The following is a 56,323-nucleotide window of genomic DNA, read 5'->3' on the forward strand; positions in this document are numbered from 1 at the left end:
CAGGTGTACTTCACCGCGGGCGAAAAGGAAGTGCGCGCCTGGGAGATCCCGGTCGGCGCGCGGGCCCCGCAGGCCGCGGGGGTCATCCACAGCGACTTCGAGCGCGGCTTCATCCGCGCCGAAACGGTGGCCTGGGGCGACTTCGAGAAGATGGGCTCGGTGAAGGCCGCCCGCGACAAGGGGCTGATGCGGTCCGAAGGCAAGGAGTACGTGGTGCAGGACGGCGACATCCTGCTCTTTCGCTTCAACGTCTGAATGCTCGTGTAAGTGCGGGACCGAAGCAGGGTTGCAGGCCGGGTGCACCCCGCTGGTGGCCCTGCGGAGAACGAACGAGGAGGGGCATCGCACGATCCGGCGATGCCCCTCTCTCCGTTCGATGACCGGCTCTCCCCCGGCCGCGATCAGCCGGGTGCCCGGCGCCTACTTCCTGTAGACGAAGGCGAGCCCCTCCTCGTCCACCACCATTTTGCCATCGCCGATCGACGCGGGGTACGAATCCGAGGGGGACCGGACAAAAGTGATCCGGTCGTAGTCGAGGTTCAGAATATACGTGCCCTGCTCCGTATAGGTCTCCGTTTTCACCACGGTCCCCTCGGTCGTGCGGAACGTGAGCTGCAGGGTGTACGTCTCGTTCGGCTGCAGGGTCGTCGCACCGCTCGTGATCGTAACGTCAGCTCCCGTTCCGGACGGCACGGTGACCGGGAGCTTCTTGCCTTGCACGGTCCGGAGGGTGTAGGTGCCGGGGATGGATGCTTCGCCCGACCCAGTCGAGTCGTCATTGCATGCGGCGAGGAGCGGCAAGGCCAGCGCCACGAGGGCCAGGATGCGGCGGAGCTTCATGGGCAGTCATCACGAATGAGTGTGGTGCGAAACGCGGCGGCGGCGCCCGTGCAAAACAAGGTAACCCCGCCTGCCACCGCATGCGCAAGAGTTGCTGAGGGCGGATGCCCGGTCCTCGGATGGCCTACCGCGGGGCAGGTTCGGCCGGCTCCGCGGCCTCTGCCGGCGGCGCGCGGCGCTCGCGCCTGACGGTGAAGCCGATGATCAGCGCGTCGTTCACGTCCGAAGCGCCCAGGTAGCTGCGGTAGCGCGCGTGGAGCGCTCCACGCGGCGTCTCGACCGTAACCGAGGGCTCCCAGAAGCTCCCCGCCCTGATGTCCACCTCTTCGCGGTGACAGTCGCTGCAGTCGGTGATGGTGCGCGAGACGTGAAGAAAGCTCTGCCCCAGGTTCACTCCCGCCGAAAGCGTGGTGGGCGTGGTTTCGCCCACGTCCACCGGAGGCGTGCGCAGACCGGCGGAGAGCGTGCCGATCAGCGCGGCGACGCCGGAGGTCTTTTCGCCCCGGTTGGTGTTCTGCGTGAACGCCGCCTCGTCGCTCATGAGCACCATGCCGCCCTCCGCGTTCAGGCTCAGGATGCGGTAGGTGATGGCGCTCGCGGTGATCTGCAGGCCGTACGCGCGGTGCCCGACGCCGGCGCTGTCCGCGGCGACGGGGTTGATGGCGCTGGTGAGCAGGTCCATGCCGCCTCGGGTCTCGAGCGGCCCGGCCTGCGCCGCTGCGCCGTTCGCCGCCGCGAGCAGCGCGGCGGAAAAGCACGTGGCAACGATTTTCATGGGAGGGTGCGTGTGTCGGGTGGGTGATGGGCGCGAGGGCTGCCGGACGCGTGGGGGCGGGTCGGCCAGCCGTGCTCGCGCGCGGGGAAATGGGGGCGACCGGCGCCGGAGACATTATGCATCTGTTTCCGCGCTTGTTCAAGAGCCGTGGCCTGAACCGCCGCCCATGAGCCAGCCGGGGAGCTGGCGGATGCTTTCCAGCCGCGCGAACTCCTTGCCCTGCAGCGCCTCGTCGGGCACCTGCTCGTGGATCCAGGTGATGGCGTAGGGGATGTGCACCGCCGCGCCGCCCGCCTGCAGCACGGGGAGCACGTCGGACTTGAGCGAGTTGCCCACCATCACGAACCGCGGCGGGTCGATGCGGTGCCGCGCGATCACCCCGGCGTAGGTGCGCGCGTCCTTTTCCGAGACGATCTCGATGGCGGAAAAGTGGTCGCCCAGGCCCGAGCGGGCCAGCTTGGCCTCCTGGTCGAACAGGTCGCCCTTGGTCAGCAGCATCAGGCGATGGTTCTCCGCCAGCGCCTCCACCGTCTCGGCCACCCCGTCCAGCAGCTCCACCGGCGCCGTCAGCATCTCACGCCCCATGTCGACGATGCGCTGCACCTCGCTCCCCGCGATGCGCCCCTCCGTCAGCTCGATCGCGGTTTCGATCATCGACAGTGCGAAGCCCTTCACCCCGTACCCGAAGTGCTGCAGGTTGCGCTTTTCGGCCGCGTACAGGCGCTCGTCGATCCACGCCGCGTCGTGGTAGGGCGTGAGCAGCGCGCGGAACCGCTCCTGGGTGGCGGTGAAGATGGGCTCGTTGTGCCACAGCGTGTCGTCCGCGTCCAGCGCGACGACGTCGAAGGCGGGGGTGCGCGTGCCTGGCATGGATGGGTGCGGTGCGGGTGCGGATCGCTGGACGGGCGACAATATGCGCTGCGTCCCGCCGGGGCGCGACGGCGGGGGCCGGGTTGCCCGGGGGGGACCCGGCCTCTACATTCCGCCGTTTCCATCCGGGCCCGACGCACCGACCCGATCCCCCAACCCAGCCGTGACCGATGGCCAGGTTTGAAGGCGTAGATTTCTACAGCATCGACGAGCTGCTCACCGAAGAGCAGCGGATGATCCGCGACACCGTGCGGCAGTGGGTGGACGAGCACCTGATGCCGGTGATCAACGAGGCGTACGTGGGCCGCTACCTTCCCAAGGAGCTGATCCCGGGAATGGCCGAGCTGGGCGTGTTCGGCGCCAACCTGCCCGAGGAGTACGGCTGCGCGGGGCTCGACAACGTTTCGTACGGGCTGATCATGCAGGAGCTGGAGCGCGGCGACAGCGGCATCCGCTCGTTCGCCTCGGTGCAGGGCGCGCTGTGCATGTACCCCATCTACGCGTTCGGCAGCGAGGAGCAGAAGCTCGAGTACCTTCCGCGGATGGCCACGGGCGAGGTGATCGGCTGCTTCGGCCTGACGGAGCCCGACTTCGGCAGCAACCCCGGGGGAATGATCACCCGGGCCCGGAAGACGGACGACGGCTGGGTGATCAACGGCGCCAAGATGTGGATCACCAACGGGTCCACCGCCAACATCGCCATCATCTGGGCCAAGACGGGCGACGACGCCAAGAGCATCCGCGGCTTCGTGGTGCCCACCGACACGCCCGGGTTCAGCGCCAAGGACCAGAAGGGCAAGCTTTCGCTGCTGGCCTCGGACACGTCGGAGCTGGTGCTGCAGGACGTGCGCGTCCCCGACACGGCCCTGCTGCCCACGTCGGGCGGCCTGAAGAGCCCGCTGATGTGCCTGACGCAGGCCCGCTACGGCATCGCGTGGGGCGCGGTGGGCGCGGCCATGGCGTGCTTCGACGAGGCGGTGAGCTACGCGAAGAACCGCGCGGTGTTCGGCCGGCCGCTGGGCGCCACGCAGATCCAGCAGGTGCGCCTGGCCAACATGCTCACCGAGATCACCAAGGCGCAGCTGCTCTGCTGGCGCCTGGGCGCCATGAAGGACGCGGGGACCATGCGTCCCGAGCAGGTGTCGCTGGCCAAGCGCAACAACGTGGACATGGCCACCGAGATCGCGCGCGAGGCGCGGCGGCTGCTGGGCGCCAACGGCATCCTGGTGGAGTACCAGTCCATGCGCCACATGGCCAACCTGGAGTCGGTGTACACGTACGAGGGCACCGACGACGTGCACGCGCTGATCCTGGGCCAGGACATCACCGGCCTGGCGGCGTACTGACTTGACGAATCCGCGCCGGAGGGGTACATTATCCCTCCTGTCGCGAACGCACCGATAGCTCAACTGGCAGAGCAGGGGACTCTTAATCCCAAGGTTGTAGGTTCGATTCCTACTCGGTGCACTGCTGCGCCGGCTGCGAAGTGACAAGCAGTACATGCGCCCATAGCTCAGCTGGATAGAGCGTCTGACTACGGATCAGAAGGTCGGGAGTTCGAATCTCTCTGGGCGCACCTTCGCGGCGTGAGCCATCACGGTCACGCCGCCACGATTTGAGAAGGCCGGAAAACCGTCTGCGGACTGGTACGCTCCTGTGGCGGAACTGGTAGACGCGCTAGATTCAGGATCTAGTGGGCGCAAGCTCGTGGAGGTTCGAGTCCTCTCGGGAGCACTGTCCGCGGTACGGAACGTACGGCCCTCTCTGCCCAGGTGCTGAAACTGGTAGACAGGCCAGACTAAGGATCTGGTGCCTTAACCGGCGTGGAGGTTCGAGTCCTCTCCTGGGCACTTCTTTGAAAACATGGGTGTTGGGAGGCGAGTGAGGATCGCGGCACGGCTCGTTCGTGTCGAGGAAAGTCCGAGCTCCACAGGGCAGGGTGCCGGCTAACGGCCGGGCGTCGTGAGGCGACGGAAAGTGCAACAGAAAGCAAACCACCGATGGCCCGCGAGGGCACAGGCAAGGGTGAAACGGTGCGGTAAGAGCGCACCGCGCGGCTGGTGACAGGCGCGGCATGGTAAACCCCACCCGGAGCAAGGCCGAGCAGGGACAAGGAGCGGCCCGCTCCGCTACGAGTCCCGGGTAGGCTGCTGGAGGCCGGCGGCAACGTCGGCCCAAGAGAAATGATCCTCCCCCGGAAACGGGTGACAGAACTCGGCTTATTTGCCTCCCATCCCGTACGTGCGCGCCCGTAGCTCAGCTGGATAGAGCGTTGGCCTCCGGAGCCAAAGGTCACAGGTTCGAATCCTGTCGGGCGCACTACTCAAAGCAAGGCCCCATCTGCACTTGGCAGGTGGGGCCTTGTTGCATTCCGGAGCACGGGATACATACTCGGCTACAAACCTGGGCTCGGGAAGGGTCAGGCGGCGCGGAGATGCCAGCGAGGACACATAGCGGCCGTTGTGGGCCGAGCCAGGTACAAGGCCGGCGAAGGGAGCGTGTGTTCATCTGGAGCGGGGTCGCTTCGCCCGCAGGGCCGCGCCACCCGCGTCGACACCCCTGCCAGACCTTTAGCCCGGTTGGCAACCTTGCATCCAGGTCACGTTCTCCGGACGAGTCCGGCGGCCAATCCGTGCCAGGAAGCGACTTGATCGATCCGCAGCAGCGACGCTCCCAAGGGATACCGTCGAACGGGCCGCATCAACCCACGCCTGGGATCGGCCCTGCCGCGCCTCACGCTGCCCGTGACCATAGAGCCCCTTCCAGCCCCCCCGGGTTCCTTGTGCTCGCCGGGCCCGGCGAGCAATCATGCAAGGTGATCGTCGCCCGCACCCCGACCCTCGAACTTCGACTGCCCATGATCCGCCTGAGTGGTTTCGCCTTGCTCGCCCTCTTCTCGTCACCGTCCGCCGCCGCTCAGGCGCAGGCGCAGCCTCCCGGTCCGCAGGTGGTTAGCGCTCCAGCGCTGCCGGCAACACTTGGGAACTTCCAACTCGTGGATACCCGGATCTACGCGGACTCGCTGCTCGGCACCTGGTACACGTACGCCGATACGCGCGACCGCCGGGTGACGGTCATGGTGCAGCCCTCGCATCTAACGAACGAGGACGCTGGGCCTGGCGAGATCGTGGACCGGGCGGTGAGGTCGTTCAAAGGGAGCCGCGGCGCCCTCGCACCCGGCGCGACCCGCGAGTTCATCCACGACCGCCCCGACACGCTCGATGCGGGCGGCGGGGCTCTTCCCGGGTACGTCGTTGCCGTGCTCGAGCGGGGCCCCGGGGCCGAGCGCCTGACGGCGCTGCACGTCTACGTTCTCGGCTCCCGGTACGTCCGCGTGATGTCCACGTTATACGGCGGCGCCGCGGAACTGGATCGGGCCGCCCGATTCGTGCGCGAGGTCGTTCCCGCCGTGATCGCCGCCCGGCACCCGTAGCGTTCTGGACGTACCGTGCGCCTAAGTGTCGTCAAAGGTAGCAAACGCCCCATCAGGCCACCGCCTGGACGGTGAAGCTGGTACGACGGGCCGGAAGACCGGGGCCGTCGCGGCGTTGACTCCGTCGTCCAGCGGGGGCTATTGTTCGGGGAGCCCCCGCTGCCACGCCAATTTTCCCGCTGTGCGCCGTGGAGCCCGACCACTGGGGCGTCCCCACCGCTGGTCCGTGACGCCCGTTCCCCGCCTGGAGGTGCACCGTGCCACTCTGTCCCCGCCCTCGTCTGCTGACCCGCGCCGTGGTGCCGTCCCTCGTTGCGATGGCAGCCCTGCTCGCCTGTGACAGCGACGCTCCGACCGCGACTTCCGCCCAAGCAACGCCGGCACCGCAGGCTGAAATGGATCCCGATCTCTCGTATTCCCTGAATGCGGAGATGTCGGCCAGCAGCTTCACGCTTCCGTTCGCGGGCGTCGCGAACTCCGACCAGGCGGCCTTTCAGGTCACCCAGGAGGGGCTCGGCCGGAGCGGGTACTTTCGCGTGTACAACACATCGAGCACCAGCCAGGCGGTCATGGGGTACCAGCGGGGGCGTGGCCAGGCCGGCCTCTTCCAGATCGACAACCCCGCCGGGCCCAGCGCCGCGGTGTACGGATTGACGAACGGAACCGGCCCGGCGGTGCAGGGCTACAGCACGGGCACGAGCTGGGCAGGGCACTTCCGGGTGAACAATCCCAACAGCAACAGTCCTGCCCTGTACGTAACCAGCAACGCCAACGGCACGCAGACGTACGACACCGAAGCCACGCTGTACGCGTTGAGCTCCGGAGCCAACTCGGCGGGGGCGTTCCACAGCCGCGGTTCCAGCAACCACCCCGGCGTGATGTCCTTCATGCACGGGAGCACGGCCGGCGCGGCGTTCCTGGGATACGTGACCGGCGTTGGGCAGGGGATGAGCCTGGACCTCCGTAGCTGGCAGAATGTTCAACCCGCGCTCTCCGTCAACACCGAGGGTTCGGGTGCGGCGTTGGTCGCCAGGTCCGCCTCGGGCCCGTGGGCGATCACGGCCACCGGTGGAGCCGCGTTCCTGGGGGTCGCCGAGCGCAACGGTGCCGATGCGCTGGTCATCGCACATCAGGGCACCAGCGGCAACCTCGCCGTGTTCCGGCGCTCCACCACCAACATGGTGCGTTTCGACATGACGGGCCGGGGCTACTTCAACGGGGGAACGCAAACCGGGGGAGCGGACCTGGCCGAGGCGTTCGCGGTGGACGGCGATCGTGCGGCGTACCAGCCCGGCGACGTCCTGGTGATCTCCATCGAACACGACCGTTCGGTCGCGAAGAGCGCGGAGCCGTACTCCACCCTCGTGGCCGGTGTGTATGCCACGCGCCCGGGCGTGCTCCTGAGCGAACGGGGGATCGACGAAAGCCACGACGACCTGGTGCCCCTCGGAATGGTCGGCGTCATCCCGACCAAGGTCAGCGCCGAGAACGGCCCGATCTCCAGGGGCGATCTACTGGTCACCAGCTCCATCCCTGGCCACGCAATGCGCGGAACGGACCGCGAACGCTTGCTGGGAGCCGTGATCGGCAAGGCACTGGAGCCTTTCTCCGGTCCCGGAACGGGGATGATCCGGGTACTGGTGAACGTGCGCTAGTCGCCGTCGCCGGCATTCAGCTCCACCCGGGGCGGTGCCGGCCGGAATGATGAAGCCGAAACGCCCGCCGGGAGATCATCCCGGCGGGCGTTTCGTTCTCGCCGTCACGTCCCAGGGCCCCGCCTTGTGAGCCCCGGCGCTAGGGTTCCTTGCGGCTCCACAGCAGGATCACGCCGCAGGCCGCTTCGCTGCCGTTGTACTCGGTGGGAATCTGCGACGCGCCCAGGAACACCTCCACGGCCTCCAGGTGCCCGGGTTCGATGAAGCCGTTCAGGCCGGCCCGGTCGTACACCATCAGCATGCCGTCGAGGTACACCTGGGGCGGGCAGTGGGTACCCTGACCCTTCTGCGCCCGCTGCATGGCGCCGGCAGTGGACGAGCGGTCGAACACGATCACCTGGCCGATGCGGGTGGTTCCCGGAATGCGGTCGATCACCTGTACGAGGTTCATGTTCGCGTGGCGCTCGATCTCCTCGCGCCGCAGGAATCGTCCGATCCCCCGCGCCTCGCGGTTGTAGAAGCCCGAGTTCTCCAGCGAACGGCGCCGGGGCGGCTGCGTGCGTCCCACCACGGTCAGCGGTTCGATCCGCAGCGCCTCCACCGCCACCTGCACGTCCACGTCCAGCGTTTCGTGAAGCCCCACCTGCACCGGCTGCGTCACGGTGGGCGCGTAGCCGGTGCGCTCCGCCCGCAGGCGCACCGGCTCCGTCACGCGGAGGGCGATGGAGAACGTTCCGGCGGCGCTGGTCGCCGCGCGGGCCACCACGCGCCCTTCGGCGGTCACCACGCTGATGCGCGCGTGGGGGACCGGCCTTCCGTCGGCGGCGTCCAGGACGCGCCCGCGGAGCACCTGTGCCGCGGCCGGGGTGGCGAAGAGCAGGAGCAGCGCCTGCAACAGGAGAAGCCGGGGGAGTCTCATGGCCACGGAAGGGTGCGGGAAGGTGGCAGGGGGGATCAGCCATGCTACGCACGTTCCCCCCCGGTGGCAAGCCTGTCATTGTGCGAACGATCGGCCACCGTGGTTCGATCGGCCCGGGCCCGTCCCCAATCGGGGCCGCGAGCGCGTCCTGCGGAGTGGACGTCGCGGCTCCGGCGGCGAATCGGCGCGGGCAGGCATGTGGATGCGCTGCAACGACATCGGCCAGCGCCGCCACGCGGAGCCTTTCTTGCTCGCCATCGTCGGGTACGTCCGCCCGTCCACGCCCCAGGAAGGATCACATGACCCGCTCCCACCTTGCGGCCGCGCTCACCGCGCTGTTCATGGCCGCCGTCCCCGCGACTGCGCAGTCCGCGAACGATGCCACCCTTCCCCTGCTGACGGGACGTGTGGTGGACCGCGTCAGCGGTGCCGCCGTCGCGGATGCGATCGTGTACGTTGGCCAGGAGGACCGCGCGATCGCGGCGGGCGAGGACGGGCTCTTCCAGGTTCGACTGAAGCCGGGGTACTACCAGGTGGAGGTGAGCCGTCTCGGGTACGCGCATCTCACCACGTCGGTCTCCATCGGCGCCGACGACAGGGGCCTTACGATCGAGATGGAGCCCGAGCCGATGCTGCTGGAGCGCGTGCAGGTGTTCGGCGACCGGCTGAAGAGCCGCCGCAACGCCAGGCCCAGTTCGGTGATGGCGTTCGATCGCCGGGAAATGGTGGCTTCGGCCGCGCCTCACGTGCTGGATTTCGTGCAGAGCCGGGTGGGATTCATGCGTACGGCCTGCCGCACCTCTGCCAGCCTCACGCCGTGCGCGTACGTGCGTGGCCAGTCCGTTCCCGTCTCCGTCACCGTCGACGGCATGCCGACGGTCGCCGGGCTCAACGCGCTGGCGACGTATCGCGGCGACGAACTGCACATGGTGGAGGTCTACGGCGGTGGCCGCCTCGTGAAGGTGTACACCGTGGCGTATGTCGAGCGCATGGCTCGCAATGAGTGGTATCCCTGACGGCTGCCGCACGACGCGATTCTTTCCGAAAGCAAAGTCCGGGGGTGCATCCTGTGAGCGCACCTCCTGAACAAGCCCTCGTCTGCGCTGCAGGCGGGGGCTTGTGGCGTTCTGGACGTCCGCGCCGTGGACCCGCGGGATGGCGCCGTCTCGGCCCGGCGCCTCGAGCCGGCGGACGATCCGCCGGCGTCGCCCGGGCGGTCGTCTTGACGTGCGGCGTCGAGTGATCCAGAATCTGGAGCACTCCTGGCGCGAGAGGGCTGAAATGACGACGAAGGGGACCCGGCAATCGCACGCGGGAGGGCTGGGCGAACTCCTGGCTTCGCCGGCGTTCGCGCGGCTGCTCCTTTACTTCGCCATGCGCGACGACGACGAGCCCGAGCACGTGCGCGGCCTGCTGCGGCACTGCGGGTTGTCGATGAGCTCGCTGAACCGCGAGCTCAGGCGGCTGGAGTCGCGCGGCCTGGTGCGGCGCATCGAGAACGACGGGCGTGTGCTCTACCGGGTGGACGACGACCATCGCGGCTGGAAGACGCTTCGGCGGCTGATCCGCGACTTCGCCGATCCCTCCGAAGTGGTGGAAGCGGCGATCGCCGGGGTGGAGGGCATCCGCCTGGCGTTCGTGTTCGGCTCCACCGCGCGGGGCGACGCCCGGGGAGACAGCGACGTCGACGTGCTGGTGGTCGGCGACCTCGGGCCCGATTCGCGGTTGGGCCACCATGCGGCGGAGGCATCGATGCTGTTGGACAGGGACGTGGAAATCCGCACCTATACGCCCGAAAAGCTCGCCCGGCAGGTCGCCGCGGGGAACGCCGTTCTCCGCCGCATCCTGGACGGCCCGAAGCGGTGGATCGTGGGCGACGACGCGCTGCTGGCGGAGGTGGCGGGGTGAGCGCGCACCGCATCCAGCGGCTGCTGGAGGCCCGGAACCTGGAAGAGGTGCCGGCGGACGACGCGGAGGTGGCGTCGATCTGGGCCGCGGCCCTTCGCGAATGGTCCGACGCCTCCGTCGCCGGCCTGAGCGTGGCCGGTGCCTACACGCACGTGTACCAGGCGGCGTTCCGCGCGGCGACGGCCGTCGTCCGTTCCGCGGGGTATCGCCCGCGCGGCGCGGTGGGCGGGCATCACTACGTGACGTTCTACGCCGCGTCCGCGTTGGGCGACGCGGAGCTGCAGCGAAGCGCCGACGCCATGCAGAACATCCGGGGAGGGCGCCACACGGCGCTGTACGGCGACGAGGAGGAGCTCGACGAGGACGACCTGACCGGCGCGCGCCGCAACGCCACGGCGCTGCTGGACGCCGTACATCGCCGCATCGTATCCACCCGCCCCTCGCTCGCGAAACGGATGGCGGCGCCTCCCCGGCCCTGAGGCGACGCACCCCCTCTGCCGCACGAGCCCCCGTCGGTACCGCAGGCGGGGGCTCGTCGCGATCCGGTCCGCCTCCTCGCATGTAAGATCCGGCTGCCGCGCGGCATTCCATCTTCAGACGCCCGCATCCTTCACCCCGCCGGCCCCCTTGATCACTCCAGTCGTGAGCATCCCCGCTCCCTCCGAGGACGAGCTCGTCCGCGCGGTCCGCGCCGGCTCGCTGGACGCGCTCGGCACGCTTTACCAGCGGCACTCCCCCGCCGTGTTCGGCGCCGCGTACCGCATCCTGGGCGCGCGCGCCGACGCCGAGGACGTGGTGCAGGACGTGTTCGTGGGGCTGCCCCGCGCGCTGGCGGGATACCACGCTCGTGGCCGCCTGCAGGCGTGGCTGCGCCGCGTGGCGGTGCGCACGGCCCTCATGCGTCTTCGCGGCAGCGGCCGGCGCCGCGAAGACGCCTTCGACGACCTTCCGGAGCTGGCGGCGCCCGAGGGCGAGGCCGCCCTGGACCGCATCGCCCTGCAGCGCAGGCTGCAGGGCCTTCCCGAGCCGCTGCGGATCGTGCTGGTGCTCAAGGAGATCGAGGGCTACTCGCACGACGAAATCGCCGGCCTGCTGGGCATCTCGGCCGGCGCCTCGGCCGTTCGCCTGTTCCGCGCATGGAAGCACCTTCGCTCCGGAGACCCCCGATGAACCTCCTGCACCCGTCCTTCGCGCGCCTGCACGCCTTTGCCGCGGGGACGCTGGATGAACCCCGCCGTGCCGGCGTGGCGCGCCACCTGGAAAGCTGCGCGCGCTGCCGCGCCGCCGTGGGCGACGCGCGGACGCTCCCCGGCGCCCTGGCCTGCGCCACGGACGCCGCCCCCTCCACCGGAACCTGGGACGCCATCGCCGCGCGCGTGGCGTCGGGAGAAACGGTGATCCTTCCCGCGGCGGGCGACGCCCCCGCGCGAACCGTGCGCCGCGGGCCATGGATGCGGATCGCGGCGGCCGTTCTCCTGCTGCTGGTGGGCGGGGCCGCCCTGGGCCTGTCCACGCGCGAAGCCGTCGCGGTGAGCAGCGAACTCGTCCTTTCCCCCGCGGCGCCGGTGGCGGGGAGCACGGTCCAGGTAACCTACCGCTCGGGAGGCCTGCTCTCCGGCGCGGACCGCCTGGTGCTGCGCGGCAGGATGATGGCGGCCGATGACGAGCGCTCGTTCGCCGTACCCGTCGCCATCCTCGACACCCTGCGCCGGGAGGGCGATGCATACGTGGGCTCGTTCACCCTTCCCGATTCCATCGTCTACGCCGTTTTCGCGGTGGAGGACGAGGGCGCCACGCGGGTGGACGACAACGGCGAGCAGTGGGAGCTGATGGTGCACGACCGCGCGGGCCAGCCGCTCGCCGACGCGCTGCTGCGCCGCGCCGAGGACGTGAACGCCCGCGACAGCCGCGTGGCGGTGGAGACCGCCCGGCGGATGACGGAATTGTATCCGGACCGGACGGAGGCGTGGATGCAGCTGTACTTCCTGCAACTGGGCACCGCCTCGAAGGCCGAGGCCGACAGCCTTGCACGCGTGCACCGCGCCCGCGTGCAGGCGATCTCGGCCGCGCTTCGCGGTGCGGGAGCCACGCCGGAGCAGGTGGCGCCGCTGCTGTACTACGCTGGTGGCCTGGGCGACACGGCGACGGTGCGCGAGTGGAGGGTCTGGATGTACGCCCACGCGCCGCGCCACCCCGTGTCGGCGCAGCACCGCGCGTTCGATGCGGCCGAGGGCGGCCTGGCGGCGCTGGATCGGCTCTGGGCGCAGGACAGCGCGGGCTCGGCGCAGATTCGCCTGACCGGCTTTCAGCTCGCCATGCGGGATGGGAACGACCAGGCGATGCTTGCCTGGGGCAACCGGATGGCCGCGGCGCATCCCATGTTCATCACCGTCCTGGCCCGCAGCGCCATGCAGCGCCCCGGCATTCGCCCGCAGGCCATGGATGCCACCCGGCGCGCGCTCCGCTACCTGGAGTCGGTGCCGGACCGGCTGCGTCCGCTCACCAGCACGCGCGAGCAGGAGCGGCGCGTGCTGGACCGCGCCCGGGGGCAGTTCCTGGGGATGCTGGGGCGCGCGCTGGTGGAGGGGGGGCATACCCGCGCCGGGCTGGACACGCTGTCCCTGGCCACGCGCGCCACGTGGGACCCGCGGCTGTTCCGCGGCGTGGCCGACGCGCGGTTGCTGCTGGGCGACACCACGGGCGCCCTTCCGGTACTGGCCCGGGTGGCCGCGGACCCGGAAACACCCGCCGCTTTCGCCGACACCGCGCGGCAGCGCCTGGGGCGCGGCTTTTCCCCTGCGGCGTGGACGCGCGAGGTGGCGGCTGCTCGTGCGGAACTCCGCGGGTACGTCATGGAGATGGCCGTCGATCACCCCGTGCGCGGCCCGCTGAACCTTACCGACCTGCGGGGTGCGCCGCTCTCCCTCGAAGCTCGGCACGACGCTCCGACGCTGGTGGCGTTCTGGTCGCGGTGGTGCATGCCGTCCAGGATGGACCTGGAGAACCTGGAGCGGGTGTCGGCCGAGCTGCGGCGGCGTGGCGCGCGCGTGGTGACCGTCACCGACGCCGAAGACGACGGCGGGCTGGATGCCTACCTGCGGGAGCGCGGCTTCACGTTTCCGGTGTACCTCGACCCGGACAAGGCGACCCGCCGCGCGCTGCAGAACCGGGGGACGCCTCACTACCTGCTGCTCGGCGCGGACGGCCGGATCCGGTTCGACAGCCGCTCGCTGAACGACGCGGTGCGGCAGGTGGAGATGCTGCACCCGGCGTCGGATCGGCCGAGGCCGAACGCGCCGCACTGATCGCCCGACTCCAGGCGGCGTACGGAGCACCCCCGCGGCTGCCGCACGTGCGGCGGCCGCGGGGGTTCTCTGCTTCGGGTTTCGTCGTCCACCCCTCCGATCCGCATCGAAGAGGTGCAGCCGCGCGGCTGCACCTGACACGCTCCGGCTGCACGGGCAGTAGGATTCTCCATCGCCTAAGTGGTCGTCTCCTAACGACTTGCGATTTTGGTGAGCCCGGTCCCGCGGTTGCCTTGTCGGTCCACGCAGACACGACGGATCGACCACCAACCGGAGCGGGACGATGAAATCCATAGCGAGAACGACGGGTGCGGCGATGCTGCTGACGGCATCCTGGACGGGATCCCTGCACGCGCAGCAGTTCCCGGCGGAGAAGGCGGCCGAGGCGCGGGCCGCGGTGCAGGAGTGCAGCGCGGCGGGGGCCCGCAAGGACGAGGCGGCGGCGCGGCCGGCGGCGCAGCGCGCGTCGGCGCTCCTCGCCGAGTGGCTGCGGTCCGAGCCTCGGGGTGTGGAGCCGCGGGTGAGGATGGCCAACCTCCGCGCCGGCTGCGAGCTGCCCTTCGCCGACATGATGGGGAAGGGCACGCTGATCGGGCAGGCGAACACCCTGCTGGAAGAAGCGCTGCAGATCGACAGCACCCACTGGGAGGCGCGCTTCACCCTGGCGATGCACCACTTTCACACCCCCGAGTTCCTGGGGCGCGGCCGCGAAGCCATCCGCCACCTGGAAATCCTGCTGCGCCAGCAGGGGGAAGGCACGCGGCCCAGCTTCGCGCGCACCTACCTGGTGCTGGGCGACCTGTACCGCCGGGCGAAGCGCGAGGAGGATGCGCTGGCGGTGTGGCGGCGCGGCGCCGCACTCTTCCCGGAGCACGCGGAGCTGCGGGCGCGGCTCGGGGGCGCTCCGGCCGGCGCCGTAGCCGCGGCCGGGCGCGAGGGCGGCCCGGCGCTCGCGCTGGCGCCGATCGTGGTGGAGGCCGGCACTCGCATGGACGACACGCGCAGCCAGGTGGCGCTGACGCGCGTGGACGTGCTGGTGACGCCGGGCGGCACCGCCGACATCCTGCAGGCGTTCCAGACCGGCCCCGGCGCCACGCGGGCCGGCGAGGGGAGCGACCTGTACGTGCGCGGCGGCGACCCGGCGGAGTCGCCGGTGTTCGTGGACGGCGCGCGGCTCTTCTACCCCGGGCGCTACGAGACGCTGAGCGGCGCCTCGTTCGGCATCCTGGACGCGCAGGTGCTGGACGCGGCCTACTTTTCCAGCGGCGGCTTCGGCGCGCGCTACGGCAACGCGCTCAGCGGCGTGCTGGACGTGCGTACCATCGGCCGGCCGGACACGCGCACGGTGCGGCTGAACGCCAACACGGTGCAGGCGGGCACCCGCATCGACCTGCCGACGTCCCCCAACACCGGCGCCTGGGCCACCGTCCGGGCGACCGACGCGCGGCTGATGATGGCCATGCACGGCCGCGAGGGCGAGTTCCAGCGCGCCCCCGCCGCGGTGGAGGGGATGGCCGGTGCCGTGTGGGAGCCGCGCGCCGGGAGCGAGGTGAAGCTGGTGGCGCTGGCGGACGAGGACGTGCTGGCGCGCGAGGTGGACGCGTACGGCTGGACGGGTTCGTTCGAGAGCCGGGGCAGCAACCGGCTGGCGTCGCTCAGCGGTCGCACGCTGCTGGCGGGCGACCGCGTGGCGCTGCGCGGCAACGTCAGCGGTTCGCGGCGGAGCACCCACTTCACCTTCGGCGTGCTGGACCGCGAGCGCACGGACCGCGGCGCCACCGGGCGGGTGGACGCGGACGTGTCGCTCCCCGGCGGCGGGCGCGTGTCGGTGGGGGCGGAGGGCGCGTGGATGGACGCCACGGAGGCGGGCCGCTTCCCCGCGACGGACCGCCTGTCGCCCGGCGCGCCGACGGTTGCGCTGGACGAGAGTGACGACGCGGGGCACGTGGGCGGCTACGTGGAGGTGGAGCGCGCCCTCTCGCCCTCGCTGGCGCTGATCGCCGGCGTGCGCGCCGACCGTCTGCCGGGGGAGGAGTCGTGGACCGCGGACCCGCGCCTCGCGCTGGCGTACCGCACGGGCGAGTGGACCCTGCGCCTCGGCGGCGGCCTGTTTCACCAGGGGCGCTGGCGCACGAAGTACCGGGTGCCGGACGCGGGCACGCCCGGCGGCATTCCCACGCGTGCGGAGCACCTGGTGGCGGGGGCGGAGCGCGCGGGCGATCCTTCGCTCAAGGTGGAGGGCTACGTCAAGCGCTACGGCGGCTACGCCGAGGACGGCGATGGGCCGCGGATCGAGGCGGGGCGGGTGGCTGGGATGGACGCCATCGTCCGGTGGAGCGGCGAGCGGCGCCTGAAGGGGTGGATCACCTACTCGTTCCTGGACGGGCGGGTTGACCTGGAGGACGGCCGCACCGTGCCCTCCGCCGTGGACGTGCGGCACTCGCTGACGGGCGTGGCGCGGTGGAGCGTACGGCCCATGTGGGAGCTGGGAAGCACGCTGCGGCTGGGCAGCGGCCGCCCGTTCACGGACATCGACGGCGGGCGGACGGGCGCGGGCGGGCGCATCTCGCCGGTCTACGGCGCGGTGCACGGGTCGCGGCTGCCGGGGTACGCGCGGCTGGACGGACGCATCAGCCGCTACCTGCCCATGCGCGCGGGCATCGGCATCGTGTACCTGGAAATGCTGAACCTGCTGGACAGAAAGAACGTGCAGGGGTATACCTACAGCGACGGCTACGCCGAGAGCCGCCCCGTCCACTCCTACTTCTCGCAGCGCACCCTCGTCCTGGGCCTGGGGCTCACCTTCTGATGAACGCACTGGCCGCGGGAGAGGCGTTCTTCGCACTGGGCGTCACCGTCTTCGCCACCCTCACGCTGCTGCTGTTCAACCCGCGCAGCGGCGGCGTGCGATGGTACGCGCTCTTCCAGCTGTGCATCGCGGCCTGGCTGTTCGCGCAGGGGATGGGGTTCGCCACGGGCGATTGGGATACGTGGCGCCCCTGGATCAGCGGCGCCGTGCACCTGTCCCCTGGCTTCTTCCTGGCGTTCGCGCTGATGCAGACGGTGCGCTCCCTTCCGGCGGCGCTGGCAGCCATGGGCCTTGGGTTCGCGCTGCTGCCGGTGGACCAGCGGTCACTGACGGGACCCTTCGCCGAGCCGCTTCTGGCAACGTGGACGATCGGCGGATGGGTGCTGGCGACCTGGCTGTTCGTACGTATCATGCGCCGCGAGCCGCGCACCACCGCGGCCGAGCGCCGGTTGGGGCGTACGCTTCTGATCGGCATCGTGATGGTGATGCCCATCGGTATCCTGAGCAGCGTGCTCACCCGCGGGGCGCTGGGCATCTACGTGATGCCGCTGGCGATGGTGTGGATCCAGCTGCTTCTGTTCGTGGGCGTGGCGCGGCTGCGCTTCTACGACATCGAGGTGCGCGCCGTCCGCACCGGAGAGCTCGCCGCCGCCGCCGCGGAGCAGGAGCGGCTGGCGGTCGTCGGCGAGCTGAGCGCCTCGCTGGCGCACGAGATCCGCAACCCGCTCACCGGCGTGCGATCGCTGGCGCAGCGGCTTGCGGAGGAGGAGATTCCGGACGATAAGCGGCGGCGGTACGCGTCCGTGATCCTGGAGGAGGTGGGGCGGGTGGAGCGGCTGGTGGCCAACCTGCTGGGCATCGCCCGGCGCGCCCCGCGGGTGAGGGAAGCGGGGGAGAGCACGCCGCTGGGCCCGCTCTTCGAGGACCTGGGGCTGCTGGTGGCGGGCCGCGCGGAAAAAGCCGGCGTGCGCCTGTCGCTGGACGCCCGCGGGTTGGCGGCGCCCGGCGCGCGCGAGCCGCTGGCGCAGGCGCTGCTGAACCTGCTGCTGAACGCGGTCGCGGCCTCGCCCCCGGGTGGAACGGTTTCGCTCGCGTCACGCGAGGTGGCGGGCGGACTGGAGATCACGGTGCGCGACGCGGGGCCGGGGGTGCCGCGCGACCAGCGCGAGCTCATCTGGGAGCCCTTCCACACCGGCGGCGCGGGAACCGGGCTGGGCCTCGCCGTCGTCCGCCGCCTGTCGCGAGAGGAAGGGTGGACGGCGGAGGTGGGCGACGCCCCCGGCGGCGGCGCCGAGTTCCGCATCGTCATCCCGGCGGCCGGCATCAGCCCCGTCCCTGCGCTCACGTAGCCCGTTCCTGCAGCCAGGCGCTCGGCAGGTGACGGCTGACGTAGTTCAAATGATGGTTCACCCGATGCGAGCGAATCCATTGTCGTCGAACCTGTTGGATCGCACGGTCAACCCCGCACAGTGCGGGGGGCAGCCCTGTATTCGTGGCTACCGCATCCGTGTGATCGACGTGCTCGATCTGCTGGGTGCCGGCCAGAGCGTAGATGAAGTCCTCGAGGAGCTCGAGAACCTCGAACGCGAGGACATCCACGCCGTAATGCAGTACGCATCGCTCCTGATCCGTCGCAGCCCGGTCGCCGCGAGTCTGGTGATGGCGAGCGGCGGAGGGAATTACACTGAGGAGCGAGACGCGCTAATCGGCGATCTGACGCTGGAAGAGATCTCCGCGAGAGCCAGGCGCCTTCGTGGATCCGAGCTGTGAGAATCCTGGTCGTCGATGACGAGCGGGCGATCCGCTTTTCGCTCGTGGAGCTGCTGCAGGACGACGGGCACGAGGTGCGCGAGGCCGAGCACGCGCCCGCCGCCCTCGCCGCGCTGGAGCAGGCGCCCGCCGACCTCGTGCTTTCCGACCTCACCATGCCCGCCATGGATGGAATGGCGCTGCTGGAGGAGGTCCGCTCCCGCCATCCCGAAACCCTCTTCGTCCTGGTCACCGCGCACGGCGACGAGCGGACGGCGGTGCGCGCGCTGGGCCAGGGCGCGTACGGCTACGTTCCCAAGCCCTTCGACAACGACGAAATCCGCGCCGTCGTCCGCCGCGCGCGCGAAGTGCTTTCGCTGCGCGCCGAGAACGGGCGGCTGCGGCGCGAACTGGCGGGCGACTTCCGCGGGCTGATCGGCGACTCGGCGGCGCTGCGTGAGGTGGTGCGCGTCATCCAGCGGGCCGCGCCCACCGAGGCCACGGTGCTCGTCACGGGCGAGAGCGGCACCGGCAAGGAACTGGTCGCCCGCGCCGTGCACGCCGAGAGCCGGCGGCGCACGGGGCCGTTCATCGCCCTCAACTGCTCCGCGCTCCCCGGCGAGCTGGTGGAGCGCGAGCTGTTCGGCCACGTGCGCGGCGCCTTCACGGGCGCGGACCGCGACGCCGAGGGGCTCTTCGAGGCGGCCGACGGCGGCACGCTGTTCCTGGACGAGGTAGGCGACCTGGCCCCGCCCGCGCAGGCCAAGCTGCTGCGGGCGCTGGAGGAGCGGCAGGTGACGCGGCTGGGATCGACCAGGCCGGTGTCGGTTGACGTGCGGATGGTCGCGGCCACCAACCGCCCGCTGGAGGCGATGGCCGCGTCCGGCGCGTTCCGCGACGACCTCCTGTACCGGCTGCGCGTGATCGCCCTCCACATCCCCCCGCTGCGCGACCGGCGCGAGGACGTGATGCCGCTGGCGCTGCACTTCCTGGCGCACTTCGCCGGGCGCTACGGACGGCCCGTGCGCGGCTTTTCCGGCGCCGCGCGCCGTCTTCTGCTGTCCTACGATTGGCCGGGGAACGTGCGCGAATTGCGAAACGCGGTGGAGCGGGCGGTGGTGATGGCCGAGGAGGACGAGATCGGGGCGGCGGACGTGCCGCCGCAGCTGGCGGAGAGCCGCGCGCCCGTGGGGCCGGTGGATGCCGCGCTCGCCGATCTTCCTTTCGCCGAGGCGCGCGACCGGGCAATGGAGGCGTGGGAGCGGCGCTTTCTGGCCGCCGCGCTGGAGAGGCACGGCGACAATGTTTCCGCCACCGCCCGCGCGCTGGACCTGCACCGCCAGAGCCTGCAGAAGCGGCTGCGCGCGCTGGGGCTGACGCGCGAAGGGCCGGCGGACGGACCCGGCCCATCGGCGTAGCACCGGCCAGCCGGATCGAGGGCGGTAAACAGCGAGCCGCGGAGGCGCATCCAGCACCTCCGCGGCTCGATTAGTCTTACGCGGTTGCGATCAGGGTGCCGCCGCTCGTGGCGCCGCGTCGTCGAAGGTGCCCCAGCGGCGGTACCAGTCCATCATGTACAGCTGCGTCCGCATCCAGTTGGAGGGCCGCGAGCCGGTGCCGTGGTACTCACCGGCGAAGCGGAGCAGGGTGGTGGGAACGCCCCGCATCTTCAGCGCGGCGAAGTATTCCTCGGACTGCGGCATGGGGGTGCGCAGGTCCAGCTCGCCGGTCATGATCAGCGTGGGGGTCTTTACGTTGCCCACGTACATCAGGGGCGACTGCTTCAGCCAGGCCTGCGGATCTTCCCAGAAGGGCTTGTCGAAGAAGTTCGCCGTGAACAGCGGAACGTCGGTCTGGCCCGCGAAGCTCAGCCAGTTGATCACCGGGCAGCGCACGGCCGCCGCGCGGAAGCGCTCGGTGTGGCCGATCACCCAGCTGGTGAGCACGCCGCCGCCGCTGCATCCCCCCACGAAGAGGTTGGCCGGGTCCACGTACCCCTTGGCGATCACCGCGTCCACACCCGCCATCAGGTCGTCGTAGTCCACGCTGGGGTACGCGCGCTGGATGGCGTTGCCGAACTCGGTTCCGTACCCTGTGCTTCCGCGCGGGTTGGTATACAGCACCACGAAGCCGTTCGCGGCGAAGTTCTGGAACATCGTGTTGAAGCCCACGTTGTACATGGAGTGCGGCCCCCCGTGGATCTCCATGATCAGTGGGTACTTGCGCGCCGGGTCGAACGACGGGGGCTTCACGATCCACCCCTGCACCCGCGCCCCGCCCGACGAGGTGTACCAGATCTCCTCGACTTCGCCCAGGGCCACGTTCTGCAGCACGTCGTCGTTCACCCGCGTCAGGCGCGTGACCTCGGCCGGGTTGCGCGCCTCGAAGCGCACCACGTCGCCCGGCTCACGGGCCGTGCTGCGTACCCCCACGCCCACGCCGCCGCGGGACAGGGAGTTGAGCGTGAGCATCTGCGCCCCCCGGGTCACCGGCCGCACGCCGCCCTGGAGCGGGGCGAAGTAGACGTTGCTGGCTCCTTCGCTCTGGGCCGTGAAGTACACGCCGCCGCCGTTCGCGGCCCAGACCAGGTTGTCGGGATCGCGGTCGAAGTTCCCGGAGATGCGCCGGATGCCCCCGCCGTCCGCGCGCATCAGCCACAGGTCGCCCGCGCGGTAGCTCATCCGCGAGTACGGCGCGCCCACGAAGGCGATCTGGCTGCCGTCGGGCGAAACCACCGGCTTTCCCCAGGTTCCGCGCTCGGGCGTCAGCTGGCGCACCGCGCCGCTCGCCACGTTCACCGCGTACAGGTACGAGTCGCGGTAGATGCTGTCGGGGTTCTCTACCTTCAGCCCCTCCACCACGACGGTCCGGCCGTCGGGCATCCAGTCCCAGGCCACGCCGCCGGGAAGCTGGTCGAAGCGCGAGCCCAGGCTCCAGTCGCCCGTCGTCACCTGACGCGCCGTTCCGCCGTCGGCCGGAACCACGAACAGGTGAACGTTGCCCGCCTTCAGAAACCCCTGCCGGTCGGCCCGGTAGTGCAGCCGGTTGACCACGCGGGGCGCCTCCGTCCACTGCGCACCCGCGGGCGCGGCGGGCAGGTCGATCTTCCAGGGCGTTTCCTGCGGCACGAACTGCGTAAAGCCCAGCGAGCGTCCGTCGGGCGACCAGCGCACGTTGGCGGGGTTCTCGGAAAGGCGGGTGACCTGGGTGGCGCCCTCGGCATCCAGGTACTTCACCCACACCTGCGTTCCCTTGGGCTCTCCCTCGGCTAGGTAGGCGATGCGGGTTCCATCCGGCGACCACGTGGCGTTGGATCCGTTCACCAGGAATCGGTTGCGGGTTCCGTCGGCGTTCACGATCCACAGGCTGGATTCCCACCGGTCCTTGAGCTTGTCCACCCAGCGGCGGGTGTAGACCACGTGGCGGCCGTCGGGAGAGATCTGCGGATCGGCGACCGTCTCGAAGTCCAGGATGCGCGCGGTGGTGAACAGCGAGTCGGAGCGAACCTCCTGCGCGGCGCCGGGGAGCGGGGCAACGCCCGCGGCCAGCACCAGCGCGACGGCGGCCGCCGCCGGACGGAGAGTGTACATGGGGTTCCTTTGCCATCGGCGAATGGAAACGGGCGACTGCTCCATCGTAGAGACCATCGCGCCGGGCGGCAAGCGTCGCCGTCGTGGCCAGCCGCCACACCCCGGCGGGAACAGAAAGCCGCGGAGGCGCACTCAGCACCTCCGCGGCTCATCGATTCCTCGCATCCCGACCGGGAAGCCGCCTCAGTTCCGCAGCGCCGCGGCAAGGCGCGTGGCGATCTGCTGCTCCAGCTCGCCGGTGGACACGCAGCGGACGGCGCCGGTGCTCCCTCCCTCCACCGATGTCGCCCAGCCGGCCACCTCCGTGGTTACATCCGACTTTCCCCCGGCCGAGGCGGTCAAGCGGCTGACGATGGAAAGCTGAATGCGGTGCCCGGAGGCCGAGGAGGGCCCCGCGCCGTCGTTGCCGCACCGCACCAGGTCGCGCGTGCGCCGCTCGCCGATGCGCACCTGCGTAACGCGCTGCGCGCCGTACCTGTGCGTCGCGGGGTCCACCAGGTCCGCATGCAGGCCGAGCGAGGCGTACACCTGCGGCAGCGCGGCCCAGGCATCGTCCCGCGAGCCGTTCAGTGACACGGGCGTTCCGGGGTCGGCGGCGCTGAGCTGAATGCGAATGCCGCCCCCGGTTTCCTGGATGTGCGCGGGCAGGGCGGCGGGCCGGTCCTGGGCGGGTTCGGCCGCGGGCGCGCAGGCAGCCAGCGAGAGTGTGACGAGCGGAACCCAGGAACGAAGCATCGGCCCTCCGTGCGATGTGGGTAGCGGATGGATCCGGGCGGCGCGGCGACGCTAGGACGGGTCCATCCCGTCCCGCTGCTCCTGCGGCGAAACGGCGGCGCGCAGCAGCAGCCACATCTCCGACTCGCTGAAGCCCGTCCAGTCCGCGGGAAGCGGATAGAAGCGGCGCGTCACCTCGCCGCATTGAAAGCACAGCCAACCGCCCACCATCAGCTCGGGAAGCGACTGGCTGGACCGGGAAACGTCGGGGACGACCTCCCACACGGTCCACGCAACTCCGTCGGGGTCGTTGAAGGTGCGAAGCGTCATCGGCGGCGGGCGGACGCGCGGGCCGACGGCTCCCGCTCGGGTTCGGTGCTCTCGGCGTGCGTGTGTCTCGCAATTATGCTGTGCGCCGCCCGGCAGGGCAACGAAGTCCTTCCTCGCTCACGCGGAGCCGCGGAAAAAAGCAGAGAGCCGCGGAGAGCGTCGAAGCCCTCCGCGGCTCATCCGTTTCTCCGCGGCTCCGCGTCATACGTCTGTCGACGCGAAGCAGGATCAGTCTTCCGCCATGATGCCCAGCAGCTGGCGGAGCGTCGTTTCGCCGCGGTCGCGGGCGTACCAGGTGCGGACGTCGCGGTAGATGTCGTCCGACGCGCGGATGCCGGCCCGCTTTTCTCGCAGCACGAACTCCTGCAACTCCGCCGGGCGCGGGCCCCAGTGCCCCGCCACCGTCCCGTCCTCGCGCAGCACGATCGCGATGGGAATGGAGCGCGAGCCGTTGGTCAGGAACGCATCCATCAGCTCCGGGTTCTCGTCGCGCTTGGCCACGCGCAGCTCCACCCGGGGAAGCGCTTCGGCCAGGCGCGCCACCCAGGGGATGGTGTTGAACGCGTCGCCGCACCAGTCCTCGGAGATCACCAGGATCCGCCACCGCCCGCCGATCTCCTGCCCGCGCTGCACGGCCCACTCCGGCGCCCGGGCGCGCTGCCAGGTGCCCTTCCACATCCCTGCGTGCTTCACCACCTCGCGGTTCAGGTAGTCGTCCCAGCTGAACGCATCGTCCCAGCAGGCCTGCAGGTCCGGCTCCGTCGTCGTCGCCATCATCATCGCTCCCTCGTCCACGCGTTCCCGCCACCTGGGAGAGATCGCGTGCAAATGCCACGCTGGCGGGCGCCGGGTGCGCGCCGCTCGCTGCTGCATGATCGTACACCGGTCGGCGGACGAGGATCGGCGCGGCGAGGTGTCGATACGCTGCAAGTGCTTGCACGAGGGCAGGATGCGCCGGATGGAACCCGCGCGGGCGGCATCGCGCGGGGTGGGCGGGGCGGCAGCGTTCTTGCAAACGGCCTCGGCACCGCGGCGGTCCGGTGCCGCAGGCTCTTCGAACCATCAACGGTGCAGCCCATGATCAGCAGACAGGATCTCGAACGCCTGATTCAGCGCCAGGACGGGGACAAGCCGGTGCTGTCGCTGTTCCTCGACATGTCGGTCGACAGCAACAACAAGCGAAACCACCTCGTGTTCCTGGGGCAGCGGCGCGGCGACTTCGCCGAGCTCGAAAACATCACCATTCCCACCGGCAGCGGAAGCGAGACGGGCGTCGGGAGCCTGTACGAGCGCATCCTCGGCTGGTGCGAAAACGAGTTCGACGAGCAGAACCGCGGCGTGGTGATCTACGCCGAAGTGGGCGGCGACTGGTTCGAGGCCCTGCAGTTTCCCGTGTCGGTGCAGAACCGGATGGTGGTCAGCGACCGCCCGGTGATCGGTCCGCTGGCGCAGGTGCTGACCACGTACGAGCACTACGGCGTGGTGCTGCTGGACCGCGAGCACGTGCGCATTCTCAGCGTGTACCTGGGAACGCTGCTCGACGAGCTGGAGTTCCGGGGCGACCCGCTGCCGGTGCCCAGCAACGTCAAGGCGGGCGGCTACTCGCAGACGCGCTACCAGCGGCGCAAGCGCGAGGAGATGAAGCACTTCTTCAAGGACTTCGCCACCGAGGTCGAGAAGTTCGTGCACCGCTTCCATCCCGCCAGCCTGGTGCTGCTGGGTACGGACGAGAACGTCGCCCGGTTCCGCGAATTCCTTGCGGACAACGTGCAGCAGATGATCGGGCACACCGGTCCCATGCCGGTGGACCAGGCGGCGTCGGAGGTGCTGGCCCGGCTGGAGCCGCACCTGCGCGCCGACCATGAGCGGCACGACCGCGAGCTGCTGGAGCAGGTGCGCGACCGCGCCGCCCACGACTACCTGGCCACGGCCGGGGTGCAGGGCACGCTCACGGCGCTGCAGGAGGGCAAGGTCGACACGCTGGTGCTGCCGCGCGACGGGCAGATCCAGGGCGTGCGCTGCAGCCAGTGCGGCTTCGTCTTCGTCCGCGACGTCAGCCGCTGCCCGTACGACGGGTCGGAGTCGCTGGAGCAGGTGGACGTGATGGAGGAGATGGTGCGGCTGGCCCAGCAGCAGGAGGCGGAGATCCAGTTCGCCGACGCCAACGCCATCGCCGACCTCCGCGGCGCCGCGGCCCTGCTGCGGTTCTGATCCACCGATCGGGCAGGGGAGGCCACGAAGGCCCGGGAGACTCGCTCTCCCGGGCCTTCGCTAATTCCCGATCCGGTGGGTCCACTAGGTCAGACGACGCTCCCAAGCCCGACGACGCCCTAAAGCCTGTCATGGCCCAGGCGCACCGAACCAGCCCGCACACGGATCGTCGCGGGCCGAAGGATCTAGCCGCGGCGGGCACGAAGCCAGGGCGCGGCAGCGGTCACCGTAGCCGAGGCCTCGGCTGTGCGGGGGCGAATGAATTCGCGACAACGACGGCCCGAAGTCCGCCTTCGCGGACTGCACCGCCAACCGGCGCGCTAATCGCGAAGCGTCACTCGGAACGCGGTTTGCGCCCGCCCCGGCGAACCATGCACGGGAGCGCGGATGCGGGACGGGAGAGGCGTGAGCGAGGGGGACGAGCGGGAGGTCGACGGCTGCCTGGACGCGCGGGAGCGCGCCGCCGTCGCCGAGCTGGTGACGCAGGTGCGCCAGCGCGTGCGCGCCGAGCTGGTGCACGCGGTCCTGTTCGGTTCCAAGGCGCGGCGGCAGGCGCGTCCCGACTCCGACGTGGACGTGCTGCTGATCTGGCGCCGGCTGCCCCCCGACCGCGAGCCCCAGGCCGGCCACGCCGAGGCGATCGCCGAAGAGGTGGCGGCGCGCACCGGCGTGGATGTCGGCGTGTGGTCCGTCTCGCTCCAGGACCTGCGCCAGGGCTGCCGCACGCCCATGCTGGTGGACGCGCTGGACGACGCCGTGCCGCTCTGGCCCCCGCACACGCACCTCCCCGCGGTCCCGTTCACCCCCGACGACGCACGGTTCTGCACGTCGCGGCTGCTGGACCGCGTCGACGAAGGCAGCGCGGAAGTCGTGCGGAGCCTCAAAGAGGGGTCGGACGCGTGGGTGCGCCGCGTGCGCGACGACCTGGTCAGGCTGTGCACCGCGGCGCTGCTGCTGGCGGGCGACACCCGCCCACGTCGGGGCGACGCCGTCCGCCGTTTCCTGGAACGCACCCCGCGCCTCCCCCTGTCCCCGGCCGAGCGGGCGGCCCTGGCCTGGGCGGCGCGCTCGTATCCGGCGGGGCACGTGGAGCTCGACGACACGACTCCCGTTCCGCCACCGCCGGTGGACGTCGACACGCTGCTGGACCTGGTGGACGGGGTGCGCGCGCTCGTGGTTCGCCGAGGCCGGCAGGTGGCGCGGGGCGGGGGATTCCACCGCGGCTGAACGGGGGACGACCGGCGCGGCTCTTGCTATCCATCCCCCGGGCCGAACCCCGGCCGACACGTGGGAAATCCAACGTACGACGCAAGATGAAGCTCTTTCAGCGCGATACGCGCCAGCGGCGCAGCCTGGGTGCGCTGTTCGCCGTAACGTTCGTCGTCGCGATGCTGCTCACCGCCTTCTTCCACACGCAGGTGGTGGCGGGCGAGCAGTACGCCATGCGTTCCGAGGAAAACCGCCTGCGGGGCATTCCCATCCCGGCGCCCCGCGGCACCATCCTGGACCGCAACGGCGACGTGGTGGCCACCAGCATCACCTCGTACTCGCTGGCCGTGCTGCCGGGCGACAGCGCGGTGGTGCTGCAGACGCTGAACGACCTGGCTCCGTTCCTGGGGCTGGCCGCCAGCGACATCGAAACGCTGATGGCCAAGCGCAATCGCCGCCCGCACGACCTGCTGGAGGTGACGAACCGCGCCACCTTCTCGCAGGCCGCGGCCATCGAGGAGCGCCGCGCCGCGTTCAGCAACCTGATGGTGGTGGAGCGGCCCCAGCGCTACTACCCGGCGGGCGCCGCCATCGGCCACCTGTCGGGCTACGTCACCGAGATTACCAAGGAGCAGCTGGAGCTTCCGGAGTTCCGGCAGGCCGGCTACAAGCAGGGGCGGCTGATCGGGCAGGCGGGGATCGAAAAGCAGTACGAGCTGGTCCTGGCCGGCCGCGACGGCGCACGCTTCGTGGAGGTGGACGCAAAGGGTCGCGTGGTGGACCCGCGTTCCACCGTGGGCGCGCAGGCCCCCGTCGCCGGCAACTCCATGAAGCTGACGCTGGACCTGGACCTGCAGGAGTACACGCACAGCATTTTCCCGGACACCATGAAGGGCGCCGTGGTGGCGATGGTGCCCAGCACGGGCGAAATCCTGGCGCTGTACAGCCACCCCACGTACGACCCCAACGCCTTCGTGGGCCGCATTCCGCCGCGGCTGTGGGGCGCGCTGAACACCGATCCGCGCCTGCCGATGTACAACCGGACGATCTCGGCGCAGTACCCGCCGGCGTCCACCTTCAAGACCATCACGGCGGCCATCGGCGTGCAGCGCGGCATCCTGAAGGCGGGTACGCGGATGCCCATCTCCTGCACGGGCGGCATGGCATACGCGGGGCGGTACTCGCGCTGCTGGAACCGGCAGGGGCACGGAAATGTGGACCTGGCCGGGGCCATCGAGGAGTCGTGTAACGTCTACTTCTACCAGGTAGGCATCCGCATCGGCCTCAACGAGCTGACGCGCGCGGGCGTGCGGCTGGGCTTCACCAAGCAGACGGGCATCGACCTGCCCGCCGAAAAGCCCGGCATCTTCCCCACGGGGCTGGACTGGTACAAGGAGCACTTCGGCGTGCCGCCGGTGCCCAGCGACGTGATGAGCCTGGCCATCGGGCAGGGCCCCAACTCGCAAACGCCGCTGCGGATGGCGTACGTGTACAGCGCGCTGGCCGGCAACGGCACCGCCCCGGCGCCACGCCTGGTCGCGGGCGACACCATCGACCGTGGCGAAGGCATCGACCTGGGGATCGACGCGACGGGGCTGCAGGCGCTGTGGGAGGGGCTGCGGCTGGTGACGGAAGAGCAGGGCACCGCCCTGCAGTCCAGCCTGGCGCGCTACAAGCTGTACGGAAAGACGGGCACCGCGCAGAACCCGCAGGGCGACGACCACGGCTGGTTCGTGGGCTTCGCGGGCCGGCCGGACAACCACCCCGACATCGTGGTGGCGGTGATCGTGGAGCACGGGCTTCACGGCGACGCGGCGGCCCCGCTGGGCGCCAAGGTGGCCAACTTCTACCTCGACAAGAAGTACGGCCACCCGTTCGACCCGCAGCCCACGCTGGGCGAGCGCTGGCGCGCGGGCCGGGCCGGCACCGACGGGCAGTGGGATACGCCCAACCGGCGCCTGACGCCTCGCGCCTCCACCGGAGGCAGCGAGTCCGGCAACCGCGCGCGCCGCGAATCGCGCGAGCGGGGGAACGATACGCCCCGGCAGGAGCGCGCCGACTCCGGCGACAGGAATTAGAACGCGTAGCGGACGAACACGAGCCGGCGGTGGTCCCTCGCGGGGCCGCCGCCGGCTTTCTCGTACGCGCCGGGGCTTGATTTTGGGAACGCGCGACGGCTTCTTTCGGTACGAAGCTCCGTTCGCAACGACGCCTCAACCGGACAACGCCACCCATGATCAGCATGACGATGCGCCGGAGGTTCGCGCTGATTCCCTTGCTCTTCGCCGCCTCCGCCTGCTCCGACATCACCGGCGGCGGGGAGGCGGTGGCCGGCCTGGTAATCGAGGACGCGGGCGGAACTGCGCTGGTCACCGTCGGCGCCACGGGCGTCACGGGTACTCTCTCCGTAAACCAGGGCGCCGAGCGCGACCTGGAGGTGGTGCTGCTGAGTGCCGCGGGGGTCCCGGTGGGCCTGGGCCTGTCGCAATCCATCCGGGTGACGGTGGTCAACAGCCAGGTAGCGGCCTGGGAGGGCACGGATGGGACGTCGGGGACGCTGGTCGGTCGCAGCCGCGGCAACACCACGCTTCGCGTGGACGTCATTTCCGCGGGCGCCGTCGACTACGGCTCGCCCTCGATCCCCGTCCGGGTGAACTGACGCCGGCGCCCCGGCCTCGCTGGGGCGAATGAATTCGCGGCAACGACGGCCCGAAGTCCGCCTTCGCGCACTGCAGGCACGGTCGAGGTGCACGGGGGCAAGCCGGAGCGCGATCGAATTCTCCCTTTCCCCCGCTTGCGGGGGAGAGGGCCGGGGAGAGAGGGCTGCCGGGGGCATGCGCCGGGCTCGCCGAAGCGCACCTTTCCTCCCCCGCGGCGAGTGCACGAAACCACTCGGAGCCGAGTTCAGGTCCCCCTCTCCCCCGATCCCTGCCCGCCGGAACTCAGTCGTGGTGCGCGGGGCAGCCGCAGTGGTGGCACGAGGCCTGGTGCCGCAGGTGGCCGTTCCACAGCATCCCCGCGGCCAGGATCAGCCCGCCCGCCACGTGCGCCGCCTGCTCGGCCCCACCCGCGACGCCGATCGTCTCCGCCACTGCCCACACGCCCATCCCCAGCGCCATCGGCACGAGGACAATCGTACGGCCGTGGGCGCGAAGCCCGGACCACGCCATGGCGGCCGCCAGCACGGCCGAGGCGAACTGCACCGCGTGCTCCGCGGCGGGGGCGATCGCGAACGCCGGCGCGACGACCGTGAGCAGCGGCGCGGCGATGCAATGGACCGAGCACAGCAGCGGAAGCGCAGCCGCCCAGCCGAACGCAGGCGCCGTGCGGGCGCGCGCGGGAGTGGTGCTCATCGAAAAACCCGTACTCGTGCGGAAAAGAAGAACGCCCCGGAGCGCGACGTGCGCTCCGGGGCGGCAAGGATAACGGATCGGAGGGCTTGTTGCAAGTCTTTCGCAACTAGGGGCGGCACCCGGCGCAGCGGCCGTGAAAGGTCAGCCGGTGGTGGTCTACCGCGAAGCCGTACTCGCGCTCGATGCGCTCCAGCACCGCGCGGTCCAGGCCGCAGACGGACACCGTGCGGATGGTGCCGCAGGCGTCGCAGCGCAGGTGGTGCGAGTGGCGGTCGTCCGCCACGAGTTCGAACCGCTCCGCGCCACCCGTGACCACCGTCCGCGCGACGCCCAGCTCCACGAGCCAGTGAAGGGTCCGATAGACGGTGGCCAGGTCGGTCTCCGCCGCCGCCAGCGCCTCGTGGATCGCGCGGGCGCTGACGGGCCCACCTGCGCGCGCCATCTCACGCACCACGGCGCGGCGCGGCTGGGTCAGCCGGTGCCCTCGCCCCGAGATCAGCTCCAGGATCTGCTGCTCCACTGCGTGCCTCCGATGGTCCGTGAGCCCGGAAAGCTATGCTCATCCGCATGGCGCGCAACGGCTTGGGGAAACCCGGAGGAACTCCCCGCCGCGGCCGGTACCGCCATCCTTGACCTGAACTCGGCGAGTGCCTTATCTTCAGCACCGTCTGGAGGTAGCGGGAAGCACAATTTTTGAGCCAACACTTTTGAAGCCGGGGCTGCCTTTTGCGGCAGACGCCACGCCCGCAGGGGAAGGCGGAACGCCGCGGAGAAGCCACCGCAACATGTCCCTGACATGGCTTCAAAAATCCTTCCCGTTGCCGCCCGGTTCAGGCCGGCCCCGCCCCGCGGGGCTGGCCTTTTCTTCGCATTCACCCCGGCTCCCAGGCACGCGTGGCAACGGTTCGCGTAACTCGCCGGCTGCACTTCAGCGCGGCGCACCGGCTGCACAACCCGGCCTTCTCCGACGAGGAGAACCGCCGCGTGTTCGGCCCGTGCAACCATCCCAACTGGCACGGCCACAACTACGAGCTCGACGTGACGGTCGAGGGCCAGCCGAACCCCGATACGGGGTACGTGGTGGACTTGGGCCTGCTGCGCGACGCCGCCGAGGCGGTGGTGGCAGACCTTGACCACCGCAACCTGAACCTGGACGTGCCTTGGCTGCGGGACGTGATCCCGTCCACGGAAAACCTGGTCGTAGCACTGTGGCACCGGCTTGCCCCGGTCGTACCCGCCGGCCGGCTGGTGAAGCTGACACTTTGGGAAACCCCGCGGAACTCCGCGGAATATTCGGGAGAATAGATGTCGGACGGAACGGAAGCGGCGGGCCACACCGGCGCGGAGTTCGCGGGCCTGGTGAAGGGCATGCTCGAGGCCCTGGGCGAAGATCCCGAGCGCGACGGCCTGCTGAAGACCCCCGAGCGGGTGGAAAAGAGCCTGCGCTGGCTGACGCGCGGCTACGCCCTGTCGGTGCAGGACGCCGTGGGCGACGCCATCTTCGACGAAGACCATCACAACATGGTCATCGTCAAGGACATCGAGATGTATTCGATGTGCGAGCACCACATGCTGCCGTTCTTCGGCAAGGTGCACGTGGCTTACATCCCCAACGGCAAGATCGTGGGGCTGAGCAAGCTGCCGCGCGTGGTGGAGATCTTCGCGCGCCGGCTGCAGGTGCAGGAGCGGCTGACGGAGCAGATTGCCCGCGCGCTGATGGACGTGCTGGAGCCGCAGGGCGTGGGCGTGGTGATCGAGGCCGCGCACCTGTGCATGATGATGCGCGGCGTGGAAAAGCAGAACTCGCGCACGATCACGAGCGCCATGAAGGGCGTGTTCCTGAGCGACCTGGGCGCGCGCGAAGAATTCCTGCGGCTGGTGCGGGGCAGGGACTAGGACACTTCAGGGTTGGGTGCGCGAGGGTTGGTCTGGCGCCGCGGAATGCGCCGATCCAGGCCTCCCCCGGCTGGAAGTCCGAACGTCTGCACGGTGAGTGTTCGTCCATTGATCGGCAGCACCTTTCCTCCACCAACCACATCATCATCCAATGCCAGAACCGGCTCAGGGGAACGGGATGGAGGGGCTGAAGGGAAAGACGGCGCTGGTGACGGGGGCCTCCAGCGGCATCGGGCTGGCGGTGGCGCGCGAGCTTGCGGCCGCGGGCGCCTGGGTGGGCCTGGTGGCGCGCTCGCCCGAGCCGCTGGCACGCGCCGCCGCCGAGGTGGGCGGCCACGCCATGCCCGCCGACGTGGGCACCCACGAGGGCGTGCACACCCTCGCCACCTACGTGGCCGAGCTGCTCGGCGACGCGCCCGACCTGATCGTCGGGGCCGCGGGGGCCTTTTCGCTCGCGCGGCTGGACCGCGCCGACCCCGCGGACTTCGACCGGATGCTGGCCGCCAACCTGCGCGGCCCGTTCCTGATGATCCGCGCCTTTCTGCCGCCCATGCTGCGGCGCGGCACCGGGCACTTCATTCACCTGGGCTCCGTCGCCGGCCGCGTGGCTTTTCCGGAGAACGGCGGGTATTCCGCCTCCAAGTTCGGCCTGCGCGGCCTGCACGAGGTGCTGCTGGCCGAGCTGCGCGGAACGGGCGTGCGCGCCACGCTGGTGGAGCCGGCGGCCACCGACACGCCCCTGTGGAACCCCGTGAACCCGGACGAGCGCGCCGACCTTCCGTCGCGCGCGTCCATGATGCGCCCCGAAGACGTGGCGCGCGCCGTGGTGTTCGCGGTGTCGCAGCCCCCGGGCGTGCAAATCCCCAGCATCGCCGTAGAAGCAGCCGGCTGAAAGCCCATGTTCCTGCTGAACGTAAAGGCCTCGTACGACTCCGCGCACTTCCTTCGCGACTACAAGGGAAAGTGCGAAAACCTCCATGGCCACCACTACGTCGTCGAGGCCGGCCTGGCCTTCGAAGACGTGGGCGAAGGGGGCATGGCGTTCGACTTCGGCGACGCGAAGCGCCACCTGCGCGCCATCGCCAACGAGCTGGACCACCGGAACATCAACGACGTCCCGCCCTTCACCGATCTGGAGCCCAGCGCCGAGAACCAGGCGCGGTGGATCTTCCAGGAGATGCAGGCGCGCCTAGGGCCCGAGGGCCAGAACCTGGTCTACGTAAAGGTTTGGGAAACCCCCAACCAGTGGGCGCAGTACTCCCTTAAGCCTACCTGGTAGGCTGCGATGTACATCCTGCTGACGGACGCCCTCACGTGCCCGCGCTGCGGACCCGGGTTCGGGCTGCTGGTGCAGGCCGACCGCCTGGAGGAGCGCCGCGTGGTTGAGGGACGGCTGGGCTGCGCCAACTGCCGCGAAACCTACGCCATCGGCGGCGGCGTCGCCCACCTTTCCCTCGGTTCCGCGACAGGGGCGGATGTCCCCGCCGACCCACCCGCCGACGACCCGGAGGCGCCGGTGAAGCTCGCCGCGCTGATGGGGCTGGCCGGGGCGCGGGGACTGGTGATGCTGGAGGGTCCCGGGGGGCGTCACGCGGCGGCCCTCGCGACGCTGGTGCCCGAGGTGGAAGTCGTCGCGGTCGGTGCCGGCTCCGCGACGCCTCCCGCGATGGAGCCGGGGGTCAGCCGGGTGAGGGCCGGTGCCGCGCTGCCCTTTCGCGACGGGGCGATGCGCGGCGCGGCGCTCACGAGCGGGGCGGGCGACGATCGGCTCCGCGAGGCGCTGCGGGTGCTGGCGCCGGGCGCCCGCCTGCTGGTGGACCCCGCGGACGCCGAAACGGCCGCGCGGCTGCGTGGGCTGGGCGCGCAGGTGATGCTGGAGCAGGAGGACGTGGTGGTGGCCGCGGCGCCCGGGCGGCCGGTGCAGCTGGGCCCCTCGCGGCGGGGCTGACACGCGCTCCGCTCGGTTGCGGGAGCGGCCCTTCGCCAGTAGCTTGGGAACCTTCGGGGCGCGGCCGGCGCGCCGCGCCGAGCGCGTCCCGCCGGCGGTCCGAGCCGCGCCTCAGCGGCCCACAGACAAGTCCTTCTCGCATCTCCACTTCGTGGCTATGTCCTGGTTCACGAACCTGATCGGCGGCCGCTCCGGCTCGCAGGAGCGGGAGCCGGATTACTACGAGGAGGGCACGGTCCTGCTCCACCAGGAGAAGTACCACGAGGCCCTTACCTCGTTTCGGCTGGCGCTCCGCGAAAGCCCCAACGACACCGACGTCCTGCAGCAGATCGCGGTGACGTACACGCGCATCGGCATGACCGACGAGGCGCTGAAGACCTACCGCCGCGTGCTGGAACTGAAGCCCCACGCGTCCGGCGCCCACTACGGCCTCGCCTTTTTGCTGCTTCAGCAGGGGCAGCAGGACCAGGCCGTGGCGCACCTGCGGGCGTTCCTGGCGCGGCCCCCGCAAACGCCAAACGCGCAGCGCCACATCAGCCACGCCAGGCAGACGCTGGCCGAGCTGACGGGCGAGGGCGAAGGCTCGCCGGAGCTTCAGCTTCCGCTGTGAGTGGCGAAGAGGCCTCGAGGATCGTCATCGCCTTCAGCACGGCGCCCGACCCCGCGACGGCCGAGCGGATCGCCCGCGCGCTGGTGGACGAAGGGCTGATCGCCTGCGCCAACCTGGTTCCCGGCCTCACCTCGGTGTACCGCTGGGAAGGGCAGGTGCACGCCGATCCCGAGGTGCTGCTGCTGATCAAGACCCGCCGGGAGAACGTGCCCCGGCTCAAGGAGCGGCTGCCGGAGCTGCACCCGTACCAGGTTCCGGAACTGGTGGTGGCGCCGGTGGAAGACGGGCTGGCGCCGTACTGCAGGTGGGTGATGGACGAAACGCGGCCGTAGGCACGGCGGCGGTGGGTGGGAGCGAAGGGACGGAAGGACCGGCCCCCCGTGGAACTGAAAGCGGAACGGCTCGGATGACGAAGGCGGAGGACGAAGCTCCACAGCAGGATGGGCAGACGGAGGCCGTCGAGCCGGCCCGCAAGCGCACGCGCAAGTCGCCCGCGGGTGCGGGCGGCGGCGACGCCTCGCCCGACGCGTGGCTGGCCCGGCTGGAGCGCGCGGAGTCGCTGAGCGCCGCCGGCAGCCACGCCGACGCCGCAGAGGCGTTCGGCACCGTCGTGGCCGGGCAGCCCGACAACCTGCGCGCGGTGCTGGGGATGGGGTCGGCGCTGTTCGCGCTGGGCAAGTACGAGCCGGCCGAGAAGGAGCTTCGCAAGGCGCTCAAGCTGGCCGCCGACTCGCCCGAGGTGAACTACCTGCTGGGCTACACGCTGTACAAGAAGGGCGTGTACGCCGCGGCCGCCACCCAGCTGCGGCGCGCCGTGGAGCTGGACCCGGACCACGGCGGCGCCTACCTGATCCTGGGCGAGGCGCTGAACCAGATGGCCGAGTCCGACGCCGCCATCCAGGCGCTGGAGATGGCCGTGCAGCTTTCGCCGGAGAACGGCAAGGCGTACTACGCCATGGGCATCGCCTACGACCGCAAGGGCAACCACGACCGCGCGGCCGAGATGTACCGCCTGTCGCGCGAGGTGGTGGCCCGCACCTGAACGCGGCCCCCGCCCGGAGCACCCGTGCCGCCCGTCCGCATCCGTGCGGCGGGCGGCGCTGTTTTCCGGCTGCGACGCGGGGCGGATGCAGAGGCGCCGCAAACGCATGGATCGAGCGATTCGCCTTGCTTTCGGCAAGGCGGCGCCTTACACTACGCGGGAACGCCGGCCTCCTGGGCGGCCCTCTCCGGCAGCTTCCGGTGAATCCCACGTCCTCACGCACAACCCTCGGGGTCTCGTGAGAAAAGCCGCATCCGTCATCGCCGCCGTGGGCCTGCTCGCGGCCGTTCCACTCGCCGCGCAGGACGAGCAGCCCGCGCGCGTGCACGTGGTGCGCCCGGGCGAAACCCTGTGGGACATCGCCCGCGCCTACCTGAACGACCCGTTCCTGTGGCCGGAGATCTTCCGGCTGAACACCGACGTGGTCGAGGACCCCGCCCGCATCTACCCCTCGGAACGGCTGGTGCTGCCGGCGGGGATGCAGGGCGAGCCGGCGTTCGGCGGGCCCGTGCAGGAGCAGCCGCAGGGACCGCGCGTGCAGTTCGGCGCGCGCGGCGAGGCCGCCGAGGTGCTGCAGGGCGACTTCTACCGTGCCTCGTTCCTCGCGCGCGAAGGCGAGGTGCGGGCGGTGGGCCGCCTGACCGAGCCGCTGTACGAGTCGGTGGTGGAGGGGCGCGTGCCCGGCCAGCTGAATCTGTACGACCGCGTGTTCGTGGTGGTGGACCCCGCCGCCGTGCGAGTGGGCGACCGGCTCCACTTTTTGCGCAGGGACCGCGAGATCCGCGGCTCCGGCCGCGTGTACGAGCCCACGGGCGTGGGAACGGTGGCGGCGCTGGACGGGTCGACGGCCACGGTGGTGATCGTGGGGATGTTCGATCGCGTGGCGCCCAACGACATCGCCGTGCCGTGGGAGCGCTTTCCCATCGCCGTGACGGCGCGGTCGCGCCCGGTGGATGCCGACCTGCAGGGGCGCATCCTGGGCTTCGGCGTGCCCAGCCCCATCCAGCGCACCGAGTCCATCCTGTTCCTGGACGTGGGCCGCGACGCGGGCGTGGGCATCGGCGACGTGTTCGAGGCCTACGCGCCGCCGCGGGGGCGCGACTGGGGAACCCGCCCCGAGGTGTCCGTCGCCCGCATGCAGGTGGTGAAGGTCACGGGACGCACGGCATCGGTGAGGGTGACGCACCTGGCCCAGCCCTCCATCCGGGTGGGGCTTCCGGTGCGCCGCGTGGCGCGCATGCCGTGACGGTGCGGACCGTGGCGGGACGGACGGGTGGTGATCGCGGCGCCCTTCCCCCGGGAAGGGCGCCTCTGCTTGCGGTGGGGCGGCGATGAGCCCGACGCTGGCGCTTCACACCGTGGCGCTGCTGCTGTACGCGACGACCGCGGGAATGCTGGGGCTGTCGATGGCGCGCGGCGGCCACGGCGCCCCCCGCGCGGCCACCCCCGCGCTGGCCCTGGGCGTGGGCGCGCACGGCGCCGCGCTGGGCGCCTTCGCCGCGCGGCACCACGAGCTGCCGCTGGTGGGGCTGGGCCCGTCGCTTTCCGTGCTGGCCCTGCTGATCGCCCTGGGCTCGCTGGTCCTGGCGTCGACGCGCACGAGCCCGCTCTCGCTGGTCCTGGTTCCCGTCGCCGCGGCGCTTGCCGCCGTGGCCGAAGCCGTGGGGCTGGCGCCGGGCGCGGGCGCGCAGGAGCAGGTGTACCGCGGCCCCTGGTTCGTCCTGCACGTGGTCCTGGCGATGGTGGGGTACGCGGGGCTGACCATCGCCTTCGCGGCGGGGCTGATGTACCTGCTGCAGTGGCGCGAGCTCAAGGGCAAGCGCTTCGGCGCGGTGTTCCGCTTCTTTCCCCCGCTGGATACGCTCGACCGCATCGGCTTTCGCGCGCTGCTGGCGGGGCTGCCGTTCCTGACCGCGGCGCTGCTTCTGGGGTGGGCGTGGTCGCACCGCTTCGGGCCGGGGATGGGCGCGGGAAACCCCAAAGTCGTCTGGGGGGTAGTCACCTGGCTGGTGTTCGTCGTCGCCCTGGCGGCGCGCGGGCGCGGCGCGCGGCACCCCCGCCACGGCGCGATGGCGTCCGTCATCGGGTTCGCGATCGTCGTCGTTGCGTACCTGCTGCTGCGCGCCGGCGAGAACACGGGCGCGGGCTTCCTGTGAGCGCGTATCCCGTGATGCTCGACGTGGCGCGGCTTCGCGTCCTGGTCGTCGGCGGCGGGGCCGTGGCGGCGCGCAAGGTGGCGAGCCTGGTGGATGCCGGCGGCGCGCCAGTCATCGTGGCGCCCGCGGTGTCGGAGGAGCTGCGGACAGCGGTGGACGGCCACGAGCTGACCTGGTTCCCCCGCGCGTACCGGCCGGTGGACGTGGAGGGATTCCACCTGGTCTTCGCCGCGACGAACTCCGCCGAGGTGAACGCGGCCGTCGCGGACGATGCGCGCCGGGCGGGCTCGCTGGTGAGCCGCGCGGATGAGGGCGGCGAGTCCGACTTCCAGGTGCCTTCGCACCTGCGCCGGGAGCAGGTTGTGGTCGCCATCTCCACCGGCGGCGCGTCGCCCCTGCTGGCCCGGCGCATCGGCGAGCGGCTGGACGACGTGGTCACCGCCGGGCTGGGGCGCGCGGCGGGGCGGCTGGCGGAGGCGCGCGCCGACGTCCAGGCGCGCTGGGCAGGCGACGAGGCCCGCCGGCGGGCCTTCTGGTTCAGCCTGATCACCCCCGAGTTCCTGGACCTGGCGATCCAGGGCCGGGACGAAGAAGTGGAACGGGCCATCGCACGATGCCTGTCGCAGTCGTAGGAGCCAGCCACCGGACGGCGCCCATCGAGCTCCGGGAGCGGTTCGCCTTCGGGCGCGCCGAGCTTCCGGATGCCCTGCTGGCGCTCGCCCGCGAGTCGGCGGAAACGGTCATCCTTTCCACCTGCAACCGCACGGAGGTGTACCTGGCCGCGCCGGAGGGGTCGCACGCGGTGGAGCTTGCGCGCGACCTGCTGGCCGCGCGCGTGGGGATGACCGTAGGCGAGGCGGCGCGGCACCTGTACGTGCACCGCGACCGGGTGGCCGTAGAGCACCTGTTCCGCGTCTCGTCCGGGCTGGACAGCATGATCCTGGGCGAGCCGCAGATCCAGGGGCAGGTGAAGGAGGCCTACGCGGCCGCGCGCGAGGTGGCGGGTGAGGACGGGGCCGTGGTGGGCCAGGCCCTTCACCGCCTCTTCCAGAGCGCGTTCTCCATCGGCGGGCGGGTGCGGGGCGAGACGGGGCTGGGCCGGGGCGCGGCCTCCGTCTCCACCGCGGCCGTCGACCTCGCCAAGAAGATCTTCGGCTCGCTGAAGGGGCGCGGCGCCCTCGTCCTTGGCGCGGGCGAGATGAGCGAGCTGACGCTGCAGTGCCTGCGCGACGAGGGGGTACGGACCGCCATCGTGGCCAACCGCACCTTCGAGCGGGCCAGGGAGCTGGCGGAAAAGTGTGGCGGCCGGGCCATCCAGTGGGACGAGTTCGGCGCCGCGCTGGCGGACGTGGACATCGTGGTCTGCTCCACCGCGGCTCCCCATCCCGTCGTCACGCGCGAGCGGCTGCGGGCGGCGCTGCCGGGAGGCGCACGCCGGCCGCTGTGCTTCATCGACATCGCCATTCCGCGCGACGTGGAGCCGGCGGTGGGCGACGAGCCCAACGTCTTTTTGTACAACGTCGACGACCTTCAGCACATCGTCGACGACAACCTGGGCCGCCGCCGCGCGCAGCTTCCCGCCGCCGAGACCATCGTGCGCCAGGGCGTCGAAGACTTTTGGCAGTGGTACGCCGCGCTGGCCGTGGTGCCCACCATCCGCGCCCTGCGCGACCGCGGCGAAGAGGTGCGCCGGGCCGAGGTGGAGCGCGCCATGCGCCAGCTTGCGCACCTGTCGCCGGAAGACCAGCTGGCCATCGACGCGCTCACCCGCGCGCTGGTGAACAAGGTGCTCCACGCGCCCACGGTCAACCTGCGCCACGCCGCCGGGAACGGCCGCGGCACCGGGGTGCTGGATGCCGTGCGCTACCTGTTCGAGCTGGACCGCGAGGCCGCGGAGGCCGAAGACATTACGCCTGAACCACACGCCACTACACGCCAGGGTTGATGCAGACCGGGACCAACGAGTTTTCCGCGACGTGGGAGATGATCGCCCACGGCACGCCGTCCACCAAGATGATCATGGGCGTGCTGGCGATCTTTTCCGTCGTGTCGTGGACGCTGATCGTCTGGAAGATGCTGCAGTTCCGCCGCCTTCACGCCGAGGCCGACCAGTTCCTGGACCGCATCGAGTCGGCCGGGCGGCTGGAAGAGGCGTACGAGTGGGTGCGCGGGCTCAAGGAGTCGCCCTTCACCCGCGTGTTCAAGCGCGGCGTGGGCTTCTTCAGCGAGCTGCGGCCCGGTGCCATGAAGGCGGGAAGCGACGTGCGCGGCCTTTCTCCGGCGCAGCTGGAGGTGCTTCGCATCGTGCTGGAAAAAGAGGAGGGCGAGGAGCGCGACGCCCTGTCGGGGGGGATCGCCTGGCTGGCCATCATCGCCACGGTGTCGCCGCTCTTGGGCCTGCTGGGCACGGTGCTGGGCGTGATGCACTCGTTCATGGGCGTGATGGAGTCCGGCTCCAGCAGCATCGCCGCCGTGGCGCCGGGCGTGGCCGAGGCGCTGGTGACCACGGGAGGCGGGCTGGTGGTCGCCATCCCCGCCGCCATGGCCTTCACCTACCTGACGGGACGGCTCAACCGCTTCATGGGCGAGCTCGAGGGGATCAGCAGCGAGCTGATCGGCACGCTGGCCCGCGAGGGGCGCATCTAGTGCCGCGCCGCCGCAACCGCCAGGAATCGGGCATCACGGCCGAGATCAACGTCACCTCCCTGGTTGACGTTGCGCTGACGCTGCTGGTGATCTTCATGATGACGGCGCCCATGATGCAGGGCGGGGTAGAGATCACCATGCCCAAGGCGCGCACCCAGTCGGTCCCCTCCAACGAGGGGCTGACGGTGACGGTCGACAAGGCGGGCCAGGTGTTCATCGGCGAGGCGGCGGTGCGGCTGGACGAGTTCGAGCGGCAGTTTCCCGCGATGGTGAAGGAGAAGGGCGCCACCAGCGTCTATCTTCGAGCCGACGACGGGGTGCCCTACGGCAAGGTGATCCAGGTGCTGGGGTTGATGAAGGCGGCGGACGTGGCGTCCGTGGGCCTGATCGCCGAGCCCGAGCCGGGGCAGCGGTAGCCATGGCCAGGCGCCGCGAGGGAAGCCGGATGCGCGGGCCCGTGCTGGCGTCGCTGGCGCTGCACGGGGTGGCCGTGGTCCTCATGGCGTTCACGGGTGCCGATGCGAAGCCGCCGAAGGTGAAGGTCTACGCGGTGGACATCGTCTCGGAGCTGCCCAACGTGGCGGGCGAGCCGCTGCCCGAGGCCATGGCCAACCAGGAGCCCGGCCCCGCCGCGCCGGACCCGGCTCCTCCGGCGGCCGAACCCGAGCCGGCGCCGGAGCCGCCCGCGCCGGAGCCGGAGCCCGCGCCGCCGGTTCCGGAGAAGAGCGCGCCGAAGGAACCTGAGAAGGCTCCCGAGCCTAGAAAGACCCCGGAGCGTCCGACGCCCCCGCGTCCCACGCCGCCGCGCCCCACTCCGGCGCCGCCGAGGACGACGCCGGCCACGCCGCCCCGGACCACGCCTTCGACACCGAACCGGCCGGCGGCGACGCGCCCGGGCTCGGGGCAGAGCGGGACGGGGAACGATGCGAACCGCTCGCGGGGCGAGGGAACGCGGACGGGGCCGGCGACGGGGCGGAACGCCGACGCGAACAGCCCCGGCGGCGAGGGGCTTACCATCAGCAGCCGCGGCGTGCGCTGCCCCACGGCCGGGTACTGCACCAACATCGTCCGGCAGGTGCGGCGCTTCTTCCGCGCGCCGGAGTCGGCGTCGGGCGGCAGCGGCAACGTGTGCTTCCGCATCATGCGCGACGGCTCGGTGGCCGAAATCTCCACCGAGCGGGTGCGTGGCGGCGCGGCCTTTCGCCTCGCGCTGATGGAAGCGGCCGAGCAGGCCGGCAACCGCAAGGCGTTTGGCGTGCTCCCCTCCGCGTTCGGGGGTGAAGAGCTTCCCGTGTGCGTCGAGATCACCCCCGAAATGTCGTGATGACCGTGGTTTCAAGATCCGCGCGCCTGCTCCTGGTCCTGGCCGCCGCCGTGCCGGCGTTCGCGCCGGCGCGGGCGCAGGACTCCGTGGTGGTGCAGCTTCGCACGACGTACGAAACGCAGGCGGCCTCCGGCTTCGTGGTCCTGCCCTTCGGCGGGGCGGGGGGCGAGGCGGTGCGCGCCATCGTGCAGCGCGACCTGCAGTTCAGCGACCGCTTCCAGGTGCGCGAGGCGACGGGCGCCCGCGCGGGTGAGCCGGTGAACCTGGACCTGTGGAGCGAGCGCGGCGCCGACTGGGTGCTGGCGGGAAGCGTCGCGCCGCGCGCGGGCGGCTCCAGCCTGACGCTGACGCTGTACGACGCCGTCTACGGGCAGAAGAAGGGCGAGGGAACGTTCCCCATCCCGTCACCGGACGCGCGCGGGTTCCGGATGGCCGCCCACGCCGCGGCGGACCAGGTGGTGCGCTGGGCCACGGGCGAGCCGGGGATGGCCGCGTCGCGCATCGCCTTCGTCACGCAGGGACGCGGCAGCAAGGAGATCTACGCGGTCGACAGCGACGGCGAGAACCTGACGCGCATCACCAGCGACGGCTCCATCGCGCTTTCGCCCGCCTGGTCGCCGGATGGCGGGCGCATCGCCTACACCAGCTTTCGCGCGGACGCGCCGCTGCTGTACGAGCGCGACCTGTCCACGGGGACGGACCGCCTGCTCTCGGACCGCGCGGGGATCAACATCACCCCCTCGTACGCGCCGGACGGGCGTACGGTGGCGTTCGCGACGACGGTGGCGGGGAACACGGAGATCGCGACGATCGGCGGGGCTGGCGGCCTCCAGCAGCACACACGCGGCCGGGGTTACGACAACCTGTCGCCCACCTGGTCGCCGGACGGGCGCCGCTTCGCCTTCGTCAGCGACCGCCTGGGCGAGCCGCAGATCTACGTGATGGCGCTGGGCGGCGAGCCGCGGCTGGTCTCGGACTACACCTACGGCCGGCGTGCCTACAGCACCTCGCCCGACTGGTCGCCGGTGGGGCCGGTGATCGCGTACCACACGCGGGTGAACGGGGTGATGCAGATCGTGGCGGTGAGCGCGGATGGAGGACGTCCGCGCGTGCTGACCGACCGCTCGACGAACGAGGATCCCAGTTGGGCGCCGGACGGCCGGCACCTGGTGTTCGCCTCGCCGGACCGCGAGGGCGGGGGGCTGTTCGTGCTCGACACGGTGACGGGCAACGTCCGCAAGCTGGTCGGCGGCCGCGGGTTCGGCCTGCCGGACTGGTCGGGGACGCTGATGCGGCTGGGCGCGGGACGATAGTCTGTCATCCTGAGGCCCAGGCGCGCCGGATTCGCCCGCAGTATAGACCTCCCGGGCCGAAGGATCTAACCGGGGACACGTACCAGCCATGACGCGGCAGCGGTCACGGAAGCGTGGGCCTCGGCTGCCGTGGGGCCCTCACCCGGCCGCGCTGACACGCGTGCGACCCTCTCCCACAAACAGCGTGGGAGAGGGGGTACACACCAGAGTCGAGGCGTGGGTGGGCAGGCCCGGTGCTCGGGCCGGCGCCCCCCATCCCCAGCCCTTCCCCCGCAAACTGCGCGGGGGAAGGGAGCCAGTCGAGTGCGCGGGGCCAGCCGGAGCGCGATCGAATTCTCCCTTTCCCCCGCTTGCGGGGGAGAGGGCCGGGGAGAGAGGGCTGCCCGGGGCATGCGCCGGGCTCCCCGAAGCGCACCGTTCCTCGCCCGCGTCGAGTGCACGACACCAGCCGGAGCACAATTCAGGTCTCCCCCTCCCCTGCGCAGCGGGGGAAGGGGGCCGGGGGGAGGGGGCTCCCGAGGCATGCGAGGCACCCATTCGAACCCCGATGAAGTTCCCCCCTCTCCCGCGCCGTTTGCGGCGGAGGGGCCGGGGGCGGGGGAACCCCACGAAACGTACCGCACCACAACGCCAGGAGAAACCGAATGAACCTTCGCCACGCCGTGGTCATCGCCCTCGTCCCCCTGATGGCCTTGGGCGCGTGCAAGAAGCGCCCGGCCGTCACCACCGCGCCCACCCCGGACGCGACGACCGAGAGCGCCGCCGACCGTGCGCGCGCGGACTCCATCCGCATCGCCAACGAGCGCGAGGCCGCCGAGCGCGACCGCGCCGAGCGCGAGCGGACGGAACGCGAGCGCCTGGCGCGCGAAACCGCGGGTGCCCGCGAGGTGCTCACCGAGATCGTGTTCTTCGAGTACGACAGCAACGAGATCACCCCCACCGCGGCGGAGATCCTTCAGCTCAAGGCCGCCGTGCTGCAGGCCAACCCCGGCGTCCGCCTGCGCGTGGAGGGCCACGCCGACCAGCGCGGCAGCACCGAGTACAACCTGGCGCTGGGCCAGCGCCGCGCCGAGGCGGTGCGCGCGTACCTGGCCAACTACGGCGTGAACGCCGACCGCTTCACCACCGTCAGCCTGGGCAAGGAGCGCCCGCTGGCCGAGGGCGAGGGCGAAGATGCGTTCGCGCGCAACCGCCGCGTGGAGTTCGCCATCGCGGCGGGCGAGGTGCGCGTGGTGCCCCAGGAGCTGCGGTGAGGCGCGCGGCGCTGGCGGCGCTCGCCTTTCCCCTGCTGGCCGGCTGCATCGCCACCAAGCAGGACATCCGCGACCTGCAGCTGGGAATGGCCACGCAGCAGGCCCGGCAGGACTCCATGGTGGCGGTGCTGATCGCGCGCACCGAGGCCATGCTCGACAGCCTCAGCGACCAGAACGTCAGGCTGCGCGGCGACCTGGCCAACCGGCTGGTGGCCATCGACCGCCAGCTGGTGCAGATCCAGGAACTGAGCGGGCAGAACCAGGCGCAGCTGGGCGCACTCCGCCGCCAGGTCGACACCGCAGCCGAAGAGGCCCGGCGCGCCCAGGCCGCCGCCCAGCGCGCCGACGCGGCGCCCCAGGAAGAAGCGGCGGATCCCCAGGAGCTGTTCGACGCGGCGCTGGCGGCGCTGCGGCGCGGGTCGGTCGCCACGGCGCGGGGCGGGTTCGAGGAGTTCCTGCGCGCGGCCCCCGAGCACCGGCTGGCCGCCGACGCACAGTACAACATCGGGCAGAGCTACGAGCAGGGGCGCGACGTGCCGGCCGCCATCACCGCGTACGAGCGCGTGCTGAGCGAGTACGCCACCTCGGCCCGCGCGCCCGCGGCGCTGCTGCGCATCGGCCGGCTGGAGCTGGGGCGCGGCAACCGCACGCAGGCCCGCACCCGGCTGAACCAGGTGGTGCAGCGCTTCCCCCGCAGCCCCGAGGCGGCCGAGGCGCGCACCGAGCTCCAGCGGCTGGGGACCCGGTGATGCAGGCAGCTCCGGTGAACCCGGGCGCCCCGGCGGGGTTCTAGGCCGTGCGCTGCCCGTTCTGCCACCACACCGACGACCGCGTGGTCGACTCGCGCAGCGTGCGCGAGGGCCGCGCCGTGCGCCGGCGCCGCGAGTGCCTGAAGTGCGAGCGCCGCTTCACGACCTACGAGTACATCGAGGAGCGGCCGCTGCAGGTGCTGAAGCGCGATGGCGAGCGCGAGCCCTTCGACCGGCGCAAGCTGCTGACCAGCCTGCAGATCGCCACGGCCAAGCGCCCGGTGACCCCGGCCGAGATCGACCGCATCGTCGAGGAGATCGAGCGCGAGCTTGACCGGCGGGAGAGCGGCGAGGCGGGGAGCCAGGAGATCGGCGAGATGGTGATGGACCGGCTGAAGCGCCGCGACCACATCGCCTACGTGCGCTTTGCGTCCGTCTACCGCAACTTCCAGGACCCGGAAGAGTTCCTCCTGGAGTTCCGCGACCTGCGCGACAAGCAGACGCGGCGCGAGTACCGCAAGGTGCAGCCCGAGTTCGAGCTTCCCGGCCTGGGGGCCGACGACGAGGACGAGGGCGCGGGGCAGGCGGGGAACTGACGAGCACGGCGGGCGCGGAGGGCCGCGCCCGCCTCTGGTTTTCTTTCAGGGAACGATGGGAATCTTCCAGAGCGGCAAGCCCGGCGAAATGCCGTTCCTCGACCATCTCGAGGAGCTGCGCTGGCGCATCCTGTGGAGCCTGCTGGCGGTGATCGCCTGCTCCATCGCGGGGTTCGTGCTGGTGGACCGCCTGGGGGTGATGCTGCTGCTCATCCACCCGATCGAGCCGTTCCTCCATGGCGAAAAGCTCAAGTACCTGAGCCCCACCGACCCGTTCTTCGTCACCCTGAAGCTGGCGATCACCACGGGGCTGGTGCTGGCGTCGCCGGTGGTGATCTACCAGGTGTGGGCGTTCCTGGCCCCGGCGCTGCTGCCGTCGGAAAAGCGGGTGATCGTGCCGTCGCTGTACCTGGGCGTGGTCCTGTTCCTGGGCGGCGTCTACATGGCGTACCGCTTCGTGCTGCCGGTGACGCTGGAGTTCACGATGGGGTTCCAGACCCGGTTCCTGGAACAAAACATCGTCGTGGGCCCCTATATGGCCATGGTCACGCGGCTGCTGCTGGCGTTCGGCATCGTCTTCGAGCTGCCGGTGGTCATCCTGATCCTGTCGGCCATGGGGCTGGTGACGCCCGAGTTCCTGGCCTCCAAGCGGCGCCACGCCATCGCCGGCATCACCGTGGTCGCCTCGGTGCTCACCCCGGGCGACGTGATCACGGTGACGCTGATGATGATGGTGCCGCTGACCCTGCTGTACGAGCTGAGCATCGTGCTGTCGCGCCTGGTGGCCCGCCGCCGCCTTGCGCACGCCGCCGCGGGCGCCTGAATGAGCTGGTCTTTCGTGGGATTGAATCCGATGTCGATCAAGTGGTACATGGTGGCGGCCCGCGCGCTGGCGCCCGGGCTGGCGCTGCTGGCCCTGGCGCTGGCCGCCGCGCCCGCCGAGGCGCAGATCCCCACCAGCCCCCGCGGCCGTCCCACGGGGCAGGCGCCCGCGCGCCCGCGCCCGCAGGCCGACACGGTGCCGCGCGACAGCGCCGCCCGCCGCGAAACCGTGCAGGACAGCGTGATCGACCAGCTGCTGAAGCTGGAAGGCTACGTGCCGGTGCAGTATCAGGCCGACAGCGCCGAGTTCCGCAACGCCGAGCGCACGCTGCGGCTGCGCGGTAACCCGGTGGTCAACCGGCTGTCGACGGAGCTCACCGCCACCGACTCCATCGTCTACCGCGAGCTCAGCAAGTTCGTCGAGATCTACGGCAATCCCCACGTGACGGGCGAGGGCCAGGACATCACCGGCGACGTGATCTACTACGACCTGGCCGCCGAGCGGGCCAGCGTGCGCGGCGCCAAGACGACCATCGACGAGGGCGCCACCTGGTACGTGCAGGGCAACGTGACCTCCGAGGAGCAGGGCGCGCGCGTGTACGGCACGAGCAGCACCTTCACCTCCGACGAGCGCGAGGAGCCCGCGTACTACTTCAAGGTCGACCGGATGAAGGTGATCCGGAACCGCGTTCTGATCGGCCGCCCGGCGTACCTGTACTTCCGCAACGTCCCCGTCTTCGTCCTGCCCTTCATCGTGCAGGACCTAGCCAAGGGGCGGCGAAGCGGCGTGCTGATCCCCGAGTTCGAAATCACCGACATCGTGCGTACGGACGCCCCCGGCCGGGGCGAGCGGGGAACGGGGCGGCACATCGGCAACATCGGGTACTACTGGGCGCTCAGCGAGTACACGGGGGCGCAGGTGTCCTTCGACTGGCGCAGCCAGTCGTGGATGTCGCTGACCGGGGGGTTCCAGTACACCAACCGGCGGCGCTTCATGAACGCCGACCTTTCGTTCCAGCAGTTCTGGCGCGAGCAGGGCGTCAACAGCATCAACCTGCGCGGCGGCGGAGGCTGGCAGCCCAACGAGCGCACCAGCCTGAACACCGCGCTGAACTTCGCGTCGAGCACGGAGTTCGAGCGCAACCGCTCCATCGACCCGCTCCGGCAGACGAGCGAGATCAGCTCCACCTTTTCGCTCACCCGCCGGGCGGACTGGGGGCAGATCAGCAGCGGCGCCGAGCTGCGGCAGGACATCGCCACGGGCGACAATCGGCTGGGCTCGCGGCTGAGCATCAGCCCGCAGACCGTTACGCTCTTTCCCGCGGGCGAGGGGACGCTGCGCTGGTACAACGACGCGTCGCTGACGCTGACGGGTGACGTGAACTACGACCGCAACACCCGCGACCAGGGGTACGAGCGGCGGCTGGCCGACGATGCGCGGGCCGGGGCCAACCTCACCGGCAACGTCCGCATCGGGCCCATCGGGGTGGGGGGCGGCCTCCGCTACAGCCGCGACGACCGCGAGTCGCTGGCCGCCATTGACAGCCTGCTGGTGGACCCCGCCATCGGCGGCGGCGGCCTGGGCTTCCTTCCCGGGCTGCGCAACGAGACGCTGGACTGGAGCGCGTCCACCGGCTACGAGTTCCGCCTGGTCGGCGCCACCCGGCTGACGCCCAGCATCAGCCTCGCGCAGCAGGTGGTGCGCCGCGACTCCATCATCCACCCCGACTCGGTGCTTCCGGTGGAAAAGGAGCGGGCGTTCGGCCGCTTCATCGCGGGCACCCCGCGGGTGAACTTCGGGGCCGGGCTGCAGACGGAATTGTTCGGCTTCTTCCCCGGCTTCGGCCAGTACTCGGCCATCCGGCACCACATCACGCCGGGGCTGCGCTACACGTACTCGCCGCAGGTGCCGCAGAACGATCTGCAGCGCGCGGTGTTCGGCGAGCAGGGCGGGCGCGAGCAGAACGAGGTGACGCTCCAGTTCGACCAGACCTTCGAGGCCAAGGTGCGCCGCCCCGCGCAGTCGGAGCGGAACGAGCAGATCGCCCGCGCGGGGACGGGCAACCCGTCGGACGCGGGCGCGGGCAACCCCGGCGCGCAGACCGACACCCTGGGGCTTCCCGCGGCGGCGGGGAACCCCGCCGCCACCGCGTCCGACTCGGCGGGTGAGCGGCCCGGCGTCAGCGGCGACGCGCCGGACCAGGACCGCAAGGTGACGCTGCTGGCCATCAACACCAGCGCGCTGGCCTACAACTTCGCGCCGCGGCCGGACCGCTCGCTGATCCCGGCGCCGGGAACGCCCCGGACGCAGGAGACGCCGTTCTACCGGTTCCAGACGAACGACCTGTCCAGCACCCTGCGCTCGGACCTGTTCGGGGGACTCAACATCACCCTGGCGCACGACCTGTTCGAGGAGGAGCGGACGGCCTCGGGGACCACCGCCGGCACACGGCGCGGGCGGTTTTCGCCGTTCCTCACCCAGCTGGGAACGCAGGTGAGCTTCGGGGCCAACTCGGCGCTCTTCCGCTGGCTGGGCTTCGCCCGGGCCGACGAGGGAGAGCGGCGGACGGAGCGCGGCAACACTCCGCCCGAGGAGGGGGTTGCCCCGGTGGACCCGCCGGGCTCGCAGACGGCCACGGGGCGCGAGCAGACCACGGGGACGGGGGGCGCCGGGCCATGGAACGTGTCGCTGGGCTACTCGCTGCAGCGCCAGCGCCCCAGCCCGCTGGACGACGTGCCCCGGCGCAGCCTGTCGGGCGACAACCAGAACCTGCGCGTGAACGTGACGTTCTATCCCACGCGCAACTGGGCGGTGAACTGGAACACGCAGTATTCCATCACCGAGAACGAGTTCGCCATGCAGGTGCTCAACCTGAAGCGCGACCTGTACCGGTGGCAGGCCAACTTCGACATCATCCGGGCGCCCAACGGCAACACGTCGTTCTCGTTCTCGGCGCACCTGACGGACCTGCCGGACCTGAAGGCCGACTACCGGCGCCAGAACCTGGGCGGCAACCGGACCGAAGGAACCACGAGGCCGAGGACGCCCCAGCCCTAGCCGCGCTCTCCGCCGGAAGGCTGTTCCCGAACGGGTGTCCCTCGCAGGCGACACCCGTTCGACGTTCATACGGGACAGGCGCGCGTGGCGCCGTAGCGTGTTCGGTTCGGGTAAGTCGTTGCGATGATTTTGATTGCGCCGGCTGGCCCTGCCGGCCCACGGGCGGAACGGCGGTTGCCTTTGCAGATGCCGGGACCACCGAGCCCGCACCCAACCGAAACACATCGGGGAAAGACCCTCCCATGACGAGCACGAAACGATGGATGTCCGCCGCGGCGGGCCTGCTGATGCTGGCCGCCTGCGATCCGAGCGACCGCGGGGTAATCGTGGGCCCCGGCGATGAACCGGGCGAGCCGCGCGACCTGGCCGTGAGCTACCAGTGGGTGTTCGAGGGGTTCAACGGCACCACGCCGGTGGGCCACCCGACGGTACAGCTCACCTGGCTTCCGCCCAGCGACTGGGACGACGAAGTGTTCCGCGTGTACGGCAAGCGGTCGAGCTCCAATGCCTACTCGCTGATCGCCACCGTCACCTCCTGCACGGAGGCGGGGTGCGTGTATGCCGACCGCAACGTGCAGCACGGGAGCGCGTACACCTACTACGTCGCCGCGGTCAACGAGGCCAGCGACCTCGAAACGTCCAGCGAGTTCGCCGAAGAGGTGTCCGTGCCGGCCAACACCCGCCCGGCCGCGCCGGTGGCGGGCACGCCGGTGGGGCTGGACGACGCCGCGTACCTGCGGTGGACGGACAACGCCAACGGCGCCAACGTGGCCCGCTACATGGTGTTCCTCACGCAGCTGCAGGGGCAGGCGCAGCTGTACCAGGTGGGCGAAACCGACGGGCGCGGCTTTCTGGACGAGCAGGCGCAGAACGGGTTCGAGTACGGCTACCGCGTGGCCACGGTCGACACGATGGGCCACGTGAGCAACCTGAGCGCGCAGATGCTGGCGGTGCCGCGTCCGGACTTCACCGGCGAGCTGATCTACGCGCACGCCGGAGACCCCACGCAGAGCGGCTTCCGCTTCGTGACGAGCGAGTCGCAGAACCCCGTCGTCGCGGGCACGTCCACCAGCGCCCACTTCCGCCTGGAGACGGGATCCGCCGGATGGCGGCTGGTGCCGCTGAACGGAGCGCAGGTGGTGGAGTTCGGCCGCACCACGGCGCTCACCTGCGGCCCCGGCGCCGACGCGGACTGCACCGCCGCCAGGGTCGCCCCGACGACCGGGTACAGCAGCGCGCCCATCGCCGTGACGCCCGAGTACAGCTACGTGTTCCGCGTGCCCGGCGCGAACGGGCAGGTGCACCACGGCGTGGTCCGCGTGCAGCTGCTGGGGAGCAACCAGGCCGGCGCCGACCTGATGATCTTCGACTGGGCGTACCAGACGATCCCCAACGAGCCGCGGCTGAACGTGGTGCCGCGGTAACGGCGGTATCCACGGTCGCGACGGTCGGTACGGTCGGAACGTGATGGAGACCCGCGCCGGGCACCTGCCCCGGCGCGGGTCTTCGCATTGGGTGGATCGCGAGCGTTGACAGGCTCGTGCGGGGTGTCTAATTTCATGGCGGCTTCCATCCCCCAACGCACCGAGCAGATGCGGCAGATCGAGATCGACGGCGACAGCCTGACGCTGGAGCAGGTAGAGCAGGTGGCGACGGAGCTGGACACCCGCGTGGTGCTGGCCGCCGGCAGCGAGGAGCGCATCCAGCGCTCGCGCGACGTGGTGGAGCGCGCGCTGGCCAGCGGCGCGGTGGTCTACGGCGTCACCACCGGATTCGGCCGCCTGGCCGAGACCCCCATCCCCCCCGACCGGCTCGAAGAGCTGCAGCTGAACCTGATCCGCAGCCACGCGTGCGGCGTGGGCGTGCCGCTGAGCCGGGCCGAGACGCGGGCCATCGTGCTGCTGCGCGCCAACGTGCTGGCGAAGGGCTTTTCCGGCGTGCGCCCGGTGGTGGTGCAGCGGCTGCTGGACCTGCTGAACCACGGCATCCATCCGGTGATCCCCGAGCAGGGCTCCGTGGGCGCCTCGGGGGACCTGGCGCCGCTGTCGCACCTGGCGCTGGTGCTGATCGGCGAGGGGCAGGCGGAAGTAGACGGACAGGTGCTGCCGGGGGCGGAGGCGCTGGCCCGCGCCGGGCTGGAGCCGCTTCGCCTGCGCGCCAAGGAGGGGCTGGCGCTGAACAACGGCACGCAGGTGATGGCCGGCATCGGCGCCCTGCTGGTGCGCGGCGCGGAGCGCGCGGTCGAGGCGGCCGAGGTGGCCGGCGCCATGTCGCTCGAGGGGCTGCGCGGCACGCCGGACGCGTTCCATCCCGCCATCATGCGCGCCCGCCCGCACCCGGGGCAGGCCGCCAGCGCCGAGCGCCTGCGCGCCCTGCTCGCCGACAGCGAGATCCGCGAGTCGCACCGGCACGGCGACCCGCGGGTGCAGGACGCCTACTCCATCCGCTGCATGCCGCAGGTGCACGGCGCGGCTCGCAGCGCGCTGGCGTACGTGCGCCAGGTGATCGAGATCGAGGCCAACAGCGCCACCGACAACCCGCTGATCTTTCCCGACGAGGGCCCGGACGGGTTGGTGATCTCGGGCGGCAACTTCCACGGGCAGCCCATCGCGCAGGTGCTGGACCTGCTGGCGATGGCGCTCACCGACCTGTGCTCCATCTCCGAGCGGCGCACCGAGCGACTGGTGAACCCCGACCTGTCGGGCGACCTTCCCGCCTTCCTGACGCGCGACCCCGGCGTGTGCTCGGGCTTCATGATCGCGCAGATCACGGCCGCGGCGCTGGCCAGCGAGAACAAGGTCCTTTCGCATCCCGCCAGCGTCGATAGCATCCCGACGGGCGCCAACAAGGAAGACCACGTGTCGATGGGTGCGCACGGGGCCGTCAAGGCGCGGCGCGTGCTGCGGAACACCGAGGCGGTGCTGGCGGTGGAGCTGCTGTGCGCCGCGCAGGCGCTGGAGTTCCGCAAGCCGCTGCGCCCCGGGCGCGGCGTGGAGCGCGCGTACCAGAAGCTGCGCGCGGCCATCGGGTACCTGGACGCGGACCGCGCCTTGGCGCCCGACATCGAGGCCGCCGCCGCGCTGGTGCGCGAGGGCGCCTTGATCGATCTTTGATACTGGGGCACGCACAGCCCGGCATTCACACCAGGGGGAGAGACGATGGTCACGCAGCCGGCGGTCCACGGATGGACGTACGAGGAGTTCGCCAATCTCCCCGATGATGGCAATCGCTACGAAGTCATCGCCGGAGAACTGTACGTGACACCATCACCGACGAGCATCCACCAGAGAGTGATCATGCGCCTCGGCGCGATGATCGAAGTCTTCACGCAGGAGCACGGGCTGGGCACGCTGTTCAGCGCGCCGTACGACGTGATCTTCGGCGAGGGCGACTACCTGGAGCCGGACCTGCTGTTCGTGCGGCGCGAGCGTGAGGAGATCGTCAAGGATCACGCGATGGTGGGGGCCCCGGACCTCGTGGTCGAAGTCCTCTCTCCCTCGACCGCGCGGCGCGACCGGAGCCTCAAGCGCGAGCGGTACGCGGCGTACGGCGTCCCGGAGTACTGGATCATCGACACCGATCTGGTGCAGGTAGACATCTACCGGCTCAGCGGCGGCGATTTGCGCCGGACGGAGGTCGCGACCGACTTCCTGCGGTGGCGGCCCGCGCCTGGCGCCCCGGAGCTGATCATCGACGTCAAGCACCTGATGCGAGCGCCCACGGACTACTCGCGTCCGCGCACGGCGAACTAGGTATCGGCCGAGGGAGCGGACTTGAATGAGCACTTCGATTTAGACTCGTCGTTTCTGCCACACCCGAAGGAGCAGCACATGGCAACGCATCCCGCCCGGCGCGGGTGGAGCTACGCGGAATTCGCCAGGCTCCCCGACGACGGCAATCGCTACGAAGTCATCGACGGAGAGCTTTTCGTGACGCCTGCACCGCAGCCGCTGCACACGCTCGTGGGCTTCAAGCTCGCGACCGTTCTGGACGCGTTCGTGATTCGTCACGACCTAGGCTGGGTGATGCCTGCTCCGGTGGACGTCCTGTTCGGGGATGGCGACTACGTCCAGCCGGATGTCGTGTACGTCCGGCGCGAGCATGGTGAATTCATCACCGATCGAGGCATAGAGGTGCCACCGGACCTGGCCGTCGAGGTGCTGTCTCCCAGCACCGCCCTCAGGGATCGCGGTTTGAAGCGCGAGCGCTACGCGCACTTCGGCGTTCCGCAGTACTGGATCGTGGATCCGGTGCGGCAGCAGGTGGAGATCTATCGCCTGGATGAAGACCCGGATCGGCCCGCGGTGGTGGCCCACGATTCGTTCGAATGGCAGCCGGTGCCGGGCGCGCCCACGCTGCTGATCAACATTTCCGATTTCATGCGCGGCTTCGTCTGACGCGCATCCACGCGACGCTGCTTTCTCCCATGACGACCATCACCGAACCCCGTACCGTGCGCGCGCCGCGCGGAACCGAGATCTCCTGCCGCGGATGGCAGCAGGAGGCCGCGCTGCGCATGCTGATGAACAACCTGGACCCCGACGTCGCCGAGCGCCCCGAAGACCTGGTGGTCTACGGCGGCACCGGCCGCGCCGCACGGTCGTGGGAGGCGTTCGACGCCATGGTCGCCACGCTGCGCACCCTGGCCGACGACGAGACCATGCTGGTGCAGTCCGGCAAGCCCGTGGGCGTGTTCCGCACGCACCGCCACTCGCCCCGCGTGCTGATCGCCAACAGCAACCTGGTGGGGCGCTGGGCCAACTGGGAAACGTTCCGCGAGCTGGAGCGGCAGGGGCTCACCATGTACGGCCAGATGACGGCCGGCTCCTGGATCTACATCGGCACGCAGGGAATCCTGCAGGGCACCTACGAAACGTTCGGCGCGGTGGCCCGCAAGCACTTCGGGGGCAGCCTGCGCAGTACCTGGACGCTCACCGGCGGCATGGGGGGGATGGGCGGCGCGCAGCCGCTGGCCGTCACCATGAACGAGGGCGCCGTCCTCTGCGTGGACGTCGACCCGGCGCGCATCCAGCGCCGCATCGACACACGCTACTGCGACCGCATGACGCACGATCTGGACGAGGCGCTCGGCTGGATGGACCAGGCGCGCAAGGCCGGCCAGGCGCTCTCCGTGGGCCTCGTGGGCAACTGCGCCGAGGTGCTCCCCGAACTGGTGAGGCGCGGCGTGACGCCCGACGTGCTGACCGACCAGACCAGCGCCCACGACGCGCTGGTGGGCTACGTTCCCGCGGGCATGTCGCTGGAGGAGGCGGATGCGCTCCGCGAAGCTGATCCGGCAGAATACCAGCGGCGTTCCATGGAGAGCATGCGCGCCCACTGCGAGGCGATGGTCGAGATGCAGCGCCGCGGGGCCATCACCTTCGACTACGGCAACAACCTGCGCGGCCAGGCGCGCGACGCAGGGTACGCGGATGCGTTCGCCTTTCCCGGCTTCGTGCCGGCGTACGTGCGCCCGCTGTTCTGCGAGGGCAAGGGCCCCTTCCGCTGGGTGGCGCTGTCCGGCGACCCGGCCGACATCGCCCGCACCGACGAGCTGGTGCTGGAGCTGTTTCCGGAAGACGAGCACCTGCGCCGCTGGATCACCCACGCGCGCGAAAAGGTGGAGTTCCAGGGGCTTCCCGCCCGCATCTGCTGGCTGGGGCAGGGCGAGCGCGCGCGCTTCGGCGTGGCGCTGAACGACCTGGTCGCGTCGGGCGAACTGAAGGCGCCCATCGTCATCGGGCGCGACCACCTGGACACGGGCTCCGTCGCGTCGCCCTTCCGCGAGACGGAGGCGATGAAGGACGGCAGCGACGCCATCGCCGACTGGCCCATCCTCAACGCGCTCGTGAACGTGGCCAGCGGCGCCACCTGGGTGTCGTTCCACCACGGTGGGGGCGTGGGCATCGGCAACTCGCTGCACGCGGGGCAGGTGATCGTGGCCGACGGCACCCCCCAAACGCGCGAGCGGCTGGAGCGGGTGCTGACCAACGACCCCGGGATGGGCGTCATCCGCCACGCCGACGCGGGCTACGGCGAGGCGGTAGACACGGCCCGCGCCCACGGGGTGCGGCTGCCGATGCTGGACTGATCGGAACCGCGAGAAGCCGGGTCGGCGGGCCGGCCGCCGATCCGGTGGAGCGGGTGTGGGATGGCCCTCACCCGTCCGGATCGGGGCCGCCCGGGCGTTGATGGTGCTCCCCTCCTTGCCGTCGCTTGTTTCCGTCCGTATCCACATGTTCTTGAAAGTGTGTACCGCGCTGCTGCTGGCGTGCGCGGCGGCCTGCGCGCCCATCGTCACCCACACGCCGCGCGTGGAGGAGGGCTTCTCGTTCTTCGGCACGGCCGGCGGCGGGGCGCGGCTGTGCGACAGCGTGGGCTGCGATACCCAGCTGGTGCCGCAGCAGGGGGTGGGCGTACGCTACGGCCAGGCGGCGACGGCGACGCGCCCCGGCGTCAGCGCGGCGGTCACGCTCTCTACCGCGGTCGTGTCGTCGGAGCTGGACCTGTACATCCAGGCGCCCACCGCCGTGGGGCTGGACGTGGGGGCCGGGGTGCTGACCGCGGCCACGCACGACATGCCCTACGTGCAGGTGGGACGAATCCGGGAAGACGGGTCTGGCTGGTACACCACGCAGGGGTACGCTTTCCTGACGTCCAGGCCCCCGCAGTGGACGTTGAACTTCGATCGCGGCATCGCGGCCGACGAGGTGGCGCCGCGCTACTGGGCACCGACGGTGGCGTATCGAGCGGCGGGCCGGGCCGGCGTCCACGTGTACCTTTCGGGTGCGTTCGGCAGCGCGAAAACGGTGGTGTATTCCGAGGATCCGCAAACCCGCACCTCTCCCCGCCAGCCGGTGAGGGTGGTGATGATGGGGATCGTGTTCGAGATGCGGCCCGTGCCCCCGCGTGCGCCGGCGCCACGTTCCACCCCGGCGGTGCCGCCGACGGGCCTGCCTCGCTGAACGACATTCCCATGATCATGAGATTTTCTGCCCTCGTGCCGCTGGCGTTCGCCGCGGCGTGCGCGCCCGTCGTCACGCACAGCCCGCGCGTGGAGCCGGGCATCACGGTGTTCGGCACCATGGGCGGCTCGCGGTCGTTGTGCAGCCGGGATGAGTGCGACACCTTCCTGGTTCCGCAGCTGGGCGGGGGCGCCCGCTACGGCCGGGCGGCGACAGACTCCACCCCCGGGTTCAGCGTGGGAATCACGTCTTCCATCGGCTTCGTCTCGTCGGAG

55 protein-coding genes, 5 tRNA genes and 1 other RNA gene (2 of these 61 only partly in view) are annotated in these 56,323 nt (G+C 70.9%); 51 read left to right on the forward strand and 10 right to left on the reverse strand.

Going from position 1 to position 56,323, the window contains the following annotated elements; translation table 11 throughout:
* Nucleotides 1-255, forward strand: the final stretch of a protein-coding gene (gene ychF / locus VGB24_RS14530) for a redox-regulated ATPase YchF (protein ID WP_331073674.1). 846 nt of this gene lie to the left of the window's left edge; the window shows 255 of its 1,101 coding nt (coding positions 847-1,101); its start codon lies beyond the left edge, outside the window; the stop codon is at nt 253-255.
* Nucleotides 256-420: 165 nt separating this feature from the next.
* Here ychF and VGB24_RS14535 read toward each other — a convergent pair whose 3' ends face one another.
* From VGB24_RS14535 to VGB24_RS14545, 3 genes are all read right to left on the reverse strand, one after another.
* On the reverse strand, nt 421-840 hold the full coding sequence (locus VGB24_RS14535; protein ID WP_331073675.1) for a hypothetical protein: 420 nt from the start codon (nt 838-840) through the stop codon (nt 421-423).
* Between the two features lie 124 nt (nt 841-964).
* Entirely contained in the window at nt 965-1,615 is a 651-nt protein-coding gene (locus VGB24_RS14540; RefSeq protein ID WP_331073676.1) for a hypothetical protein, read from the reverse strand.
* 138 nt (nt 1,616-1,753) lie between these two features.
* Complete coding sequence (locus VGB24_RS14545; RefSeq protein ID WP_331073677.1) at nt 1,754-2,485, reverse strand: HAD family hydrolase; 732 nt, start codon at nt 2,483-2,485, stop codon at nt 1,754-1,756.
* Nucleotides 2,486-2,655: 170 nt separating this feature from the next.
* Here VGB24_RS14545 and VGB24_RS14550 point away from each other — a divergent pair, with 170 nt between their 5' ends.
* The 9 genes from VGB24_RS14550 to VGB24_RS14590 all read left to right on the forward strand — a co-directional run bounded on the left by VGB24_RS14550 (nt 2,656) and on the right by VGB24_RS14590 (nt 7,573).
* Entirely contained in the window at nt 2,656-3,831 is a 1,176-nt protein-coding gene (locus tag VGB24_RS14550; protein ID WP_331073678.1) for an acyl-CoA dehydrogenase family protein, read from the forward strand.
* A gap of 48 nt (nt 3,832-3,879) precedes the next feature.
* Nucleotides 3,880-3,952, forward strand: a tRNA-Lys gene (locus VGB24_RS14555).
* A 35-nt stretch (nt 3,953-3,987) separates the two neighbouring features.
* A tRNA-Arg gene (locus VGB24_RS14560) sits at nt 3,988-4,061 on the forward strand.
* A 74-nt stretch (nt 4,062-4,135) separates the two neighbouring features.
* A tRNA-Leu gene (locus VGB24_RS14565) sits at nt 4,136-4,219 on the forward strand.
* Between the two features lie 32 nt (nt 4,220-4,251).
* Nucleotides 4,252-4,335: transfer RNA gene (locus VGB24_RS14570), tRNA-Leu, on the forward strand.
* A 20-nt stretch (nt 4,336-4,355) separates the two neighbouring features.
* Nucleotides 4,356-4,723: RNase P RNA component class A (gene rnpB / locus VGB24_RS14575), an RNA gene on the forward strand.
* A 7-nt stretch (nt 4,724-4,730) separates the two neighbouring features.
* Nucleotides 4,731-4,804: transfer RNA gene (locus VGB24_RS14580), tRNA-Arg, on the forward strand.
* A gap of 676 nt (nt 4,805-5,480) precedes the next feature.
* The gene (locus VGB24_RS14585; protein ID WP_331073679.1) at nt 5,481-5,918 is read left to right on the forward strand and encodes a hypothetical protein; all 438 of its coding nucleotides are present in this window, start codon (nt 5,481-5,483) and stop codon (nt 5,916-5,918) included.
* A 395-nt stretch (nt 5,919-6,313) separates the two neighbouring features.
* Nucleotides 6,314-7,573 carry a hypothetical protein gene (locus VGB24_RS14590; RefSeq protein WP_331073680.1) on the forward strand — a complete coding sequence of 420 codons (1,260 nt, stop codon included), beginning with the start codon at nt 6,314-6,316 and terminating at the stop codon, nt 7,571-7,573.
* Nucleotides 7,574-7,712: 139 nt separating this feature from the next.
* On the opposite strand, the gene VGB24_RS14595 is transcribed toward VGB24_RS14590, so the two are convergent.
* Nucleotides 7,713-8,492, reverse strand: a complete 780-nt coding sequence (locus VGB24_RS14595; RefSeq protein WP_331073786.1) for a TonB-dependent receptor — start codon at nt 8,490-8,492, stop codon at nt 7,713-7,715.
* 299 nt (nt 8,493-8,791) lie between these two features.
* On the opposite strand from VGB24_RS14595, the gene VGB24_RS14600 reads away from it, so the two are divergent.
* The 9 genes from VGB24_RS14600 to VGB24_RS14640 all read left to right on the forward strand — a co-directional run bounded on the left by VGB24_RS14600 (nt 8,792) and on the right by VGB24_RS14640 (nt 19,681).
* Nucleotides 8,792-9,508, forward strand: a complete 717-nt coding sequence (locus VGB24_RS14600) for a carboxypeptidase regulatory-like domain-containing protein (RefSeq protein WP_331073681.1) — start codon at nt 8,792-8,794, stop codon at nt 9,506-9,508.
* 265 nt (nt 9,509-9,773) lie between these two features.
* Complete coding sequence (locus VGB24_RS14605) at nt 9,774-10,400, forward strand: nucleotidyltransferase domain-containing protein (protein ID WP_331073682.1); 627 nt, start codon at nt 9,774-9,776, stop codon at nt 10,398-10,400.
* The gene (locus tag VGB24_RS14610; RefSeq protein WP_331073683.1) at nt 10,397-10,879 is read left to right on the forward strand and encodes a hypothetical protein; all 483 of its coding nucleotides are present in this window, start codon (nt 10,397-10,399) and stop codon (nt 10,877-10,879) included. The genes VGB24_RS14605 and VGB24_RS14610 overlap by 4 nt, the downstream gene beginning before the upstream one ends.
* Nucleotides 10,880-11,027: 148 nt before the next feature.
* Nucleotides 11,028-11,570 (forward strand): sigma-70 family RNA polymerase sigma factor, encoded by a 543-nt coding sequence (locus tag VGB24_RS14615; protein WP_331073684.1) that lies wholly within the window; start codon nt 11,028-11,030, stop codon nt 11,568-11,570.
* Nucleotides 11,567-13,705 (forward strand): redoxin domain-containing protein, encoded by a 2,139-nt coding sequence (locus VGB24_RS14620; protein WP_331073685.1) that lies wholly within the window; start codon nt 11,567-11,569, stop codon nt 13,703-13,705. The genes VGB24_RS14615 and VGB24_RS14620 overlap by 4 nt, the downstream gene beginning before the upstream one ends.
* A gap of 283 nt (nt 13,706-13,988) precedes the next feature.
* Nucleotides 13,989-16,514 (forward strand): hypothetical protein, encoded by a 2,526-nt coding sequence (locus tag VGB24_RS14625; protein WP_331073686.1) that lies wholly within the window; start codon nt 13,989-13,991, stop codon nt 16,512-16,514.
* On the forward strand, nt 16,514-17,863 hold the full coding sequence (locus tag VGB24_RS14630; protein ID WP_331073687.1) for an ATP-binding protein: 1,350 nt from the start codon (nt 16,514-16,516) through the stop codon (nt 17,861-17,863). Before VGB24_RS14625 ends, VGB24_RS14630 begins: the two co-directional genes overlap by 1 nt.
* A 28-nt stretch (nt 17,864-17,891) precedes the next feature.
* Nucleotides 17,892-18,284 (forward strand): DUF433 domain-containing protein, encoded by a 393-nt coding sequence (locus tag VGB24_RS25485; protein ID WP_331073688.1) that lies wholly within the window; start codon nt 17,892-17,894, stop codon nt 18,282-18,284.
* Nucleotides 18,281-19,681 carry a sigma-54 dependent transcriptional regulator gene (locus VGB24_RS14640; RefSeq protein WP_331073689.1) on the forward strand — a complete coding sequence of 467 codons (1,401 nt, stop codon included), beginning with the start codon at nt 18,281-18,283 and terminating at the stop codon, nt 19,679-19,681. Before VGB24_RS25485 ends, VGB24_RS14640 begins: the two co-directional genes overlap by 4 nt.
* 90 nt (nt 19,682-19,771) lie before the next feature.
* On the opposite strand, the gene VGB24_RS14645 is transcribed toward VGB24_RS14640, so the two are convergent.
* The 4 genes from VGB24_RS14645 to VGB24_RS14660 all read right to left on the reverse strand — a co-directional run bounded on the left by VGB24_RS14645 (nt 19,772) and on the right by VGB24_RS14660 (nt 23,677).
* Nucleotides 19,772-21,853: a S9 family peptidase gene (locus VGB24_RS14645; RefSeq protein WP_331073690.1), complete on the reverse strand. Its 2,082-nt coding sequence runs from the start codon at nt 21,851-21,853 to the stop codon at nt 19,772-19,774.
* Nucleotides 21,854-22,036: 183 nt separating this feature from the next.
* Nucleotides 22,037-22,588 carry a hypothetical protein gene (locus tag VGB24_RS14650; RefSeq protein ID WP_331073691.1) on the reverse strand — a complete coding sequence of 184 codons (552 nt, stop codon included), beginning with the start codon at nt 22,586-22,588 and terminating at the stop codon, nt 22,037-22,039.
* 51 nt (nt 22,589-22,639) lie between these two features.
* Nucleotides 22,640-22,897, reverse strand: coding sequence for a hypothetical protein (locus tag VGB24_RS14655; RefSeq protein WP_331073692.1), 258 nt, complete (start codon nt 22,895-22,897; stop codon nt 22,640-22,642).
* 228 nt (nt 22,898-23,125) lie between these two features.
* Nucleotides 23,126-23,677 carry a thioredoxin family protein gene (locus VGB24_RS14660; protein WP_331073693.1) on the reverse strand — a complete coding sequence of 184 codons (552 nt, stop codon included), beginning with the start codon at nt 23,675-23,677 and terminating at the stop codon, nt 23,126-23,128.
* Between the two features lie 297 nt (nt 23,678-23,974).
* On the opposite strand from VGB24_RS14660, the gene VGB24_RS14665 reads away from it, so the two are divergent.
* From VGB24_RS14665 to VGB24_RS14680, 4 genes are all read left to right on the forward strand, one after another.
* Entirely contained in the window at nt 23,975-25,108 is a 1,134-nt protein-coding gene (locus VGB24_RS14665; RefSeq protein WP_331073694.1) for a VLRF1 family aeRF1-type release factor, read from the forward strand.
* Between the two features lie 387 nt (nt 25,109-25,495).
* Entirely contained in the window at nt 25,496-26,335 is an 840-nt protein-coding gene (locus VGB24_RS14670; protein ID WP_331073695.1) for a nucleotidyltransferase domain-containing protein, read from the forward strand.
* A gap of 86 nt (nt 26,336-26,421) precedes the next feature.
* A complete protein-coding gene (gene mrdA / locus VGB24_RS14675) occupies nt 26,422-28,395 on the forward strand; it encodes a penicillin-binding protein 2 (protein WP_331073696.1) in 1,974 nt (657 codons plus the stop codon).
* 155 nt (nt 28,396-28,550) lie between these two features.
* A complete protein-coding gene (locus VGB24_RS14680; protein ID WP_331073697.1) occupies nt 28,551-28,976 on the forward strand; it encodes a hypothetical protein in 426 nt (141 codons plus the stop codon).
* Nucleotides 28,977-29,259: 283 nt separating this feature from the next.
* On the opposite strand, the gene VGB24_RS14685 is transcribed toward VGB24_RS14680, so the two are convergent.
* Nucleotides 29,260-29,670, reverse strand: a complete 411-nt coding sequence (locus VGB24_RS14685) for a MerC domain-containing protein (RefSeq protein ID WP_331073698.1) — start codon at nt 29,668-29,670, stop codon at nt 29,260-29,262.
* A gap of 106 nt (nt 29,671-29,776) precedes the next feature.
* Nucleotides 29,777-30,190 (reverse strand): Fur family transcriptional regulator, encoded by a 414-nt coding sequence (locus tag VGB24_RS14690; RefSeq protein ID WP_331073699.1) that lies wholly within the window; start codon nt 30,188-30,190, stop codon nt 29,777-29,779.
* A gap of 374 nt (nt 30,191-30,564) precedes the next feature.
* On the opposite strand from VGB24_RS14690, the gene VGB24_RS14695 reads away from it, so the two are divergent.
* From VGB24_RS14695 to VGB24_RS14830, 28 genes are all read left to right on the forward strand, one after another.
* Nucleotides 30,565-30,975: a 6-pyruvoyl trahydropterin synthase family protein gene (locus VGB24_RS14695; protein ID WP_331073700.1), complete on the forward strand. Its 411-nt coding sequence runs from the start codon at nt 30,565-30,567 to the stop codon at nt 30,973-30,975.
* The gene (gene folE / locus VGB24_RS14700) at nt 30,976-31,566 is read left to right on the forward strand and encodes a GTP cyclohydrolase I FolE (protein WP_331073701.1); all 591 of its coding nucleotides are present in this window, start codon (nt 30,976-30,978) and stop codon (nt 31,564-31,566) included.
* Between the two features lie 151 nt (nt 31,567-31,717).
* Entirely contained in the window at nt 31,718-32,458 is a 741-nt protein-coding gene (locus VGB24_RS14705) for an SDR family oxidoreductase (RefSeq protein WP_331073702.1), read from the forward strand.
* Nucleotides 32,459-32,464: 6 nt separating this feature from the next.
* Nucleotides 32,465-32,845, forward strand: coding sequence for a 6-carboxytetrahydropterin synthase (locus VGB24_RS14710; RefSeq protein ID WP_331073703.1), 381 nt, complete (start codon nt 32,465-32,467; stop codon nt 32,843-32,845).
* 6 nt (nt 32,846-32,851) lie between these two features.
* Nucleotides 32,852-33,514: a hypothetical protein gene (locus VGB24_RS14715; protein ID WP_331073704.1), complete on the forward strand. Its 663-nt coding sequence runs from the start codon at nt 32,852-32,854 to the stop codon at nt 33,512-33,514.
* A 157-nt stretch (nt 33,515-33,671) separates the two neighbouring features.
* Complete coding sequence (locus VGB24_RS14720) at nt 33,672-34,124, forward strand: tetratricopeptide repeat protein (RefSeq protein ID WP_331073705.1); 453 nt, start codon at nt 33,672-33,674, stop codon at nt 34,122-34,124.
* Nucleotides 34,121-34,456, forward strand: a complete 336-nt coding sequence (cutA, locus tag VGB24_RS14725) for a divalent-cation tolerance protein CutA (RefSeq protein WP_331073706.1) — start codon at nt 34,121-34,123, stop codon at nt 34,454-34,456. The genes VGB24_RS14720 and cutA overlap by 4 nt, the downstream gene beginning before the upstream one ends.
* A gap of 74 nt (nt 34,457-34,530) precedes the next feature.
* Nucleotides 34,531-35,166, forward strand: a complete 636-nt coding sequence (locus VGB24_RS14730; protein ID WP_331073707.1) for a tetratricopeptide repeat protein — start codon at nt 34,531-34,533, stop codon at nt 35,164-35,166.
* Between the two features lie 238 nt (nt 35,167-35,404).
* Nucleotides 35,405-36,412 carry a LysM peptidoglycan-binding domain-containing protein gene (locus tag VGB24_RS14735; protein ID WP_331073708.1) on the forward strand — a complete coding sequence of 336 codons (1,008 nt, stop codon included), beginning with the start codon at nt 35,405-35,407 and terminating at the stop codon, nt 36,410-36,412.
* Nucleotides 36,413-36,497: 85 nt separating this feature from the next.
* Nucleotides 36,498-37,322: a cytochrome C assembly family protein gene (locus tag VGB24_RS14740; RefSeq protein ID WP_331073709.1), complete on the forward strand. Its 825-nt coding sequence runs from the start codon at nt 36,498-36,500 to the stop codon at nt 37,320-37,322.
* Complete coding sequence (locus VGB24_RS14745; RefSeq protein WP_331073710.1) at nt 37,319-37,954, forward strand: bifunctional precorrin-2 dehydrogenase/sirohydrochlorin ferrochelatase; 636 nt, start codon at nt 37,319-37,321, stop codon at nt 37,952-37,954. The genes VGB24_RS14740 and VGB24_RS14745 overlap by 4 nt, the downstream gene beginning before the upstream one ends.
* Complete coding sequence (gene hemA, locus VGB24_RS14750; protein WP_331073711.1) at nt 37,936-39,267, forward strand: glutamyl-tRNA reductase; 1,332 nt, start codon at nt 37,936-37,938, stop codon at nt 39,265-39,267. Before VGB24_RS14745 ends, hemA begins: the two co-directional genes overlap by 19 nt.
* Nucleotides 39,267-39,968 carry a MotA/TolQ/ExbB proton channel family protein gene (locus tag VGB24_RS14755; RefSeq protein ID WP_331073712.1) on the forward strand — a complete coding sequence of 234 codons (702 nt, stop codon included), beginning with the start codon at nt 39,267-39,269 and terminating at the stop codon, nt 39,966-39,968. Before hemA ends, VGB24_RS14755 begins: the two co-directional genes overlap by 1 nt.
* Nucleotides 39,968-40,384 (forward strand): biopolymer transporter ExbD, encoded by a 417-nt coding sequence (locus VGB24_RS14760; protein ID WP_331073713.1) that lies wholly within the window; start codon nt 39,968-39,970, stop codon nt 40,382-40,384. Before VGB24_RS14755 ends, VGB24_RS14760 begins: the two co-directional genes overlap by 1 nt.
* Before the next feature lie 2 nt (nt 40,385-40,386).
* A complete protein-coding gene (locus tag VGB24_RS14765) occupies nt 40,387-41,292 on the forward strand; it encodes a hypothetical protein (protein WP_331073714.1) in 906 nt (301 codons plus the stop codon).
* Nucleotides 41,292-42,605, forward strand: a complete 1,314-nt coding sequence (locus VGB24_RS14770; RefSeq protein ID WP_331073715.1) for a hypothetical protein — start codon at nt 41,292-41,294, stop codon at nt 42,603-42,605. Before VGB24_RS14765 ends, VGB24_RS14770 begins: the two co-directional genes overlap by 1 nt.
* A 644-nt stretch (nt 42,606-43,249) precedes the next feature.
* Complete coding sequence (locus VGB24_RS14775; RefSeq protein WP_331073716.1) at nt 43,250-43,858, forward strand: OmpA family protein; 609 nt, start codon at nt 43,250-43,252, stop codon at nt 43,856-43,858.
* On the forward strand, nt 43,855-44,607 hold the full coding sequence (gene ybgF / locus VGB24_RS14780) for a tol-pal system protein YbgF (protein ID WP_331073717.1): 753 nt from the start codon (nt 43,855-43,857) through the stop codon (nt 44,605-44,607). Before VGB24_RS14775 ends, ybgF begins: the two co-directional genes overlap by 4 nt.
* A gap of 47 nt (nt 44,608-44,654) precedes the next feature.
* A complete protein-coding gene (gene nrdR, locus VGB24_RS14785) occupies nt 44,655-45,203 on the forward strand; it encodes a transcriptional regulator NrdR (protein WP_331073718.1) in 549 nt (182 codons plus the stop codon).
* Nucleotides 45,204-45,258: 55 nt separating this feature from the next.
* Entirely contained in the window at nt 45,259-46,026 is a 768-nt protein-coding gene (gene tatC, locus VGB24_RS14790) for a twin-arginine translocase subunit TatC (protein ID WP_331073719.1), read from the forward strand.
* Between the two features lie 30 nt (nt 46,027-46,056).
* Nucleotides 46,057-49,083: a putative LPS assembly protein LptD gene (locus VGB24_RS14795; protein ID WP_331073720.1), complete on the forward strand. Its 3,027-nt coding sequence runs from the start codon at nt 46,057-46,059 to the stop codon at nt 49,081-49,083.
* Between the two features lie 242 nt (nt 49,084-49,325).
* Complete coding sequence (locus tag VGB24_RS14800; protein ID WP_331073721.1) at nt 49,326-50,507, forward strand: fibronectin type III domain-containing protein; 1,182 nt, start codon at nt 49,326-49,328, stop codon at nt 50,505-50,507.
* A 168-nt stretch (nt 50,508-50,675) separates the two neighbouring features.
* Complete coding sequence (gene hutH / locus VGB24_RS14805; protein WP_349263925.1) at nt 50,676-52,196, forward strand: histidine ammonia-lyase; 1,521 nt, start codon at nt 50,676-50,678, stop codon at nt 52,194-52,196.
* A gap of 45 nt (nt 52,197-52,241) precedes the next feature.
* Nucleotides 52,242-52,835: a Uma2 family endonuclease gene (locus VGB24_RS14810; RefSeq protein WP_331073723.1), complete on the forward strand. Its 594-nt coding sequence runs from the start codon at nt 52,242-52,244 to the stop codon at nt 52,833-52,835.
* A 78-nt stretch (nt 52,836-52,913) separates the two neighbouring features.
* Nucleotides 52,914-53,480, forward strand: coding sequence for a Uma2 family endonuclease (locus tag VGB24_RS14815; RefSeq protein WP_331073724.1), 567 nt, complete (start codon nt 52,914-52,916; stop codon nt 53,478-53,480).
* A gap of 29 nt (nt 53,481-53,509) precedes the next feature.
* A complete protein-coding gene (gene hutU / locus VGB24_RS14820) occupies nt 53,510-55,174 on the forward strand; it encodes a urocanate hydratase (protein WP_331073725.1) in 1,665 nt (554 codons plus the stop codon).
* A 151-nt stretch (nt 55,175-55,325) separates the two neighbouring features.
* Entirely contained in the window at nt 55,326-56,048 is a 723-nt protein-coding gene (locus tag VGB24_RS14825) for a hypothetical protein (RefSeq protein ID WP_331073726.1), read from the forward strand.
* 17 nt (nt 56,049-56,065) lie between these two features.
* On the forward strand, nt 56,066-56,323 hold the beginning of the coding sequence (locus VGB24_RS14830) for a hypothetical protein (RefSeq protein ID WP_331073727.1). 465 nt of this gene lie beyond the right edge of the window; 258 of the gene's 723 nt are visible here — the first part of the coding sequence; its start codon is at nt 56,066-56,068; the stop codon falls past the right edge of the window.

The organism is Longimicrobium sp. (assembly GCF_036399935.1).
Taxonomy (GTDB): domain Bacteria; phylum Gemmatimonadota; class Gemmatimonadetes; order Longimicrobiales; family Longimicrobiaceae; genus Longimicrobium.

Coding starts and splice junctions, on each gene's coding strand:
- VGB24_RS14665 (WP_331073694.1), top strand. CDS start 23,975: ATGATCAGCAGACAGGATCTCGAACGCCTGATTCAGCGCCAGGACGGG.
- VGB24_RS14630 (WP_331073687.1), top strand. CDS start 16,514: ATGAACGCACTGGCCGCGGGAGAGGCGTTCTTCGCACTGGGCGTCACC.
- VGB24_RS14605 (WP_331073682.1), top strand. CDS start 9,774: ATGACGACGAAGGGGACCCGGCAATCGCACGCGGGAGGGCTGGGCGAA.
- VGB24_RS14540 (WP_331073676.1), bottom strand. CDS start 1,615: ATGAAAATCGTTGCCACGTGCTTTTCCGCCGCGCTGCTCGCGGCGGCG.
- VGB24_RS14770 (WP_331073715.1), top strand. CDS start 41,292: ATGACCGTGGTTTCAAGATCCGCGCGCCTGCTCCTGGTCCTGGCCGCC.
- hutU (WP_331073725.1), top strand. CDS start 53,510: ATGACGACCATCACCGAACCCCGTACCGTGCGCGCGCCGCGCGGAACC.
- VGB24_RS14545 (WP_331073677.1), bottom strand. CDS start 2,485: ATGCCAGGCACGCGCACCCCCGCCTTCGACGTCGTCGCGCTGGACGCG.
- VGB24_RS14710 (WP_331073703.1), top strand. CDS start 32,465: ATGTTCCTGCTGAACGTAAAGGCCTCGTACGACTCCGCGCACTTCCTT.
- VGB24_RS14810 (WP_331073723.1), top strand. CDS start 52,242: ATGGTCACGCAGCCGGCGGTCCACGGATGGACGTACGAGGAGTTCGCC.
- tatC (WP_331073719.1), top strand. CDS start 45,259: ATGGGAATCTTCCAGAGCGGCAAGCCCGGCGAAATGCCGTTCCTCGAC.
- VGB24_RS14535 (WP_331073675.1), bottom strand. CDS start 840: ATGAAGCTCCGCCGCATCCTGGCCCTCGTGGCGCTGGCCTTGCCGCTC.
- VGB24_RS14595 (WP_331073786.1), bottom strand. CDS start 8,492: ATGAGACTCCCCCGGCTTCTCCTGTTGCAGGCGCTGCTCCTGCTCTTC.
- mrdA (WP_331073696.1), top strand. CDS start 26,422: ATGAAGCTCTTTCAGCGCGATACGCGCCAGCGGCGCAGCCTGGGTGCG.
- VGB24_RS14620 (WP_331073685.1), top strand. CDS start 11,567: ATGAACCTCCTGCACCCGTCCTTCGCGCGCCTGCACGCCTTTGCCGCG.
- VGB24_RS14795 (WP_331073720.1), top strand. CDS start 46,057: ATGTCGATCAAGTGGTACATGGTGGCGGCCCGCGCGCTGGCGCCCGGG.
- VGB24_RS14655 (WP_331073692.1), bottom strand. CDS start 22,897: ATGACGCTTCGCACCTTCAACGACCCCGACGGAGTTGCGTGGACCGTG.
- VGB24_RS14775 (WP_331073716.1), top strand. CDS start 43,250: ATGAACCTTCGCCACGCCGTGGTCATCGCCCTCGTCCCCCTGATGGCC.
- VGB24_RS14685 (WP_331073698.1), bottom strand. CDS start 29,670: ATGAGCACCACTCCCGCGCGCGCCCGCACGGCGCCTGCGTTCGGCTGG.
- VGB24_RS14625 (WP_331073686.1), top strand. CDS start 13,989: ATGAAATCCATAGCGAGAACGACGGGTGCGGCGATGCTGCTGACGGCA.
- VGB24_RS14715 (WP_331073704.1), top strand. CDS start 32,852: ATGTACATCCTGCTGACGGACGCCCTCACGTGCCCGCGCTGCGGACCC.
- VGB24_RS14660 (WP_331073693.1), bottom strand. CDS start 23,677: ATGATGATGGCGACGACGACGGAGCCGGACCTGCAGGCCTGCTGGGAC.
- VGB24_RS14755 (WP_331073712.1), top strand. CDS start 39,267: ATGCAGACCGGGACCAACGAGTTTTCCGCGACGTGGGAGATGATCGCC.
- VGB24_RS14680 (WP_331073697.1), top strand. CDS start 28,551: ATGATCAGCATGACGATGCGCCGGAGGTTCGCGCTGATTCCCTTGCTC.
- hemA (WP_331073711.1), top strand. CDS start 37,936: ATGCCTGTCGCAGTCGTAGGAGCCAGCCACCGGACGGCGCCCATCGAG.
- VGB24_RS14740 (WP_331073709.1), top strand. CDS start 36,498: ATGAGCCCGACGCTGGCGCTTCACACCGTGGCGCTGCTGCTGTACGCG.
- VGB24_RS14550 (WP_331073678.1), top strand. CDS start 2,656: ATGGCCAGGTTTGAAGGCGTAGATTTCTACAGCATCGACGAGCTGCTC.
- VGB24_RS14720 (WP_331073705.1), top strand. CDS start 33,672: ATGTCCTGGTTCACGAACCTGATCGGCGGCCGCTCCGGCTCGCAGGAG.
- VGB24_RS14590 (WP_331073680.1), top strand. CDS start 6,314: ATGGATCCCGATCTCTCGTATTCCCTGAATGCGGAGATGTCGGCCAGC.
- VGB24_RS14670 (WP_331073695.1), top strand. CDS start 25,496: ATGCGGGACGGGAGAGGCGTGAGCGAGGGGGACGAGCGGGAGGTCGAC.
- VGB24_RS14765 (WP_331073714.1), top strand. CDS start 40,387: ATGGCCAGGCGCCGCGAGGGAAGCCGGATGCGCGGGCCCGTGCTGGCG.
- VGB24_RS14650 (WP_331073691.1), bottom strand. CDS start 22,588: ATGCTTCGTTCCTGGGTTCCGCTCGTCACACTCTCGCTGGCTGCCTGC.
- VGB24_RS14800 (WP_331073721.1), top strand. CDS start 49,326: ATGACGAGCACGAAACGATGGATGTCCGCCGCGGCGGGCCTGCTGATG.
- VGB24_RS14600 (WP_331073681.1), top strand. CDS start 8,792: ATGACCCGCTCCCACCTTGCGGCCGCGCTCACCGCGCTGTTCATGGCC.
- VGB24_RS14705 (WP_331073702.1), top strand. CDS start 31,718: ATGCCAGAACCGGCTCAGGGGAACGGGATGGAGGGGCTGAAGGGAAAG.
- hutH (WP_349263925.1), top strand. CDS start 50,676: ATGCGGCAGATCGAGATCGACGGCGACAGCCTGACGCTGGAGCAGGTA.
- VGB24_RS14730 (WP_331073707.1), top strand. CDS start 34,531: ATGACGAAGGCGGAGGACGAAGCTCCACAGCAGGATGGGCAGACGGAG.
- VGB24_RS14815 (WP_331073724.1), top strand. CDS start 52,914: ATGGCAACGCATCCCGCCCGGCGCGGGTGGAGCTACGCGGAATTCGCC.
- VGB24_RS14645 (WP_331073690.1), bottom strand. CDS start 21,853: ATGTACACTCTCCGTCCGGCGGCGGCCGCCGTCGCGCTGGTGCTGGCC.
- folE (WP_331073701.1), top strand. CDS start 30,976: ATGTCGGACGGAACGGAAGCGGCGGGCCACACCGGCGCGGAGTTCGCG.